The following is a 56,820-nucleotide window of genomic DNA, read 5'->3' as shown; positions in this document are numbered from 1 at the left end:
GGGCAAGGAAGTCGTCCGCCGACAGCAACAGCATGTACGGGGACGTCGCCCAGGCGATGCCCTCGTCGTAGGTCACGAGCGCGCCGCGGTTCCGTTCGTGGACGACGACCTCGATTCGCGGATCGCGGGCCGCGAGCGCGCGAGCCGCCTCGGCGGAATCGTCCGGCGAGGCGTCGTCGATGATCAGCATGCGGACGTCGTGCAGCGACTGCGCCTGGATGCTCTCGATGCAGTCTTTGAGGAAATGGCCGTAGCGATAACAGGGGATTGCGATGTCGACGACGGCCATGGCGTTGACGTGTCCCGCTCTCGTGGCCGCCCGCGCTCTGCGTCCCGGCGAGGAAGGCTAGCCGCGGGCGCGCGGCCGCCGCCACGCGCCCCTTCGGCGAAGGCGGCGCCTCCAAAGCGGTAGGCCGGCGCGGAAGCTCACGCCGTGGTCGCCTTGAAGACGACGTCCACCCAATAGTTCGTCTTGGAGAAGGTCTCGGTCGGGAAGGTCTGGCTCGGTCCGTATTGGTAGACGCCGTTCGCAGCCCCAGGCGCGTCGGCCGGGGCCGTCAGCGAGCCGCTGACGCGCGCCGTCGCGAAGTAGTTGGTGTCGGCGGAGTAGAAGCCGGTGGTGTGGTAGGAGGCGACGTAAGTCGTCCCCGCCGTGATCGCGATCGGCGTCGCGAACAAGGCCGTCTGCCACCCGCTGCTGGTCTCCGACGTGAAGGAGACCATGGTGAGTTGCGCGCCCGCCGCGCTCCACAGCCGGCCCTCGTGCGCGCCGACGTTGCTGGGCCCCTTGTAGAAGCGGATGCCGGTGATCGTGCCGGCGACGCTCGCCCGGAAACGCACGCCGAGCTCCACCGGCGTCGGGTCGCTCTCGGTGACGACCGCGGGCGTCGCCGTGTCCGGAAACAGCGTCTCGCCGTTGATCGGAGGCGCGGGCGGCCCCGCCGCGAAGGTCAGGTCGACCCAATAGTTGGTTCCGTCGAAGGAGCCGTCGGGGAACGTTCCCGCAGGGCCATAGGCGAAGACGCCGTTGAGCGCGGCCGGCGCGCTCGCCGGGGCCGTCAGATGTCCTCGAACCCGGGCGGCGGCGAAGTATCCGGGATCGGCGGAGTAGAACGCGTCCGTGTGATACGAGACGACGTAGGGCGTCCCAGCCGTCACGTCGATGGGCGTGGCGAACAGGACCTGCTGCCAGCCTCGCAGGGTCTCGTTGGCGAAGGTGGCGACGCCCATCTGTGCGCCGGCCGCCGTCCAGAGCCGCGCCGCGTGGACGCCGACGTTGAGATCTCCCTTGTAGAAGCGGACGCCCGTGACCTGCCCCGACACCGCCGGCACGAACCTCAGGCCGAGTTCGACCGGGGTCGTGTCTTCGACGAACGGGTTCGCCGGCGCGTCGGCGTAGCTCCACAGGCTTTCTGTGGTCGGGGCGAGCACCGTGAGCGTGCGGCCGGCCGATGGAGTCTCGGTGTTGCAGCTGTCGTCGGTCGCCCGCGCGCGGATGACGTAGCTCCCCGGCGCCTGGGCGTTCCAGGCGAAGGTCCAGGACGCGCGCCCGCTCGCCTTGTTCCAGGTGACGCCGTTGTCCATCGACACCTCGACCCCCGCCACCACGCCGCCGGCGTCGGTCGCCGTGCCGCGCACGACGATGCGCTGACCTTCCCGCACCCGCGCCCCGACGGCCGGCGACGTGATTATTGAGACCGGGGGCGCAACGTCGCTGGAAGCGGGGGTCGCGACGACGTCGGCTTGCGGCGTGGCGGGCTGGACGTCCATGTCGGCCAGCAGGTTCACCGTCGCCTGCTGCACGTTTCGATCGACCGGGGTCGCTTCGTTGTCGTGGTTGGCGTCGAGACCCCAGGCCCAGTAGACCGTGCCCGCCCCGAACACGAGCCCGCCGCCGTTCGGGGCGCGGTAGAGCGTGAGGCTGTGGCTGGCGGTCGCGGCGCCGATGGTCGAGCCGTAGTCGCGCAGATAGGTCGTGACGTTGCGCGCGGTTTGCGACAGGTCGATCAGGCCGCCCGGCCGGAAGCCGTTGTCGCGGTCCTCGTCCCACTCGTAGCCAAGGTAGTTCTTCACCAGCGAACCGGTCTGCCCGGACGTCAGATTGGCGAAATCGGTGTTGCGCCAGAACCGGAAGCGGGAGTTCTCGTAGGGCACCTTGATCGTGTCGAGCCGATAGCTGTCGACCTGGAAGATCGTGCCGGTCAACGCATTTTCCGGCCGTCCGCCGTCGGAGGGCGGCGAGAACCGGGGGTCTCGCCACGTGCCCGTCCAGGTCGGAGACGGGTCGATCTTGGCGTTGGCGCGGCTCTCCTTGTAGCAGACGAGGGTGCGGTAGGGCGTCGCCGCGCCGGCCACGCTCGATTCCCAGCGGGTCTTCCAGTAGCACTCGTTGCCGCTGAAGAACGCGAGGTTGACGCCGGCGTCCCGCGCCGCCTCGACGTTGGCCCGTTGCGGGCCGGACCAGTACTCGTCGTGGCCGACCGACAGGAAGATCTTGTGGAGCAGGATCTCGGCGCCGCGCCGGTCGCTGTCGACGCCGGTGGAGTAGGAGACGTCGTAGCCGTTGCGTTCGAGCCAGCGGATCATCGGGTATTCGACGCCGAAGATCCAATCCTGCGGCCCGCTCTGGAAATCGTAGCCGCGGGTGTTGTAGGGCCGGTTGTAGCTCACCTTGTACGCGCGGAAGGCCGGCAGGTCGCCGCCGTAAAGGTTGTAGCCGCCCCAGGAGTTGTAAGCGCACCAGGTGGTGTCGGAGGTCTGGAACAGCAGGTCGCTCGCCACGCCGTCGTCGCGCACCACGAAGGGGATGTGGTTGACGCCGGCGGTGGCGTCCTGCCGGACGAGCTTCGCGATGTAGAGCCCCGTCACCTCGGTGGACGGCACGGTCCAGGTCGCGGACACCGCCCAGTTGCCGCAGTCCACCAGGCCGATGCTGGGGTCGCCGCCCGGGGTCGGCTGGGTCTGCGCGGTCGCGAGCTGGCGCTGGATGGTCGTGACCTTCCGGGCGCCATTTCCGCCGTAGTAGCCGAGGCGGTAGATGTCGATCCGGTAGTTGAGCGAGTTCGTCCGGATCTTGAAGCTGACAGTCTGCCCGCGGTTGAGGCTGATGTCGGTCGCAAAGCCGACGATGGTGTCGTCGCCGATCCCATTGATCATCCAGTCGCTCGGCGGGTTGCCGGGCTTGGCGTTTTCGACCGTGATCTTGTTGGTCGCCGCCTGAAGTCCTTCGTCGCCCGCCGCCATGCGCAGCGCGGCCTCGTGGTCGATGAACGGTCTGGACGTGACGTCGCTTTCGGACACAGCCCGCATGGTGGCCCCCGGCTGCCGCCCCCGGCGACATGTTGTTGACAGAAAGGGAGTTCTTAAGCCCCGTTCCGAAGTATTTTGCTAATCGAAGCATCCTTGAAAGATTGGCTTGAGCGGTAGGCGCTGCGCGGTTCATCACCTGAAAGAGGTATTCAGGCCTCGAAAGGCGTAGAGAGCGGACATAAGCCGCCAAACGGCCAGGGGCGGACGTAAGCCCGCGCCTGCGCCGACGGGGCCGCTGCTCCGGAAGGCGTAGAGCCGCCGCCTGCGCTTCCTCCATCGGCCCCGTTGCGGCGGACGCCCACGGACCGCCTAGATCCGCTTCGGTTCAACCGGAGGGACGCGATGAGCGGCGTGACGGCAACGCCTGTCGATGTTGCGATCCTCTGCCGGGGGACGGCGGACGTGAAGGGCTGCGCGGCGAGCGTCCGGGCGCAAGGGCTCGGCGGCATGCGCATGGTGATCATCAGCGACGGCGGCGAAAACGACCACTTCGCGCGTGACCTCGCGGCCTCGCGCCCCGATCTTTTCGCCCTCCCCCACAACGACGCCTCCACCGAACGCCGCTGGGCGACCGGAGCGCAGGCGCCATTCCTGCTCACGCTTTCTGCCGGCCAAAGACTCGTCGCCGGCGCCATCGACGCGGCGCTCGCGCTGATGACGTCGCGCCCCGATGTCGTTGCCGGCTGCAGCCGATGCGCGGAGGCGGAAGAGACCGCGTTGCCCACAATCAACGACTGGCGCATCGACGACGGCCTCTCGGCGATCCGCCGGATGTGCGGCGCGGCGAGCGCGCCTTCAGGCGATGGGCCGGTGATCGTCCGCGCCGCGCTTGGCGCGCCCTTCGGTCGGCCGGGGGGCGAAGGCGCGCGGCTGGGCGCCTGGCTGCGGCTCAGCCTGCGGGGCGCGGTCGCGGAATGTGCGGCGCCGCTCGCGGTCCGAGCGCCTGCGGAGCCAGAAGACGACAGCAGCCCGCTCCGCAGCCTGAACGCCCGGCGCGAGGCCTTCGCTGCGTTTTTCCGAACGGACGGCCGACGATTGGCCGACGCGGCGGCGCTCGCCCGGCTCGCGAACCTCCGGCTGGCGCAACAGGCCTATTGGGCGGTTTGCGCCGAACGCGCCCGCGGCCACGCGACGGCGAGCGGCGACCTTCTGCGCTTCGCCCGCCGGTTGGCCCCGGCGGCCGGTCCCCGGGCCTGGGGCCTGCTTGAAGCGGGAGGACCGCCGCCCGCGCCGAGGTCGGGCCGGTTCACGGCGTTCTGCCGGCGGCTCGCGCTCGAGGTGTTTCCTTGAACGCGAGCGATCCGGGTCGCCGCTCGACGGTCGCCCGCCGCATCGCGCTTGCGGTCTCGGCCATGTGGATGTCGCGGCTGGTGGCCATCGCGCTCGGCCTCGTGCTGATGCCCGCTCTGTTCAAGAGCCTGCCCAAGGCGGAGCTCGGCGTGTGGCTGCTGCTCAGCCAAAGCGGGGTCATGCTGCTCATGCTTGATCTCGGACTGACCTCGACGCTCACGCGCCGCTTCGCGTTCCGGCGGGGCGAGGCTGCAGGCGGGCCCGAGGAGCCGCTCACCGCGGAGCACGCACAGGCCTTCGCCGCGCTGATCGCGACCGGACGCGTGCTCTACCGGGGGATCGCGGCGAGCGTCGGTCTGCTCGCCTGGGGCGGCGGCCTGCTGTTCATCGCGACGCTCGGGCTCGACGAACCGCTGCGCCGCGAGGCTGAACTCGCCTGGACGATCATCTGCGTCAGCCAGGCGATCGCGCTGTCGAACGGCCTCTGGACCGCGGTCATCGCCGGCCTCGGGCACGTCGCGCCGATCGCGTTGCTGTCCGCCGGGATGACGAGCCTCACCCTGCTCGCCCAGACCGCGGTGGTGTGGGCGGGCGGCGGGCTCGTCGCGCTCGCCGCCATCGGGGCGGCGGGCAACGTCGCCTTCCGAGCCGCCGCGATCGTCTACCTCCGGCGCAACGAGTCCGCCGTGAGCGCCGATAGCGGGAAATGGAGCCGGGCCGAGGCGGAAACGCTGCTGTCGCCTTCGCTGAAGTACTTCCTCACTGAAATCGGCGCGATCCTGTTGACGCGCACCGACCAGTACTTCATCGCCGGCTATTTCAATCCCGAGCGCATCCCGGAGTATTTCGCCTCCTACACGCTCGCCTTCAACGCCGCTCTGATCGCCATCGCGATCGGCGACGCCGCGAACATCTACGTCTCGCAGCTCTGGCGCACGACGGCCCGCGACCGCGTCGCGCCCCTGGTGCTGAAGAGCATGCGGATCGGGATGGGGTTGATGGCGCTCGCGACGGCGTTGTTGCTGTTCGCCGGCGACGCCATCATCGCCGCCTGGCTCGGCGCCGGGCACTACGCCGGACTGCCGCTGATGGCGACGTTCTGCGCGATGCTGCTGGTCTACACCCAGCAGAGCCTCCTGTTCGGCTTCTCCCGCGCCACCGAGAACGAGATCTACGCCGCGATCTACCTTGCGGCGGGCGCGCTGAACGTCGCGCTCAGCTTCATGCTGGCGCCGACTCTGGGGCTCGTCGGCGTCGCGCTGGCGACGTTGCTCGCCCAGCTCGCGACCACGGGCTGGCAAATTCCCGCCACTGCGCTTCGCCGGCTCGACATTCCTTGGCGGGTCTACGTCGCGGAGGTCCTCGCGCCCGTCCTCGCGCTGTTCATCGCGGCCTCGGCGTCGATGGCGGTTGCGGCCGCCTTGACCGCGCATGTGGGTCCCCTGCCCCGGGCTCTCGCCTGCGCTGGCGCCGGCGGCCTGGTGGCGCTCCTCGGGTTCTGGACGCTGGTGCTCGACCGCAACCTCCGCGCCATGGCGCTCGGACGCGCGCGGCGCGCATTCGGGCGCCGGCTCGTGACCGACGCTTGAGGTAGCAAGCCTCTCCCCGCCTACCTCCTTCGCCCACCTCCCCCTCTCCGCAGCCTCAAAGGCGGAGGTCCACTCGGCTGAAATCATAGCTCCCGGCGCAGTCCGGCCGACGTCTAGCGTTCGAGCGACCACGGCGATCCGCCGCACGACCACAGGCGCCGCGGCGTGCGCGCCCCGGACCGACGAGACGGGATTCCATGACCTCGTACGCTCCCCAGCTCCTGAACGCCTTTCTTCTGACCGTCGTGCTCGTGGCGGCCCTGCGCGCCGCGGCGGTTCCGCTCGGCCTCGTCGACCGGCCGGACGAGCGCAAGCGGCACATCGGCCAAGTGCCGCTCGTCGGCGGGCTCGCGATGTTTCCGGCCTTCGTCGTGGCCTCGCTCTCCCTGGGGCCGGATCTTCGGGTTCCCTGGAGCGCCTTCGCGGGATTCGCGGCCTTCGTCGCCATCGGCGCTGTCGACGACCGCATCAGCCTGCGGGCGGCGCCACGCCTGCTGATGCAGTTCGCGGCGGCGGCGCTGGCGATCGCGCCCGCGCACATTGTGGTGGAGAGCCTCGGCGGCGCCTCGGACGCCGGGCTCGCCCTCGGCGCGCTAGCCCTCCCCTTTACGCTGGTCTTCGTCGTCGGGCTCGCCAACGCCTTCAACATGGCGGACGGGCTGGACGGCCTCGCGGGCGGGGTCGCCGCGGGCGCGCTGTTCTGGCTCGCGATCACCGCCATGGCGCTCGAGCGCACGGCGGCGGCGATCCCGCTCCTGCCTCTGCTGTTCGCCGTGCTCGGCTTCCTCGTGTTCAACCTGCGCCACCGCTGGCGCGCCCGGGCGTCCGTGTTCATGGGCGACGCCGGCAGCCTGCTGCTCGGGGCCGGCGTCGCCTATTTCGTAGCGACGTTCGCCGGCGGGGAAGGCCGTGTCGCGTCGTTCGTCGCGCTGCTCTGGACCTGCGCCCTGCCGATCGTCGAGACGCTCAGCCTGATCGTCCGCCGCCTCGGCGCGCGGCGCAGCCCGATGGCGGCGGACCGGCGTCATCTGCACCACATCCTGGTCGACGGCGGCGTGCCAGCCGGGCGCGCGACGGCGCTGATCGTCGGCGCGTCGCTGGCCCTCGGCGCGGTCGGCTTCGTCGGGGCCGTCGCGCAGATCGCCGACGGCGCGCTGCTGGCCGGCTTGGCGGCCGTGGCCGTCGCCCACTCCCTGTTCGTCGTCTACGCCCCGCAGCGCCTCCCGGCCTGGCTCGCCCGCCCCGCGCGCGACGACGCGGCCCTGCCCTCCCGCGCCCCCGCAAACCAGCAGGGCGTCTGACCGTTGCGCCAGTCCCGTCTTGAAAGGGCTACCGGAATGATCCCTGTCTCCGTCGTCATCCCGACGCGCAACGAAGCGGCGAACCTCGCCCATTGCCTTGCGGCCCTGCGCGGCTTCGACCAGGTCGTCGTGGCCGACAGCGCGAGCTCCGACGCGACGGCGGCGATCGCAGAGCGCTACGGCGCCGCCGTCGTGCCGTTCGACTGGAACCGGAAATACCCGAAGAAGAAGGAGTGGTCGCTCCAGCATCCGATTGTCCGCAACGACTGGGTCCTGATGCTGGACGCGGACGAGATCGTCTCGCCGGAGCTCGTCGACGAGATCGCGGCGCTGATCGAAAAGGGCCCGCCCTGCGCCGCCTACTTCATCGAAGGACGCTTCGTGTTTCTGGGCGAAGCGCTGCGCTTCGGCCACCGCAACTGCAAGATCATGCTGGTCGACCGCCGCCGGACGCGGTTCCCCCATCCCGACGATCTCGACGTACCCGGCGGCTGGGAGGTTGAGGGCCACTACCAGCCGCTGGTCGACGGCCCGGTCGGCCGCATGCGCTCGTCGCTGCTGCACTGGGACCGCAAGCCCGCCGCCGCCTACTTCGGCCGCCACGATCTCTACGCCGACTGGGAGGCGCGCCTCGCCGAACGCGGCGTTCTCGCCAAGCTCGCCGAGAACGAGAGCTGGACGCGGCGCGTCCTGAAGACCGCGTTCCGGGTCACGCCCTGCCGCTGGCTTGTAGCCTTCCTGCATTCCTACGTGTTGAAGCTCGGCGTGCTCGACGGCGCGGCGGGCTTCCACTTCGCGATGGCCCGAGCGTTCTACTACTGGCAGATCGCGCTGCGCCGTCGCACCCTCGCCGCTGACGCCCGGAACGCGGGCGAGGCGCGCGACACCGGGGACGCGCAGGTCGCGCCCCTTCCCGTTGCCGGCCGGAAAAGCTGACGGAAGATGGGCGCGCTCCCTCCCCAGGGCCTTGCTCCACGCTCTGACGGCTTTCCCGGACGTGCTGGCCGGGCCGTCGCGATGATCTGGGCGGGACGCGCGACCGCTGCCCTGATCGTTGCGGCGGCGTGCGCCGCCTGCGCCCTCACCGCTGCTGGCTATGTTCTGCCCACCGTGGACGCCCCCGGTCCCGCCGACGTCATCGTGGTCCTCGGAGGCTTCGGCCCGCCACGCGCGGAACGCGCCGCGCGCCTGTTTGCCGAGGGGGGCGCACGCCGGATCCTCGTCGCCGGGGCGGGCGACTGCGAAGCGATACGCGACATGTTGGTCGCCCGCGGCGCGCCGGCCGGCGCCATCGATACCGAATGCGCTTCGCGCTCGACGCTGGGCAACGCGCGGCAGGCCGTTCCAATGCTGGCGGGCGCGAGGTCGGCGATCCTCGTCACGCACTGGTATCACCAGCGCCGCGCGCTGGCGTGCTTCCGCGCGACGGCGCCCTCCATCGCCTTCGCGAGCGCCTCCGTCCGTCGCGACCTGCCGCGCTGGCGCCTCGGCTGGACCGGAGAGTCCAAAGCGGTTCTGGCCGAATACGCGAAGATCGCGTGGTATGCGCTGCGCTACGGGATCGTGGCCTGGGGCGCGCCTGCGACGCCCTCGCCGTGACCTGGATGCTGGTGGCGATCCTGGCCGCGCTCTGCCTCGGCCTGCTCGTCGACGGCCTGGTCCGGCGCGGGGGCGTCTACGAGTTTCCGTTTCTCGCAGCCGCCATGTCGACCGCCTTCGTGCTTCCGCAACTGCCCGGACTGGTGGACGGCCCCTTCCTGCCGGACGGCGGGTTCTCGGCCGCCGTGGTCTTCACCGTCGCCTGCCTCGGAGCTACGCCGCTGGGATGGCGCCTGGCCCGTCGGCCGCTCCTGCGCCAGAGCGTCCCGCTCGACGAGACGCGCCTGCTCATCGCCGCCGCGGCGCTGTCGGCGATGGGCGCGGGGTTCTACGTCGCGGTCGGGCGCCTGCCGCCCGAGGAGACGGTGTCGGTCGCGATCAGCGGCTTGCCGGTGGTGCTGTTGTTCTTCTCCAAGATGCTGGTCTACGGCTTCGCGATCGCAGTGCTGTGCGCCGCGCGCCTCCCCTCTCTGCCGGCCCTCGCGATCGCGCTCGCCGACTCGGCGCTCTACCTCGACCGCGTCTACGTGACGGGCAAGCGCGGCGAGGCCTTCGAGTTCGTTCTGCTGATCGCGCTCGCGGTCTGGTTCCAGCGCCGGCGCGCCCTGCCCCGGGCCGCCGTCGCGGTGGCGCTCGTGCTCGGCATGACGGCGCTCGGCAGCACTGAGGATTACCGCAAGATGACCCGGCGCGGCGAGACGCCGGGGATCGCGGAGATCGCTTCGATCGACTTCGTCGGCAACTTCAAGACCCTGCTCGCAGACGGCGGCTACGAGTTCCAGAACGCCGTGATGCGGATCGACTTCACGTCCCGCAACCAGGCCTTCGACTACGGGCTCTTCCACTGGAACGAGCTCGTCATGACCTTCGTCCCGTCCCAGCTCGTAGGCGAGCAGCTGAAGCGTTCGCTGATCGTCAGCGTATCCGGCGCCGCCGACCGCTTTTACGAGGCCAAGTTCGGGACCACCGACACGGGAATGGCGGACGCCTTCGGCTCGTTCTGGTGGTTCGGCGCGCTGAAGTTCTTCGCCGTCGGCTGGATCATGCGCCGCATCTACCTCAGCGCCATCGCGGGGGACGCATCGAGCCAGCTGCTCTACATGCTGAGCGCGCTGCCGGCGATGCACATCTTCTCGCACCACACCAACTGGATCGTAGCGGCGTGGGTGCAGATGGCGCTGTTCGTAGGCCCCGCTCTCGTCTTCGCCGCGCGCCGCAGGCCGCGCGGCGCGACGGCGGCGGTCTGAGATGGCGGACGCCCCCACGACCCCGCCCGGCGCCATCCCCTTCCACGCGCTCAACCGGCCAACGTTCAGCCGTCGCCAACGGCTGGCCCGTCTCGGCTGGCGCGCGCTGTGGCTCGTGGCGGCGCGCTGGACGCCGCCGCCTCTGTTCGCCTGGCGCGCCGCCGTGCTCCGGTGTTGCGGCGCTCACATCGCGCCGACCGCGCGGGTCTACCCAAGCGTCTCGATCTGGTGGCCGCGGAACCTCGCCATGGGCGCCCACGCCTCGCTCGGGCCGGGCGTGATCTGCTACGACGTCGCGCCGATCACGATCGAGCCCTACGCGATCGTCTCGCAGCGGGCGCATCTGTGCGCCGGCGGCCACGACGTCGACGACCCGACCTTCCCGCTGGTCGCCCGTCCCATCGTCATCGGCCGCGGGGCCTGGATCGCGGCGGAGGCCTTCGTCGGCCCCGGCGTCACGCTGGGCGAAGGCGCCGTGCTCGGCGCGCGCGGGGTCGCCACGCGCGACCTTGCGTCCTGGACCGTCTACGCCGGCAACCCCGCGACCGCCCGCCGCGAGCGGCGGCGCGATGGGGCTGCCCATCCGGGCCGGCCGAGCGCGGCGGCGGCTGGGTAAGCGCATCGGCCCCGGTAAACCTTTGGAGGTAGCGCCTCGCACGCGGTCATGACCAAGGCGGTAAGCGTTCAAGCTTCGAAGTGCGGTTGCATCCCTCTTTTCATGATCTATCCCTGGATGAAACCCACTCGTAGCTTGCCCCGACAACTTCACAAGCGCGTTATCGGGGACGTTTCATGTGCCTGAAAAATGTAACGATGGGAGAAGGCGCAGTCGTGTACCATCCCGATCTCGTAAATATTTATGACTGCACCATAGGCTCTAGCACTCGTATTGGTCCTTTCGTCGAAATTCAAAAGAACGTCGAGATAGGATCGTCCTGCAAGATTTCATCGCACTCATTCATCTGCGAGGGCGTGACGATCGAAGATCAGGTGATGATCGCCCACGGGGTGATGTTCACCAACGGGCTGTATCCGGAAGCCACCAACGGCGACGGGTCGATGCAGCAAGACGGCGACTGGGAGCTGTCGACCACGCTCGTGCGCCGCGGCGCCTCGATCGGCTCTAACGCCACCATCGTGGCCGGCGTGACCATCGGCTTCGGCGCGCTTGTGGGCGCCGGAGCGGTGGTGACGCGGGATGTGCCCGACTTTGCCATCGTGACCGGTGTGCCCGCCCAGGTCGTCGGCGACGTCCGCGACCGCGCCGAACGCTCCAGAATCGTGCGCTCCCACCGCCAGGCTGTGGCCGTGAACGGGAGCGCGCAGTCGTGATCGGCATCGGGGTCGTAGGCTACGGCTACTGGGGTCCGAACCTCGCTCGCGTCGTCGGGGAGACCGACGGCTGTCGGCTCGCCGCCATCGCGGACGCCTCCCCCGCCGCCGAGGCGCGCGCCGCGAAGCGGCATCCCTCGACGGCGATCACGAGCGATTGGCGCGCGTTGGTGGCGCGGGCGGACGTGGACGCCGTCGTCGTGGCGACGCCCGTCCACACGCACTTCGACATCGCCCTGGAGGCGCTGCGCGCAGGCAAGCACGTGCTCGTCGAGAAGCCGATAACCCAGACGGCGCGGCAGGCGGAGATCCTCATCGACGAGGCGGCGCGGCGCGGCCTCGCGCTGATGGTCGACCACACCTTCGTCTACACGCCGGAGGTGCAGAAGATCAAAAGCATCGTCGAAAGCGGTGAGGCTGGAGAGATCTTTTACTACGACTCGACGCGCATCAACCTTGGCATGTTCCAGTCCGACGTGAACGTGATCTGGGATCTGGCCGTCCACGACCTTGCCATCCTCGACAGTCTGTTCGGACTGACGCCGCTCGCGGTGTCGGCCAGCGGCGCCGGCCACATCCTCGGATCGCCCGAGAACCTCGCCCACGTCACCATCTTCTTCGAGGGCGCGATGACGGCGCACCTCAACGTCAACTGGCTCGCGCCGGTCAAGGTGCGTCAGACCTTTATCACCGGCAGCCAGAAGATGATCGTCTACGACGACCTGCAGCCGAGCGAGAAGGTGAAGGTCTACGACCGCGGCGTGACCTCGGACGGCGAGCAGGACGACGCCTACCAGCGCCGCGTCTCCTACCGCATCGGCGACATGTGGGCGCCGCACGTGCCGATCCGCGAGGCGCTCCGGACCGAGTTCGACCACTTCCGCGATTGCATCCTCACCGGGTCGACGCCGCTCACCGACGGCCGGAGCGGCCTCGCCGTCGTGCGCATGCTGGAGAGCGCGACGCTGTCCATGCGCCAGCGCGGGCATCCGATCGACCTCGAACTTGGAAAGGTCGCCTGATGATCCCGCTCATGGACATGACGGCGCAGTACGCCCCGCTCGCCGAGGAGATCGAGGCCGCCGCTCTCGGCGTGCTCCGCAGCGGCCGTTACGTCCTCGGGCCCGAGGTCGAGGCCTTCGAGGCCAACTTCGCCGCGTTCTGCGGGGTCGAGCACGCCGTCGCCGTCGACACCGGAACCTCCGCGCTGCATCTCGCGCTGCTGGCGGCGGGGATCGGACCCGGCGACGAGGTGATCACGACCCCGGCGACCTTCGTCGCCACCGTCGCCGCCGTGCTCTACGCCGGCGCCCTTCCGGTGTTCGTGGACATCGATCCCGTCACCTGGACGATCGACCCCGCCGGAATCGAGGCTGCGATCACGCCCAAGACGAAGGCCGTGCTGCCGGTGCATCTGCATGGACGGCTGGCGGACATGGCCGCGATCCGCCCGATCGCGGAGCGCCATGGCCTCGTCGTCGTCGAGGACGCGGCGCAGGCCCACGGCGCGGAGCGGGACGGCGTGCGGGCCGGGGCGTTCGGCGACATCGGATGCTTCAGCTTTTATCCGGGGAAGAACCTTGGCGCCTGCGGCGAGGGCGGCGCGGTCGTCACCCGCCGGCCAGAGCTCGCGGACGCCGTCCGGTGTCTCCGCGACTGGGGCCAGGAGGGGCGCTACAATCATGTCCGGCCTGGCTTCAACCATCGCATGCACGCGGTGCAGGGCGCCGTGCTCGACGTGAAGCTCAGGCGGCTCGAGGCCTGGACGGAGGCCCGCCGCGCGGTGGCCCGCCGCTACGACGCCGGTCTCGCGGGACTGGGGATCGGCCTCCCCGCGCCGAGCGACGGCGCGGACCATGCCTACCACGTCTACGCCATCCGGACCCCGGAGCGGGAGCGGGTGCAGCGCGCGCTTGCGGAGGCCGGCGTCGGCACGGGCATCCACTACCCGCGGCCGGTCCACCTCCAGCCGGCCTACGCCTCGCTTGGGCGGCGGGAAGGCGACTTCCCGCACGCCGAGGCTCTCGCCCGGGAGACGCTGTCGCTGCCGATCTTTCCCGAACTCAGCGCCGCCCAGATCGACCACGTCTGCCGGGCAGTCGCGGAGGCGTGCTGCGACGTCCGGGCGGCCGCCGAATGACCGACGCGCCACGCCTCGAACGCGACCCTCAAGGAGATGCGCGAATGCTCGATCCTCATGGCGTCCTCAACGGCAAACGGGTCGTCGTCACCGGCGGCGCAGGCTTCGTCGGCTCTCACATCGTGCGCCTGTTGGCCGGCCTCGGGGCACGTGAGATCGTCGCCGTCGACAACATGTGCCGCGGGCGACCGGCGAATCTCGCCGGTCTGCTCGACGACCCGCGGGTGAGCCTGGTCCGGGGCGACATCCGCGACCGCGCGCTGATGGCCAAGGTCATGGAGGGCGCGGACACCGTCTTCCATCAGGCGGCGCTCCGGATCACGCAATGCGCGGTCGAACCGCGGGCTGCGCTTCAGGTGATGGTGGACGCCACCTTCGACCTGATCGAACTCGCGCTCTCCGCGGGCGCCCGCAAGATCGTCATGGCGTCCTCGGCGTCGGTCTATGGCCATGCGACCACGTTTCCGACCGCGGAGGACCACCACGGCTACGACAACCGCACGCTCTACGGCGCGGCGAAGATGTTCGCCGAGGGCATGCTGCGGGCGTTCGCCGACACCGGCGGCCTGAACTACGTCGCGCTGCGCTACTTCAACGTCTACGGCCCCGGCATGGACATCCATGGCCGCTACACCGAGGTGCTGATCCGCTGGATGGAGCGGATCGAGGCGGGCGAGCCCCCGATCATCTTCGGCGACGGCCTGCAGACGATGGACATGCTGCATGTCCATGACGCCGCGCGCGCGAACGTCCTCGCCGCCGTCGCCGACGCCTCGGACGTCGCGCTCAACATCGGCAGCGGGACCGAAACCTCTTTGCTGGAGCTTGCGACCCGGCTTGCCGAGGTCATGGGCCGGCCCGGCCTCACGCCGACCCACGGACCGGAGCGCGGCGTTAACCCCGTCCCCCGCCGGCTGGCGGAAGTGTCGCGCGCCAGGGACCTCATCGGCTTCGAGACGCAGACCCCGCTCGCCGACGGCCTTTCGGGGCTCGTCGCCTGGTGGCGATCCGAGAACGGCGCGCTGCGCGCGCAGGGAGCGGCGGAATGATCCCGATCACGCGACCGGTGCTGGGAGGCGCCGAAACCATCGCCGCCACCCGCGTCATCCGCTCCGGCTGGATCACGCAGGGTCCGGAGGTCGCCGCCTTCGAGGCGGAGTTCGCCGCGCGCGTGGGCGCGGCCCACGCCTGCGCGGTGGCGAACTGCACCGTGGCGTTGCAACTGGCGCTGATCGTCGTGGGCGTCGGCCCCGGCGACGAGGTCATCCTGCCCAGCCACACCTACATCGCCTGCGCCAACGCCGTCCGGCACTGCGGCGCGACGCCGGTGTTCGTCGACGTGGAGCCCGGCGGGTTCAACATCGACCCGGAGGCCATAGCCGAGGCGATCACTTCGCGGACGCGCGCGATCATGTGCGTCCACCAGATCGGCATGCCATGCGATCTCGCGCGCATCCTTCCCATCGCGCGGGCGATGGGCGTGCCGGTGATCGAGGACGCCGCCTGCGCGATCGGCTCGCGGATCGAAGTCCAAGGCCGCTGGGAGGAGATCGGCAAGCCGCACGGCGACATCGCCTGTTTCTCGTTCCATCCCCGCAAGATCCTGACCGTCGGCGACGGCGGCATGATCACGACCTCGAACCCGGAATGGGACCACAGGCTCCGCCTGCTCCGACAGCACGGCATGAGCGTGCCGGACACGGTGCGCCATGCGAGCCCGCGGCCGATCGTCGAGAGCTATCCGATCGTCGGCTACAACTACCGCTTGACCGACATCCAGGCCGCGATCGGCCGGGCGCAGTTGAACCGGCTGGACGACATCGTCGCCAGCCGACGCTCGCTCGCGGCCCGCTACCGCGTGCTGTTGCGGGACATCGCCGTCGAGTGCCCGGAGGAGCCGGCCTGGGCGCGGTCCAACTGGCAGAGCTACTGCGTGCGCCTTCCCCGGGACGTGTCCGCCTACGAGGTGATGGCGCAGATGCTGGTCGACGGCGTCGCGACGCGGCGCGGCGTCATGTGCATCCACCAAGAGGCGGCCTATGCGGACGCGCCGACGCCGCATCGGCTGTTCTTCTCGGAGCGCGCCCGCGAGGAGTGCATCCTGCTGCCGCTGTTCCCGCGCATGTCCGAGCGGATGCAGCGGCGGGTGGCCCTGACGCTCGACGCCGCGATCGCAAAGACGCGCCGCTCGATCGCGATGCCCTTCGTCGTCCCTCCGGCGACCCAGCGGGGACTGGCCTTTTGACATCGTCGTCGACCCACGCTTCGGCGGAGGAGCCGGCGATGCCACTCAACGGCCGTTCCGATTTTCCGGAGCTGATCACGCCCCTGAACCTGCCGCCGCGGCCCGGCTTCGCCCCGGGCCGCCTGATCCAGCTTGCGCGCGAACGTATCGCGCGCCTCGACCTCGATCTCGGCGGGCTCACGGTGCTCACCGAGGCGGCGAGCGGCGTCTACGGCGTCACGCCGATCATCGCGGCGATGGCGGGAGCACGGCGCGTCTATGCGGTCGCGCGCGACAATCGGTACGGCGCCCGCGTCGACGCGATCCGATGGTGCGAGCGGCTGGCCGCGCTGGCGGGCGTCTCGCAGCGCGTCGCCGTGCTCGAACGCCTGCCGGAGGTGCTCCTCGGCGAGATCGACATCGTGACGAACAGCGGCAATCTCCGCCCCATCCAGGCGTCGACGATCGACGCCCTGCCCCCGCGGGCGGTCATCGCGCTGATGTTCGAGGCGTGGGAGTTCCGCGAGGCCGACATCGACCTTGCCGCCTGTCGGCGGCGCGGCATCCCGCTCGTCGGGGTCAACGAACGGCACAGCGACGTCGACGTGTTCAGCTACCTCGGCCCACTGGCCGTCCGCCTGATGCACGACGCCGGCGTGCCGGTGTATGGCAGCAAGGTCGCTCTCCTCTGCGACAACGACTTCGCGCTCTACGTGGCCGCGGGGCTGATCGGCCAGGGCGCGCAGGTGACGGAAGCGCGATCAGCCTCAGGCCTGCGGGGCGGAGGCTACGACGCCGTTCTCGTCGCGCTGAAGCCGTCGGAGACGGCCGACCGCATCGACGCACAGGACGCCGCGCGTCTCGCGGCGATCGCGCCGCATGCCATCGTGGTCCACCTGTGGGGGGACATGGACCGCGCGGCGCTCGCACGGCGCGCCCTCACCGTATGGCCCACCGAAGCTCCGGCGCTCGGGCATATGTCGATCCTGCTGTCCGCCATCGGCCCCGACCCGGTTGTGCGCCTGCAGGCCGGCGGCCTGAAGGCGGCGGAGATCGCATTCCGCCGCACGACTGCAGACCGCCCGGGTCTCGCCGAGACCGTGTGACGCTCAGGCGTGACGGACGCCGTTGCCATTTGACAACATACGTTGGAGGATGATTTCCGCCGCGCCGTAGATGTCGGGAGTGTCCGAAGTTGTCCCCGCGATGCGCAGCGCGGAAATCGCGTCCCCTATCAATGCGAATTTTTCAGTTTCCGAAACAATACCGCTCTCACACAGCGCTATAAGCAAAGATTCGCATATAGCGAGCGCCGCGACGCCCGCGGGCGTCTTATCATCTGACACAATAGAATAGCCTTATTTCAAGCCGGCCCACCTCGGAACGACATTCAACGAGAATATCTCATAATATAGACTTTGCACGATAATGCGCTAACATATGAATTGATATCAGGAAATATTTTCGTCGTCAGCGCATCGAACACGCCATGCTTTCGTTTGGACCTCAGGGTCCGCTGATTCACAAGTTTGACGCTCTGGCCAATTGGAGCGTCGACGAACAGGCCGCGATACGGAGTCTTGGGTCCCGCCGGAAGCGTGTGGGGGCTCACCAACAGCTCGTTCGCGAGAACGATACGATCGACGATGTCTTCGTGGTGCAGTCCGGCTGGACCTGCATCTACAAGCTTCTTCCCGACGGCGGCCGTCAGGTGCTTGCGTTTCCGCTGCCGGGCGACATCGTCGGCATCAGTTTTCTCACTCTCGGCCGGGCGCTGATCGCGCTCGAGAGCATCAGCGAGGCGGAGGTGTCGCCGCTCTCGGCGGCGGCTCTCGCCCGCGTTCGAGCCAATCACCCGCGGGTCGCCCGGGCGCTGGATTGGTCGCACGCCCGCGACGTTGCGATCCTCACGGAGCATCTGGTCAATCTGGGACGACGCAGCGCTCTGGTTCGCACCGGGCACTTCATCATCGAGTGCGCGGAGCGGCTGCGGCTGCTCGGCTTCGACACCGACGGCGGGTTCGACCTCCCGCTGAACCAGTATCTTCTGGCCGACGCTCTCGGGCTGACGTCGATCCATCTAAACCGCGTGCTCCGGCAATTGCGCGAAGCGGACCTCGCCACCTTTCGCGCGGGAAAATTCGTCATCCACGACATCAAAGCCTTGCGGGAGCTCGCGGGCTTCGACGGCGCCTATCTCGCCCCTCCACCCCGTATGCCCTGAGGGTCAGCGGTCGTGCAGTTACGGTCCTTACCGGCGGCTTCGGTCGAGGGCCTTGCCCGCGAGCCGGAATGGGCTTGAGATCGTCGCCGCCACCCCGTCGAGCACGAAGGCTCCGACGTCTGCGGCCGCCGATCCCGATCGGCGGCCGAGCTGGGGCTGCAGTCGGGGGAACATGGCCGCGATCGACGTGTAGCGGTCGTGGTCGGAGCCGTTCGCCGATTTCAGCTGCGAGATGTTGATGACGCGCAGGCGTTCGACGGCGACGGCCTGCTGAACGCGCGGATCGTTGACGTCAGCCGCTCCGGCGCGTTCCCGGTCGCCCGCCAGCATCCGGGACAGCGACAGCGCCTTGTCGTCCTTCGCGACCAACAGGGTGATCGGCGACGGAAGGCCCCCGCCCAGGTGCGCAGGCCGGCCGGAGCCGGACCCGCGGACGGGCCGCGGGCCCGGCGTCCAGCCGGCCACGGTGGTCGCCCAGCTCATCCTGGGGGTCCTCGCCCTGATCGGCATCCTGATCCGCAACTCCGTCATCCTGGTGATGCAGATCGAGGAGCTGCGGGGCGAGGGCGTGGACGGCCGGACAGCGGTCGTCGAGGCGACCGAGCATCGCATGCGTCCCATCCTCCTCACCGCCGCCGCCGCCGCCAGCCTCGCTCTCATTCCGATCGCATTCGAGGTGTTTTGGGGACCGATGGCCTTCGCGATGATGGGCGGCATCATCGTCGGCACAGTGCTGACGCTCTTGTTGCTCCCCGCACTCTACGTGGGATGGTTCGGCCTTAGGCCGCCGACACACGACGAAGGCGACCCGGCGGCGTCCAAGGCGGTTGTGCGAGCATAATTCCGCGTCCGCATCGATCGGCCATGAGCGGACGTTGCCGGATCCGCCGTCGCAAGCCATTCATGTCATGCCTACGTACGGCAACGGGCTTGAGACCGCAGGAGGTTCGATGAACGTGCCGACGCGTCCCGCGGCTGAGGCGATCATGCCCCGCGCCGTGACCGAGGGAATTGACGAGCGTCTGATCCGCAGGGTCGTGGACCGCTTCTATGCGCAGGCCCGGAAGGACGAGATCATAGGACCGATCTTCAGGGCGGCCGTGCCGGACGAACGATGGCGGGCGCACCTCGACACGATCGTCGACTTCTGGAGCTCGATGCTGCTCGGGACCCGTCGGTACGACGGTCGCCCGCTGCGCAAGCACCTGATGCTGCCGGACCTTGGTGACGAGCACTTCAGACGGTGGCTCGCGCTGTTCCGGAAGACGGTCGAGGACCTCTGCCAGCCGGACGTCGCGGCGTTCTGGGCCGACAGATCCGAGCGCATCGGCAACTCGTTCCGCATCAACGTCCGGATGCATCACGGGGACGACGTTCTCCATCTCAAGCCGCTCGAGCGCGAACCCTATCCATGACGTGAGGACGTCGGCTCAGGTCGAGCGGGGGGCGGATCGGCGGCCGCGCGCGCCGCGGCTTCGATCGCGCGCGCGAGACGATCCCAGTCCGCCCGGACCTCCGTCTCCCGGAGGTTCGCGACGCCCAGCATCACGGCGAGGCCTCCCATCCCGAGAACAACGTCGCTTCCGACCCACCGGCGCAGGGCCTTCCGGCGCGCGGCGTAGAGAGCTTTCATGCGCCACAGGCGCCGGAGGTAGTGACGCGCGTTGCTCGAGAGACCGAGGTCCCCGACGACGACTGGGAGGCGCCCGTCGCGCCCCCCGCATGCGGGAGCATCGCCGCCTTCGCCGACCCATAGCGGCCTCCCGGAAGAACGCAGCCGTGTTAAAGACACGAGCGCTTCATGATCGAGCGCAAGCGCAGCTCGGGACGCCCCGAGCCTTGCAGGAACGGAACGTTAAGAGTTGCGGAACACATCTAGAACAGGTAGATGTCTGTTCATGATTTGTTTTGATTCTTGGCGGACCCGCCCATGCTGACGCGCAAACAGTACGAACTGCTCCGCTTCATCCATGAGCGGCTGAAGGAGACCGGCGTGCCGCCCTCCTTCGACGAGATGAAGGACGCGCTGGATCTCAAGTCGAAGTCCGGCATCCACCGCCTGATCATGGCGCTCGAGGAGCGCGGGTTCATCCGGCGGCTACCGAACCGGGCGCGGGCGCTGGAGGTCGTGAAGCTGCCGGAGGCGGCCGCGCCGCCCGTCTCGCGGCCCACGGGCCGGTTCGCTCCCAACGTCATCGAGGGCAATCTCGGGAAGGTGCGCCCGCCGCAGTTGGACGACGACGACAACCGCATGGTCGCGATCCCGGTCATGGGACGGATCGCCGCCGGCGTCCCGATCGAGGCGATCCAGGCGAAGAGCCACACCATCGCGGTCTCCCCCGACATGCTGTCCGCCGGCGAGCATTTCGCGCTCGAAGTGCGCGGCGACTCGATGATCGACGCCGGGATCCTCGACGGCGACCTCGTCCTGATCCGCAAGCAGACCGTCGCCGACACCGGCGACATCGTGGTGGCGCTGGTCGACGACGAGGAGGCGACGCTGAAACGCCTGCGCAAGCGCGGCGCGTCGATCGCCCTCGAAGCGGCGAATCCTGCCTACGAGACGCGCATCTTCGGCCCGGACCGGGTGGCGATCCAGGGGCGGCTCGTGGGGCTGATCCGGCGCTACTGATCGTCGTCCGAAGGCGAGTCGTCGTCGGCGAGGTCGGTTGGGTCGACCGGCTTTGCGACGAGGCTCGCCTGCGGCGGACGGCGGGGTTCGAAACGCAGCGCCAGGACGTCGGGCGGCGGGCGGACCGTCGCCACCGCGCCGTCCCATGGCCTCTGTCCCGCGGGATCGCGCGCGGCGGTCGCAACGAAAGCGTCGCCCTCGCGCGTGAAGGACAGCGCGCCGGTCGCGCGCATCGCGGCCCGGTCGACGACCGCCGCGGTCTCCGCGCAGGCTGGCGGAGCCTCGAGCCGGGTGATGACGAGCGCCGCCCGCCGGCAGTCCTCCTCGAAAGCGCGGGCGTCCCAGACCAGGGCGACCTCGCGCCCGTCGCCAAGCCGGCCGACGCAGCCATAGGCGTCGCAGCGCGGCGTCGCCGCCCCCGGGGGCTGGCCGTCGCGAACGGCGATGTCCCCATCGGCCGCGAGCCAGACCTTTGCGGCGAAGTTGGTCGCGCGAACGCCCAGCAACGCTAGCCGGCCGTCGGCGCCTCGGATCGCCGCGGCGCGGCCGTCGCGGTCGATCACCACGTCCGGCCGCGCGGGAGCCGCCGCCAGGGCGAGGCCGGCTGCGATCACAGGCGCCGCGGCGTAGCGCAGGGCGGTGCGCCACACGCAGAGCCAGGCCAGCCCGAGCGAAAGCAGCCCGAGCGCCGGCGCCCCAAAGGCGGGGATCGCGCGCTCGGAGCCCGGCCAGGAGGCGACCGCCCGGGCGATCGCCAGGACGCCGCTGAGGCCCCACCCCATCAGGCTCCACCAGGGCCCGTCGAGGCCGAGCGGCGCGAACAGCAGGCCGCCGACCACGCAGGGCATGACGATCAGGCTGATCAGCGGCGTCGCCAGCGCGTTGCCTGCGAGCGCGTAGGGCGTCACTCGGTGGAAGTGGTAGGCGGCGAAGGGCGCGGTCGCGAGCCCCGCCACCAGCGTGGTGACGAGCGCGAGCGCGGCGGCGGTCCGCAGCCATCGGAACGCGCGCGCCGTCCGGCCATCGGGCGGCGGCCGCTCGTCGCGCGGCCGCGCCTCGAACCATGCGACGAGCGCCGCGACCGCCGCGAACGACATCTGGAAGCTTGGCCCCAAGATGGCCTCCGGCGTCAGCGCCATGACGCCCAGCGCCGCGAGCGCGAGGTTGCGCGGAGTGACGGCCGGGCGGCCGACGACGACGGCCACGAACACGATCGCGACCATCAGGAAGGACCGCTGCGTCGCCACCTCCGCGCCCGATAGCGCGAGGTAGAACGCGGCGCCCGCGAGCGCTGCGATCGCCGCGACGCTCTTCACCGGCCAGACGAGCGCCGCCCGTTGCGACAGCGCGAGCGTGGCGCGCACCAGCCAGAACAGGGTGCCCGCGACAAGCGCCATGTGCAGCCCCGAGATCGAGAGGATGTGGCTGAGGCCGGCGGCGCGCATCTCGTCCTCGACGGTCGCGCTGATCGGCCCCCGTACGCCGGTGACGAGCGCCGCTGCGACGGCCCCTTCGTCGCCGCCGACCGCGGCCGAGATCCGCGCGGTCAGGCGCTCCCGCAGCCGTTCGAGCCGCGCGGACAGCCGCTCGGCCGCGCCTGCGTCCGTCGCCGGTCCGAAATTGCGGACATCCCTCGCCTGCTGCCCCGTCGCGCCAACGCCCTCGAAGAAGGCGGCCCGGGCGAAGTCGTAGCCGCCGGGCCGGACCGGTCCCTGCGGCGGCCGCCAGAACGCCGTCAGCGTCATCCGATCTCCGGCGGCGAGGGCCGGCTCGGCCCCAAGCGTCACGCGCGCCCGCCGCGGCCGCTCGTCCGGGCCGAGCGACCCGAGCCGTTCGAGCTCCAGGGTGATCCGGCGCTGGCCGCGGTCGCGCGGCTCGATCGCGGTCACCCGGCCAGTGGCGTCCGCCCGAAACGCGCGTGTCAGAGCGGGCGCCTCGGCGCGGACGGTCGCGAGCTTGGCGGCGAGGAAGCCCGCCGCACCGAACGCGAAGGCGAGCGCGAGGCCGAGGGACACGAAGCGGCGGCGCGCCGCGACCGCCAGCGCCACGCCGAGGCCCGCGAGCAGGACGGCGGCCCAGAGTTCGGGCTCGTGGGCCGCCGCGAAGTAGACGACCACCCCGGCGCCGAAGGCGATCGGCGCCCACAGCGCGAAGCGCCCCGCGTCGGCCTCTTCGACCAGGCGGTCGAGCGTCCAGTCGCGCGCACTCGCGAGCGCGTTCGCGAACCGGTCGCCGGAGGCCGCGCCGAAGCCCGGCAGCGCGGCCGTCCGCGCGCCTCTCCGTCTGCTCTGGTCCGGCCCCCGCGCCATGCCGCCCGCGATCGTTTCCCTAGCTGCGGTCGTCATGCTACACGGGCCGGCCGCCACGCCTAGCGCCCTTGTGAGCGCCGGATTGGCCCGTCGTCAGCACCGTTCGAGACCGCCCTTGTCCGAGACCGTCGTCACCCGTTTCGCGCCCTCGCCCACGGGCTTCCTGCACATCGGCGGCGCGCGCACCGCGCTGTTCAACTGGCTGTTCGCGAAGAGCCTCGGCGGCACGATGCTGCTCCGGATCGAAGACACCGACCGGGCGCGATCGACCGAGGCCGCGATCGCCGCGATCCTCGACGGGCTGACCTGGCTCGGACTCGATTGGGACGGCGAGCCGGTGTTCCAGTTCGCCCGCGCAGCGCGCCATCGCGAGGCGGTGGAGCAGATGCTGGCGGACGGCCGCGCCTACCGCTGCTACGCCACGGCCCAGGAGCTCGAGGAGATGCGCTCGACCGCTCAGGCCGAAGGGCGCCCGCCGCGCTACGACGGCCGCTGGCGCGACCGCCCGGCCTCCGAGGCGCCGGCCGATCGCCAGCCTGCGATCCGGCTGAAGGCGCCGACCGAGGGCGAGACCGTCGTCGACGATCTGGTCCAGGGCCGAGTCGTGATCCCCAACAAGGACCTCGACGACCTCGTCCTGCTGCGCTCCGACGGCACGCCGACCTACATGCTCGCAGTGGTGGTCGACGACCACGACATGGGCGTGACCCACGTCATCCGCGGCGTCGACCACCTGACGAACGCCGCGCGCCAGACCCAGATCTACGCGGCGCTCGGCTGGCCCGTGCCGAAGATGGCGCACATCCCGCTGATCCACGGCCCGGACGGCGCGAAGCTCTCGAAGCGGCACGGAGCGCTCGGCGCCGAGGCCTACCGCGAGATGGGCTTCCTGCCGGAGGCGCTGCGCAACTATCTCGCCCGGCTCGGCTGGAGCCACGGCGACGACGAGATCTTCTCGACGGCCCAGGCGATCGAGTGGTTCGACATCGGCGACGTCGGCCGTTCCGCCGCGCGGTTCGACATGGCGAAGCTGTCGAACCTCAACGGCCACTACATGCGCGCCACCCCCGACAACGAGCTGATGGCGGCGTTCAAGGCGTCCCTGCCCTATCTGCCGGGCGGCCCGGAGGCGGCGGCCCGGCTCGACGCGACCGGGCGCTGGAGCGCCTTCGAAGGCGCCCTCCCCGGCCTGAAGGAGCGCGCGAAGACGCTGGTGGAACTGCTCGACGGCGCGCGCTTCCTCACCGACGCTCGTCCGCTCGCCGTCGAACCCGCGGCCGAGGCGCTGTTGACGCCCGATGCGCGCGCGCTGCTTGCCTCCCTGCACGGTCGTCTGACGGCGCTGGAGCCGTGGTCTGCGGCCGGCGCAGAGGAGATCGTCCGCACGCTCGCCGAGGAGGTCGGCGTGAAGCTCGGCGCGCTCGCGCAGCCGCTGCGCGCGGCGCTCACCGGCCGCAAGACCTCGCCCGGAATCTTCGACGTGCTGGTCGCGCTCGGCAAGGAGGAAAGCCTCGCGCGCATTGCCGATCAGGCCTCCGGCGCCTAAGTCGTGAGCGTGTCCGGGGCTGGTCAGAAAGGTGTCAGGCGCTAATTTGCGCTGCAACAAAAGTTGATATACGCCAGCGGGAGCTTCCTCGCAGCCGCACCGATCGTCCCGCAGCGGAGGACCGGGCGCGGTCCCGCCCGAGGGCGCCTTAAGGCTTTTCAGCGAAGGGGCATCAGCGCATGACCGACACCACCGGCTCCCTGAACGTTGGCGGGACCGACCTGAAGCTGCCCATCCGCGAGGGGTCGATCGGCCCCGCGGTGATGGACATCCAGACCCTCTACAAGAACACGGGTCTGTTCACCTACGACCCGGGCTTCACCTCCACCGCGAGCTGCGAGTCCAAGATCACCTTCATCGACGGCGACGAAGGCGTCCTGCTCTACCGCGGCTATCCGATCGACGACCTCGCCGAGCACGGCGACTTCCTCGAGACCAGCTACCTGCTGCTCCACGGCGAGCTTCCGACTTCGGCCCAGAAGGCGGAGTTCGACCGGCTCGTGACGCGCCACACCATGGTGCACGAGCAGATGTCGCGCTTCTATTCCGGCTTCCGCCGCGACGCCCATCCGATGGCGGTGCTCTGCGGTGTGGTCGGCGCGCTCTCGGCCTTCTACCACGACTCCACCGACATCACCGATCCGGCCCAGCGCGACATCGCGGCGATCCGCATGATCGCCAAGATTCCGACGCTCGCGGCGATGGCCTACAAGTACTCGATCGGCCAGCCGTTCGTGTACCCGCAGAACTCGCTCGATTTCTCCGCGAACTTCCTCAACATGTGCTTCGCGGTGCCGTGCGAGGAGTACAAGGTAAACCCGGTCCTGGCGCGCGCGATGGACCGCATCTTCATCCTGCACGCGGACCATGAGCAGAACGCGTCGACCTCGACGGTCCGCCTCGCCGGCTCGTCGGGCGCAAATCCTTTTGCGTGCATCGCGGCGGGCATCGCCTGCCTCTGGGGCCCGGCCCACGGCGGCGCGAACGAGGCGGCGTTGAAGATGCTGTCCGAAATCGGCACTCCCGACAACGTCGAGAAGTACGTCAACAAGGCGAAGGACAAGAACGACCCCTTCCGCCTCATGGGCTTCGGCCACCGGGTTTACAAGAATTACGATCCGCGCGCTAAGATCATGCAGAAGACTTGCCATGAGGTGCTCGGCGAACTCGGCATCAAGGATGATCCGCTGCTCGACGTCGCGATCCAGCTCGAGCAGATCGCGCTCAAGGACGACTACTTCGTCGAGAAGAAGCTGTACCCGAACATCGATTTCTACTCGGGCATCACGCTGAAGGCGATGGGCTTCCCGACCGACATGTTCACGGTGCTGTTCGCCGTGGCGCGCACCGTCGGCTGGGTCGCGCAGTGGAAGGAGATGGTGGAGGATCCCGGCCAGAAGATCGGCCGCCCGCGCCAGCTCTACACCGGCTCGCCGAAGCGCGACTACACCGGCATCTCCCAGCGCCGCTGAGAGGCGCCGGCCTTCGAATGCCCCGCCGACGCCCGGTCCCAGGACCGGGCGTCTTGCGTTTCAGCGCCCGCGCCTTCCGGCCGCGCTGGCCTCAGACGATCTTGCCGCGCGCCGCGACCTCGATCTCGCCGACGATCGCGTCGCCCCGCACGGCGACCAACCGGTCGACCATGTTCACGACCACGCAGACGTGGTTCGGAACCACCCGCACGACATCGCCGACCGCAGGCTTCACGGAGCAGGAGGCGAGATCGAGGAAGCCATGCTCCTCCGACAGCGCGCCGATGCGGGCCTGTGGGTGCTCCAGAACAAGCCCGTGACCGTCGAGGCCGCCGGGGTCGCTCGTCAGCGTCTTGGAGCCGGCGTCGAGGATGCCGCGTTCCGCCCCCGCCCGGCTCACCACCGTGGCGTAGACGGTTGCGGCGCAGTCCCGGAGTTCGGCGACGCCGGCCGCCATCTGCATGCGGTCGTTGAAGATGTAGGTGCCCGGCCGATGTTCGGTCGCGCCCTTCAGCACGCCGAGATGAGCGAGGTTCGGCGATCCGCCGGTGGAGACGATTCGCGCGCTCAGCCCCGCAGCGGCGAGGCCCGCCCGCGCCGCGTCGAAGAAGGCTTGCGTCTCCGGCCAGGCGGTCGGCGGGGGATAGAGCAGCAGGCCGGCGAAGCGCAGGCCTTGCGTCGCGACGATCCGCGTCGCGAGCGCGACAGCCTCCGCGGGCGTCTCGACGCCGGCGCGCCTCAGCCCCGTGTCGCACTCCACCACCACGTCGAGCGGGCGGCCGGCGATCGCCGCCGCGGGCGCCAGTCCGTCCACGGTGACGGGGCTGTCGGCGGCGACCGTCACCCGCACGCGGGCGAGCAGCGCGCCGAGGCGCCCTACGTTGCGCTCGCCGAGCAGGTTGTAGCTGATCAGGATGTCGTCCAGCCCGGCGTCGGCCATCACTTCGGCCTCGCCCAGCTTCTGGCAGGTGATCCCTTTTGCGCCGGCAGCTATCTGCAGCTTCGCGAGTTCCGGCGACTTGTGCGTCTTGACGTGGGGGCGGTTCGCGACGCCTGCGGCGTCGCACAGCGCCTGCACGCGGGCGATGTTCGCCTCCACTACGTCGAGGTCGACGACGACCGATGGCGTGCCGAACTGCCGGGCGATCTTGGCCGCGAGAGCCGTCGTCACGGCAGGACCCGGACGATCGCCTCGATCTCGACCGTCATGCCGTTCGGCAGCGACCCCATCCCGACGGCCGAGCGGGCGTGCCGGCCGCGTTCCCCGAGCACAGCGACGAACAGGTCGGAACAGCCGTTGATCACCTGCGGCTGCTCCGCGAAGTCGGGCGTCGCGTTGACCATGCCCAGCAGCTTCACGATCTCGATCTTGTCGAGGTCGCCGACCGCGGCCTTGATCGCGGCGAGCAGGCCAAGCCCGACCAGCTTCGCGTGCTCGTAGGCCTCCGCGACCGTGACCTCGGCGCCCACCTTGCCGACATGATGCGACCCGTCGGAGAGGCGCGGTCCCTGCCCCGACAGGAACAACAGGTCGCCCACGCGCTTCGCCGGCACATAGGTCGCGACCGGCGTGTAGGTCTCCGGCAGGGTCAGTCCGAGGTCTCGAAGTCTGTCGTCCGCGCTCACATCGCCTCCATCGCCCGGTCGAAGCCGAGCCGTTTCGTCGCCGCCGTCCTCGGCGTTCCAGTAGTCTAGAGGTTCGCCAGACGTTCCAGCACGCGCGCCACCGCCTCGGCGCCGGGGTCCGGCACGCCGTGAAGCGCGCTCGAGGGCACATAGGACGATCGGCCGGCCTTGGCCTTCGTCATGGTCTTCGTCGCCTCGGCTCCCTGTCGCGCCGCGGCGGCGGCCTCCGGAAGCGCGGATCCGCGCGACAGCGCGTCGAGCGCAGGCTCCAGCGCGTCGATCATGGTGCGGTCGCCGACCTTGGCGCCGCCATAGCTCTTCATGCGGTCGAGCCCCGCGGCGAGCGCCTTCGGCCATCCGCCGTCGCCGAACGCGGCGCCGGCGGCGGTGAAGAAGGTCGCGAGCAGGACGCCGCTGCTCCCTCCGCCGATGCGGGAGAGCACATGGCCCAGCGCGCCGAGAAGCGCGGCTCCGTCCGCCAAGGGCAGCGCGTCGATCCGCGTCTCCACGGCGGCGGCGCACTTCGCGAAGGTGGAGCCGGCGTCGCCGTCGCCGACCTTGGCGTCGAGCGCGTCGATCTCGGGGCCCATCGCCTGCAGCGTCTGCGTCGCCGCGAGCAGCAGGCGCCGCACCGCCGGGTCGTCCGACGCGGGGGCGGCCGCGCCGTCGTCGAGGTCTGGCGTCGCTACGCGCCGCGGCGACGTGATGGCGCGCGCGGAGACCCACGCCGCGCTCGCGGAGGGCGCGAGCAGCCCCGCGCGGCGCGTCTCGTCGAGGATCAGCGCCGTCAGCGAGAAGCCGCGCATGTCGAGCGAGGTCATCAGTGGCGCGGGGCCGATGACGTAATCGGCGCGCGCGCCGAGGGGCGACTTCATCACCGCGCCCATGACGATCGCCATGTCGAGCGGAGGCGTGCCGCCCAGCGAGTTGACCATCAATGCGATGCGGTCGTCCGGCCCGAGCGTCGCGGCGAGCGGCCCGGCGACCTGTTCAACGAGGACGTCGGCGGCGGCGAACGGAATGGTCCGGCTTCCCGGCTCGCCGTGGATGCCGAGGCCGAGCTCAACCGCGTCCGCCGCGATGCGCTCCTCGCGCTCGGCGCCCGGCATCGCGCCGGTGGTGAGCGCGAGGCCGAGCGACCGCACGTGCGTGGCGGCGTCCCTCGCCCGCGCGGCGACCTCGGCCAGCGGCAGCCCTGCGGCCGCCGCCGCGCCGGCCAGCTTGTGGACCAGCAGCGTGCCGGCGATCCCGCGCGGCTGCGGCGCACCTTCGATCGCTATGTCGTCGCCGACGATCACCACTTCGACCTTCAGGCCGCGCGCCCTCGCCTTCTCCGCCGCCAGACCGAAGTTCAGCCGGTCGCCGGTGTAGTTCTTGACGATGAGCACGCAACCCGGCTCGCCAGTGACCGCGAGGATCGCCGCGAGCACCGCGTCGACGGTCGGCGAGGCGAAGACCTCGCCGCAGACGGCCGCCGTCAGCAGGCCCTCGCCGACGAAGCCCAGGTGGGCGGGCTCGTGCCCGGAACCCCCGCCCGAGACCAGCGCCACCCGGCTGCGGTCCCAGTCCGTGCGAAGCACCACCTTGATGTCGGGGAAGCCATCGAGCCGGCCAAGGTCTCGCGCGCCGGACGAGGCGACGAAGCCGTCGATCGCGTCGGTGACGACCGCATCGCGGGCGTTCAGAAAGCTCTTCATGTCGAGCGCTCCCTCGCTTCTCTTCTGCGCCGCGACCGTATGGCCCGCGCCCGCAGGCGTCCACGCCGCAAGGCCGCTTTATCGCGGCTCGCGCTCTCAGCCGAGGGCCGGCCGTCCGACATGCAACGGAAACGCCTCGAGAAAGGCCTGCGCCGCCGCGAGCAGCGCCCTGTCCTCGCCGAAGCGCCCCACGAGCTGGAGGCCGAGCGGGAGACCCGCCGACGACATGCCCACGGGAAGGCTGAGCGCGGGGAAGCCCAGCGTCGTCCAGGGCACGCAAAACTGCGGGTCGCCGGTGTGTCCGAGCCCGAGCGGCGCTTCACCCGTCGCCGGCACGGTGAGGAGCGCGTCATAGCCTTCGAGACGCTCGCCGACACCCATGCGGAAGCCCTGCTGCGCCCCAACCGCCTCCTGGTGGGCGATTTCGGAGATCTCCTTGCCGGCGTCGACGTAGGCGGCCATGGACGCGCTCATCTTGTCGGGGAAGCGTGCGCGAAGCTCTCCGAACACACCCGCCGCCTCGAACCCCATCAGGGTGTCCGCGACATGCAGCAGACGCGGCAGCGCGTCCGTGAGATCGATCGCCTCCACATGGGCGCCCGCCGCGCGGAGCTGCGCGCAGGCGTCGTCGAACAGCGCGACCTGCTCCGCGCTCGCGACGTCGGACGGCGGCCGGAGCGCCGCGATCCGGAGATCGCGGGGCGCGATCGCAACGGCTGCGGCGGCGTCGAGCTTCAGCAGCGCGAAGGCCGTGGCCACGTCCTCGAGCGCGCGGGCGAACAGGCCGACATGGTCGAGCGAGGGGCTCAGCGGATGGACGCCGTCGCGCGGAAGCTGGCCGAAGCTCGGCTTGAAGCCGACCACCCCGCAGAACGCCGCCGGCCGGATCACGGATCCGAAGGTCTGCGTGCCGAGCGCCAGCGTGACGATGCCCGCCGCGACCGCCGCCGCAGATCCGCTGGAGGAGCCGCCCGGCGTGTGATCGAGCGCCCAGGGGTTCCGCGTCGCGCCGGGATGCCGCCAGGCGAACTCCGTGGTTACGGTCTTCCCCAACGCCGTCGCGCCCAGCGCCCTGAGCTGCGCAACGATCGCGGCGTCGGCCGCCGGTTGATGACCCTCGTAGATCGCGGAGCCGTAGTCCGTCGGCATGTCGGCGGTGTCGATCAGGTCCTTGACCCCGACCGTCACGCCCGCAAGCGGGCCCTCGGTGAGCGCGGCCGGCGCCTGCTCGGGGAGGTGCGCGAAGGCGCGGAGCTTGGGCTCAACCGCGCGCGCGCGCTCCCACAGCGGCGTCACAAGCGCCTGCGCCTCCGCGCCAGCGGCAAGCTTGGCCTGGATCTCAGCGATCGATTGGGCGGTGACGTCGTCGGCCATGGCGCTCTCCTTCAGGTCGGGGTCGGTCGCTTGTCCGCCCACGCGCGCAGCGTCACCTCCGCCGCGCGCTCGGACGGGGATCCATCCGGCAGTTGCATGAGACCGTCAAGCCGGCTAAGCGCCTGCATCTGCGCGTCTCGGGCGGACGTTTCGTCGAGCAGCGGCGCGAGCGCCGCCGCGAGCTTGTCCGGCGTGGCGTCGCGATGGACCAGCTCAGGGATCGCGCGCTCGCCGAGGATCAGGTTCGGCAGCAGGATGAAGGGCGCCTCGATCTTGATGAAGGGCTCCAGCAGCGGCGCAAACCACTCCAGTCTGTAGGCCGCGGCGGTCGGAACACCCGCGAGCGCGAGTTCCAGCGTTACGGTGCCGGAGGCCGCAAGCGCCGCCTGCGCGGCGCGGAAGGCCGCGAGCTTGTCCGTCTCGCCCGTCACGATCCGCGGGGCGACGGGCCACGACGCGGCGAGGCTCGCGATCTCTCCCGCCAGCCGCGGCGTGGTGGGCAGCGTCACCTCGATCGGGCGGTCGCCCAGCCGGGCGAGCGTCGCGCCGAAGAGGGGCATATGCCGATGAACGACGCCGGCCCGACTGCCGGGCAGCGCCAGCAGACGCAGCCGCCCGTCCCCGAGCGACGCGCGTTCGCCGGGAGCCGGCCGGAGCGCGTCGAGGCGTTCGATCAGCGGGTGGCCGACATAGGTGCAGGCAGGGCCGCCAAGCCGCGCGTGCGCCGCAGGTTCGAACGGCAGCAGCGCGAGCACGTGGTCGACATAGGCCCGCATCTTTGCCGCGCGCCCCGGCCGCCAGGCCCAGACGCTTGGCGAGACGTAGTCGACGATGGTCAGATCGGGCAACGCCGCCCTCGCCTTGCGCGCCACGCGGTGGGTGAAGTCCGGGCTGTCGACGATGACGAGGATGTCGGGCGGGCAGTCAATGATCGCCTGCGCCGTTTCGGAGATCCGTCTGAGCAGCGTCGGCAGCCGCGCGACGACGGGCCCGATGCCCATCACCGCAACGTCGTCCATGGGAAACAGCGTGGCGACGCCTTCCGCCTGCATGCGGGGGCCTGCAACGCCGTAGAGTTCCAGATCGGGGATGCGGCTTCTGAGCGCCGCAGCGAGCTTGGCGCCGAGCGCGTCGCCCGAGGCTTCGCCCGCGACGATGGCGATCCGACGCGGCGTCACGCCGCCTCGGCCACAGGCACGCCCGCCAGGAACAGGCCGAGCTGGTCCGCCTTGGCCGCGAGTTCGCCGCGGCCCGCGAGCAGCACCTGTCCGGCCGCGACGGCGACGCCCGCGAGCTGCGCCTCGGCCGCGAGCTCCAGCGTCCGTACGCCGATCGCCGGCAGGTCCACCCGCAGGTCCTGGCTGCGCTTCGGCGTCTTCACCAGAACCCCGCCGCGTCCGTCGCGCCGGAGCTTGCCGCCTTTGCTCAGCCGCGTCACGCGGCCGAGCATGCTGTCGGTGCCCTCCGCGGCCTCTACGGCGACGACGCGCCGGCCGATGGCGACGACCCCCTGGCCGACGTCGAAGGGGCCGAGCGCCCGCAGCGCGCCGACCGCAAGCGCGATGTCCGCGACGTCCGCGGCGCTCGGCTGGCGCCGGCCGACGAGCCCGAGCGGCGCGGTCAGCTCCGGTGCGACCTCGTGGATGCCGCGCACGACGAACCCTCGGTCCTCCACGAACTTGATGACGCCGCGCAGCAGATGGTCGTCCCCCCCGGCGAGGAGGCGGGTGATCTCCGGCAGGCTGCCGAGCCCGCCCATGTCGATCCTGAGGTCCTTCAGCGCCGGGCGCTGGACCGCGCCCACGAGCGACACCTCGCGCACGTTCGCGCCTTCAAGCGACCGGAACAGCTTGCCGATCTCGCCCATGCGGATCCAGACGTGCGGGAAGCGCTCGACCTCCGCCGTCGCCGAGCCCTTCAGCGCCGCGAGGAAGACCGGACGGCCCGCGCGCTGGATGAGCTCCGCGGCCTCGATCGGCAGGGTTCCCGAGCCGCAGATCAGCCCGACGGCGCTCACGCCGCGCGCGCCTCGCCCGATCGCGGCGTGCAGATCGCGCGGTCTCCGCCCGCCGTGATGAAGGCCGTGACCTCCTGCACCAGTTCGTCGTCCGGATGGGCCGCGGCGACCTCCGCCGCGCGCGCCTTCAGCACGCCGGCCTCCGCGAACAGCTCCTTGAAGGCGCGGCGCAGCGCGTGGATGCCGTCGCGTTCGAACCCGCGGCGCTTGAGGCCGACGAGGTTGAGGCCCGCGAGGTGGGCGCGGTTGCCGATCGCCATGCCGAACGGGATCAGGTCGTTCTCGAGGCCCGCAAGACCGCCGAGGAAGGCGTGCGCGCCGATCCGCACGTACTGGTGCGCCGCCGACCCGCCGCCGAGGATCGCGAAATCGCCGATCGTAACGTGGCCGGCCACCATGACGTTGTTCACGAGGATGACGTTGTTCCCGATGCGGCAGTCGTGCGCCACGTGGGCGCCTGCGAGCAGCGCGCAGTCATCGCCGATCTCCGTCACCATGGCGCCGCCTTCGGTGCCCGGGTTGATCGTGACATTCTCGCGGATCAGCGCGTTGCGGCCGATGACCAGCCGGCTGGGCTCGCCGCGGTACTTCAGGTCCTGCGGCTGGTGGCCAATCGAGGCGAAGGGGAAGATCTGCGCTCCCTCCCCGATCGTGGTGCGGCCGTCGACCGCGACGTGGGAGCGGAGCACGGAGCCCGCGCCGATCTCCACATGGGGGCCGATCGCGCAGAACGCTCCGACGACGACGTCGTCCGCCAGGCGCGCGCCCTCGGCGACGAAGGCGGTCGGGTGAATGTCGGGCATCAGGTCTCCTTGCGGGGAGGAACGTTCACTTGTCGACGAGCATGGCCGAGACTTCAGCCTCGCAGACCAGCACGCCGTCGACCTTGGCCTCGCCGCGGAACCACCACATGTTCGCGCGCTTCTTGATCTGGGTCATGTGGTACTTCACCACGTCGCCCGGAACGACCGGCTTGCGGAACTTCGCCTTGTCGATCGTCATGAAATAGACGATGCGCGGCGAGGACGGCGCCGTGCGGGACGAGACGCACATGGCGCCCGCCGTCTGCGCCATGCCTTCGATCAGCAGCACCCCCGGCATCACCGGCGCGCCAGGGAAATGCCCCTGGAAGTGCGGCTCGTTGAACGTCACGTTCTTGACGCCCACGCCCGACCGGTCGCCGTCGATGTCGACGATCTTGTCCACCAGCAGGAACGGATAGCGGTGCGGCAGGTAGGACAGGATCGTCTGGATGTCGGCGGCGCCAAGCGTCGAGGGCGCGGCGGCGGGGGTCTCTGCGTCGGTCATTGCTCGGAACCTTCGGATGCGTCGCTGGCGGGGCGCGTCCGGCCCTCCGACGCAATGCGCTTCAAAGTGGTCATTTCACGGAACCAGTCCCGGACCGGCTTCGCCGGCGTGCCGCCCCACCGGGCGCCGGGGGGCACGTCTTCCCGCACGTTGCTCGAGCCCGCGATCTGGGCGCCCATGCCGATGCGGACGTGGCCCACGACGCCGACATGGCCGCCGAGCACGACGAAATCCTCCAGCGTGACGCTGCCCGAGATTCCGACCTGCGAAACGATCACGCAATGCCGCCCGATCACCACGTTGTGGGCGATCTGGACGAGGTTGTCGATCTTGGTGCCTTCGCCGATCACCGTGTCGCGGTTGGCGCCGCGGTCGATCGTGGTGTTGGCGCCGATCTCGACGTCGTCCTGGATCACCACGCGCCCGATCTGCGGCACCTTGAGGTGGCCGCCGGGGCCCATGGCGAAGCCGAAGCCGTCCTGCCCGATGCGCGCGCCCTGGTGGACGATCACTCGGTCGCCGACGAGCGCATGCACGATCGTCGCGCCCGGCCCGACGGTGCTGTCCCGGCCGATCCGCACCTCGGGTCCGATCACCGCATTGGCGCAGATGACCGCGCCGCGGCCGATCTCGGCGCGGGGGCCGACGACCGCGCCGGGGTCGATCGTGACGTCGGCCTCCAGCCGCGCATCCGGATGCACCACCGCGCCGGGCGCGACGCCCTGTCCGAAGATCGGCTGCGGGCGCGCCGCGTGCGGATAGAGCGCCGCGGCGACGCGGGCGAAGGCGCGGTAGGGCTCGGGCGACACCAGCACGAGGGCGTTCGCCGGCGCGCGATCGCGAAACTTCGGCGCGAGCAGGCAGGCGCCGGCGCGGCTGGCGGCGAGCGAGGCCGCGTAGGCGGGGTTGTCGAGGAAGGTCAGGTCGTGAGGGCCTGCGGCGTCGATAGGCCCGACGCCGGTGATGCCGAGCCCCTCGCCCGCGCCCGACGCGACGGTCGCCCCCGTGATCGCCAGAAGGCGATCGAGGTCGAGCGGTTCGGGCGAGGGAAAGAAGCGCGGTTCGATCATGAGGCCTGCGTCAAGACGCGAAAACGGGCGGCGAATGAGTCCGCCGCCCGTTTACGGGATTTCGAGCGCCTTCGGAAGGCTTAGAAGCGCGTGCCGCCCGAGAACCGGAAGAACTGGGTCTCGTCGTACTTTTCTTTGCTCAGCACGTGGGCGAAGTCGAAGCGGATCGGGCCGAGCGGCGAGGTCCAGAGCAGCGAAGCGCCGACGGACGAGCGGATCTTCGAGCTGTCCTGGTTGTTCACGCGTACGTTTGTGTCCTCAACTTCAAAGTGCTTGATACCCTTGTAGTCGAACACAGTGCCGGCGTCCGCGAAGACCGCACCCTTCAGGCCGATCTCCTTGGGCAGGCCGAAAATCGGAAACTGAACCTCCGCCGAACCACCGAAATAGGTGGTGCCGCCGAGCGGATCGTCGTTCGGGCTACCGTTGGTCAGACCCCTGGTGCCCACGTCGCGCGGACCAAAGCCCTGCGGTTCGAAGCCGCGCACGAGATCGGGACCGCCCGAGAAGTGGTCGAGCACCCGCAGGTCGTCGTCGCCGAAGGCCACGATGTGACCCGCCTGCGCACGCAGCATGCCGACGAAGTTCTCGTTCCAGATCGGGTGATAGTAGCGACCATCAAAGGTGCCGCGAACGAACTTCGCGTCGCCGCCAAGACCTGCCACATCGCCTTTGAGCTCGAGGTAGAGGCCCTGGGTCGGATCACGCGGCACGTCGAGCGTGTTGTAGATCAGCGAGAGACCGGCAAGCGACGTCCAGGTCTTGCCCTCCGCTTCCAGAAGGGCCACGGACGCGCGATCGTCGTTGAGCTTCTTATAACGATCTGGGACCCTCAGATCCTGCTGGTAAAGCTGGTACCGCGTGCCGATCGAGAACTCGTCGGTGATCGCGAAGCCGAAGCGCACGCCGCCGCCGTAGGTGTCGATCTTGTAGGACGAGTAATCGGTCTCGTCCCGCTCCTTGGCGTAGAGGTCGATGCCGGCCGAAATACGCTGGCCGAGGAAGTACGGCTCGGTGAACGAGAAATCGAAGCCCTGCACGTTCTGGCCGAGCTGCGCTGCGATGCGGGCGTACTGGCCGCGGCCGAGGAAGTTGCGCTCGCCGAGCGCGACCTCGCCGATGACGCCGTCCGAGGTCGAGTAGCCGCCGGCCACCGAGAATTCGCCGGTGGGCTGATCCTCGACGTCCACGTTCACGATCACGCGGTCGGGCGCGGAGCCGGGCTCGGTCGACATGCGGACGGTCTTGAAGAAGCCGAGCGCCTTCAGGCGGCGCTCCGCGCGGTCGATGAAGATCTGGTTGTAGGCGTCGCCCTCGCCGATATCGAACTCGCGGCGCACCACGTAGTCGCGGGTCCGGGTGTTGCCGCGCACGTTGATGCGCTCGACGTAGACGCGCGCGCCCTCTTCCACCACGTAGGTGAGGTTGATGGTGCGGGTCTCGAGGTTGCGGTCGGCGCGCGGGCGAACCTGCGCGAAGGCGTAGCCGCGGCTCGCCAGATCGAGCGACACCGCTTCGACCGACTTGTCCACGTCCTGCGAGCTGTAGGTCGAGCCCTCGGACGACACCACCTTTCCGCGCAGGGTCGAGGCGTCGACTTCGGCGACGCTCGACTCCACATTGACCGCGCCGAACCGGTAGGGCTGACCTTCGTCGACGACGATGTTGATGACGAAGGCGTTCTTCGTCTTGTCGAGATCGGCCCGCGCGGAGACCACGCGGAAGTCGGCGTAGCCGTGGTTCAGGTAGAACCGGCGGATGAGCTCGAGGTCGGCGTTGATGCGGTCGGGGTCGTAGACGTCGGAGGTCTTGATCCAGCTCAGCCAGTTCGACTCGGTGGTCGTCATCTGGTCGCGCAGCGTGCCGTCGGAATAGGCCTGGTTGCCCTCGAACTCGATCGAGGAGATCGAGGTCTTGCCGCCTTCGTTGATCTCGAACACGAGATCGACGCGGCCGTTCGGCTGGGCGATGGTCTTCGCCTCGACGGTCGCCTCATAGCGGCCGGAGCGACGGTAGATCTCGGAGATGCGCTGGGTGTCGGCCTGGACCAGCGCCGGGTTGAACGGCCCGCGCGCCTTGGACTGGATCTCGGCCGTCAGCACCGCGTCCTTGACCTTCGAGTTGCCCTCGAAGGCGACGCGGTTGATGACCTGGTTCTCGTTCACGCTGACGACGATGCCGCCGCCCGAACGGGTGACGCGCACGTCCGAGAACAGACCGCTCGCGTAAAGCCCGCGGATGCCCTCGTCGATCTTCGCCTGATCGAGCGGGCCTCCGGTGAAGTAGGAGCGCACCGTCTCGGCGTCGACGCGCTGGTTGCCGCGCACCGTGATGCTGCTGGCGCGCTGCGCCTGCGCTTCGGTGACGCTGGCCATCCAGAAGCCCGTGCCGGCGGCCACGGCGCCGACGGCGACCGAGGATGCGACTGCAAGGCGCCCGACTACTCGAACCATACGCTTCATGGGGTGACGGGCCCTCGTGCCGTTGAACGGACGCTCGCAACCCTGAAAGCCCAAAGGATTCCTGGGTGCGACGCCGATCGCTTCTATCGAACTTTTACGCACGTGCAAACTCGCTACTCGACACAGGTTCGACGTTTCACAGGCGCCGTTGCGGCACAGACACGCCCAGTTGGAATTCAGCCTAACGACGAAAGATGAACGATGTCGTTCCACGTCGCGAAGATCATCAGCATCAGCACGAAGGCGAGGCCGACGCGCATTCCCATCTCCTGCGCGCGCGCGCCGAGCGGCCGCCCGCGCAGCGCCTCGACGGCGTAGAACAGCAGGTGCCCGCCGTCGAGCATCGGAATCGGCAGCAGGTTCAACAGCCCGATCGACACCGAGAGGATCGCGGCGAGGTTGATCAGCGCGACGAAGCCGAGCGTCGCGACGTCGCCCGAGGTCTTGGCGATCCGGATCGGACCGCCGATCTGGTCGGTCGATTCCCGGCCGATCACCATCCGGCCGAGATACCGGCCGGTGTGCTCGACGACGAACCACGTCTCTTTCGCGCCCTCGGTCACCGCTTCGATCGGACCGAAGGTCTCGTAGCGGACGTTGCCGGGGGTGGTGGAGCGGGTGACGCCCAGCACGCCGACGCGCTGCTTGTTGCCGAAATTGTCGGTCAGCTCCCGCTGGCGCGGCGTGGCGGTGAGCGACAGTTCGCTCTCCCCGCGCTCGACCGTCAGCGTGAGCGGCCGCTCGGCGCTGACGCTCACGATGCGCTGCATGTCGCTGAACGAACGAATCTTCTGGCCGTCGATCGCAGTCACGAGGTCGCCCGCGATGAGGCCGGCCTCGGCGGCGGCGCTTCCCGGCTCCACCTGATCGACCAGGGCGTCGGTCGCCGGGCGCCCGACCGTCATGAAGACGCAGGCGAAGATGACGATCGCGAGCAGGAAGTTCGCGATCGGCCCCGCGGCCACGATGGCGGCGCGGGCGGGCAGCGGCGCGAAGAAGAAGCTGCCGCGCCGCTCGTCCGGCGTCATGCGCTCGAGCGCGTCGACGTCCGGGGCGCTCGCCGCGTTCTCGTCGCCGGCGAAGCGCACGTAGCCGCCGAGCGGAATCGCCGCGAGGCGCCAGCGCGTGCCGCGCCGGTCGTTGAAGCCCACGATCTCAGGGCCGAATCCGAGCGAGAAGGCGAGCACCTTCACTCCGGTCCAGCGCGCGACCAGGAAATGGCCGAGCTCGTGAAAAAAGATGACGAGCGTCAGCACGAAGAGGAAGGGAATGATGTAGCCGAGCGTGGCCGAGCCCGCGCCGAGCATCTCGTTCAGAAACGTCATCGGATCCCCTAGACCCCCGACCCGCGCCGTAACCGCGCGCGCCCCTGCCCCTTTAGTGCGCCCGAAGACGGGCTTCTGGCAAGCGCCCCGATGCGAGGCTGCGAATCTCGACGTCGAGGTCGATCGCCTCCGCGATGGTCTCCGGCGCTGCGGTCAGCCCCTGCCGATCCGCAGCCTCGAGCGAGTCTTCCACGAGGCGCGGAATGTCGCCGAAGCCGATCTCGCGGGCGAGAAAAGCCGCCACAGCCACTTCGTTCGCGGCGTTGAGCACGGTCGCGGCGGCGCCCCCGGCCGCCAGCGCCTCGCGCGCCAGACGGAGCGCGGGGAATCGGCCCATGTCAGGCGCTTCGAAGGTGAGGCTTCCGATGCGGGCGAGATCGAGCCGAGCGGCCGGCGTAGCCAGACGCTGCGGGTGGCCGAGAGCATGCGCGATCGGAACCCGCATGTCGGCCGCGGCGAGGCCTGCGGTCACCGCGCCGTCGCGGAAGGTGACGAGGCCGTGGATCACAGACTGCGGATGGACCACCACGTCGAGCCGTTCGGCGTCGATCGCGAACAGATGGTGGGCTTCGATCAGTTCAAGGCCCTTGTTCATCAGGGTCGCGGAATCGATCGTGATCTTCGCGCCCATGGACCAGGTGGGGTGCCGCAGCGCGTCCTCGGGGCGTGCGCGGGCGATGCGCTCCGCCTCCCATGTGCGGAACGGGCCGCCCGAGGCCGTCAGCGTCATGCGTTCGACGTCGTCGACGCTCTGGCCGCCAAGCGCCTGCAGCAGAGCGTTGTGCTCGCTGTCGACCGGCAGCAGCGTCGCGCCGGCGGTCGCGACCTCGCGCATGAAGGCCGCGCCCGCGCAGACGAGGCATTCCTTGGTGGCGAGCGCGACCGCGCCGCCCTGCCGCACGGCGGCGATGGTGGGGGCGAGGCCGGCCGCGCCGGAGATCGCGGCCATGGTCCAGTCGACGGGCAGCGCCGCCGCCTCGACGGCGGCCTCGGCGCCTGCGGACGTCGCGACGCCGGACCCTTCGAGCGCCGCAGCCAGCGCTGGCCCCGCGGAGGCGTCCGACACCACCGCGCGCCGCGCGTTGAGCCTTCGGGCCACAGCCGCGAGCCCGGCCGCGTCGCTGTTCGCGACGACCGCCTCGACCGCGAACAGCGACGCATGACGTTCGAGCAGGTCGACCGTCGCGAGCCCGACGGAGCCGGTGGCGCCGAGCACGGTGACCCTGCGCCGGGGCGCGCCGGTCATTCGCGGCTCACCATCGCAGCAGGCCCTGCGCCGCGCCGTCGAAGCCGCCGCGGGCGAGACCCACGAGGGCTGCGAGCGTCGCCGCGACGAGGAAGCCGTCCATGCGGTCCATCAGCCCGCCATGGCCGGGGATGATCCGCCCCGAATCCTTGGCGCCGAAGCGCCGCTTCATCGCGGATTCGAACAGATCGCCGATCACCGTCGCGACCGTCGCGAGAAAGCCGAGCACGACCAGAGGGCCGAGCGTCTCGACGCCGCCGAGGCGCGCCACCAGGAGGCTCGCTCCGGTTCCTATGACGGCGCCGCCGATCGCGCCGGACCAGGTCTTCTTCGGCGACAGCGCCGGCGCGAGCTTCGGGCCGCCCAGCGTGCGGCCGGTCGCGAAGGCGCCGATGTCCGCGCCCCAGACCGCTGCGAACAGCCAGAGCGTGGCGAGCAGGCCGTCGGAGGGATCCTGCCGGAGCAGGATGACGCCGAGGAAAGTCGCCGCCCCGTAGGGCGCGGCGACGCCTGCGAGATGCGCCGGTCGCGCCACGAACGCCGCGGCGAGCCCGCCGAGAACGATCAGCGGCAGGGTCAGTCCGTAGTCGAACAGCAACAGGCTGCCGACGCTGAACAGCGCGCCGGCGGCGCCGAGCGTGACCGCGACGATCGCCGCGGTGTTGCGGCGCGCTTTCGGACCGGGCGTCGCGAGCCAGGCCCATTCGACGCCGACGGCGACGCCGATCAGGGTCCAGAACAGGCCGAAAAGGGGACCGCCGAGCCAGGCCACGGCCAGCGCAGCCGCCGCCATGACGGCGCCGGAGACGATCCTCAGAGCGAGTTCCGACGAGCGCCTCGGGCCCGGAGCGACGGCGACGTTCACGCGTCCACCCGCGCGGCGCGGCCGCCATAGCGGCGCTCGCGCGAGCGGAAGCTCGCGATCGCGGCGTCGAACGCCGCCCGGTCGAAATCGGGCCAATGCTGCGGCAGGAAGACGTATTCGGAATAGGCCGACTGCCAGAGCAGGAAGTTCGAGATCCGCTGCTCGCCGCTGGTGCGGATGACGAGGTCGGGGTCCGGGATGTCGGCGGTGTGGAGATTCGCGGCGATCGTCTGCAGGTCGATCGACGTCGGATCGAGCGCGCCCGCGCGGGCGGCCTCGGCGATCCGGCGCACGGCGGCGACGATCTCCTGCCGGCCGCCATAGTTGAAGGCCACCACGAGTGTCAGCCCGTCGTTCGTCCGGGTGAGCCCCTCCGCTTCGTCGAGCAGGCCGGCGATGTCCGGGGCGAGGCCCGTCCGCTCGCCGATGACGCGCACGCGGACGTTGGAGCGGTGAAGCTCGGAGAGGTCGCGGCGCACGAACAGGCGCAGCAGGTTCATGAGGTCGGAGACCTCGTCCTCGGGGCGCGACCAGTTTTCGGAGGAGAAGCTATAGAGCGTGAGGTAGCGGACGCCGAGCTCGCCGGCGGAGCGCACGGCCTTGCGGAGCGCCTCGACGCCGCGGCGGTGGCCTTCGGCGCGCGGGAGGCCGCGGGCGGCGGCCCAGCGACCGTTGCCGTCCATGATGATCGCGACGTGCCGTGGGGCGCCGGCGCCCTCATCGGCTTCAGTCCATCTGGGCATATCGGTCGACATGATCGCGCTCGGCGCCCGGATCGTTCGAGGAAAAACGACGACGCGCTCTCGCGGCGCGCGGCGTCAGACCTGCATGATGTCCTTTTCCTTCGCCGCCACCGCCTGGTCCACCTCGACGATGGCCGCGTCGGTCGCCTTCTGCACCTGCTCGGCGAGGCGGACCTGATCGTCCTCGCTGATCTCGCCGTCCTTCTCCGCCTTCTTCAGCGTGTCGAGGCCGTCGCGGCGCACGTGGCGCACGGCGACGCGGGAGGCTTCGGCGTATTTGTGCGCGACCTTCACGAGCTCCTTGCGGCGCTCGGCGTTGAGCTCCGGCAGCGGAATGCGCAGCAGCTGGCCTTCGCCGATCGGGTTGAGGCCGAGGTTGGCCTCCCGGATCGCCTTCTCGACCGCTCCGGTCATGGAGCGGTCCCACACCTGGACGTTCAGCATGCGCGCCTCGGGCACGCTCACGGTCGCGACCTGGTTGAGCGGCATCTCGGCGCCGTAGGCGACGACGACCACCGGGTCGAGCAGGCTGGAGGAGGCGCGGCCGGTACGCAGGCCCGCGAGGTCGCTCTTGAGCGAGGCCACGGCGCCCTGCATGCGGCGCTTGATATCGTCGAGGTCGAAGGATCCGGACATGGGATGAAGGTCCTTGAGGTTCGGGCGGTTCGTCCGCCTCTCAGCTCGCCACGGTGGTGGCGCGTCCTTCGCCGCACACGACGGCCGAGATCGACCCGGGCTCGTGAATGGAGAAGACGATTACCGGAAGCGCGTTCTCGCGCGCAAGCGCGAAGGCCGCGGCGTCCATGACCTTGAGGTCCCGGTGCAGGACGTCGTCGTGGGTCAGGCGGTCGAACCGGGTCGCCGTCGGGTCCTTCTTCGGATCGGCGGTGTAGATGCCGTCGACCTGCGTGGCCTTCAGCAGCGCCTCGCAACCGGTCTCGATCGCGCGCAGCGCCGCCGCGGTGTCGGTCGTGAAGAAGGGGTTGCCGGTCCCGGCGGCGAACACCACCACCCGGCCCCGGTCGAGATGGGCCAGCGCGCGAGGCCGCGTGTAGGTCTCGCACACCGCCGGCATGTCGAGCGCCGAGAGCACCCGGGCCTGGGTGCCCTGGCGGGTGATCGCGGCCGACAGCGCGAGGCCGTTCATCACGGTCGCGAGCATGCCCATGTAGTCGCCGGTCGCGCGGTCGACGCCCTGGGACGACACCTGCACGCCGCGGAAGATGTTGCCCCCGCCGACGACCACCGCGACCTCCACTCCGAGGGAGTGGGTCGCGGCGATGTCGGCGGCGATGCGGTCGACGGTCGGCTGGTGCAGGCCGAAGGCGTCGGGACCCATCAAGGCCTCGCCCGAGACCTTGACGAGCACCCGTTTGTAGATCGGCTCCGGCCGTCCCGTCATCGCGGACGTCAGCGCGTGCCGGCCGCGGCCGCGACCTCGGCCGCGAAGTCGTTCTCTTCCTTCTCGACGCCCTCGCCGAGCGCCAGACGGACGAAGCCCGTCAGCTTGATCGGCGCGCCGGCGTCGGCCTCGGCCGCCTTGACGGCCTGCGCGACGGTCTTGGAGCCGTCGTGCACGAAGGGCTGCTCGAGGAGAGTGGCCTCCTTGTAGAAGGTCTTGATGCCGCTCTCGACGATCTTCTCGATGACGTGCTCGGGCTTGCCGCCTTCGCGGGCCTTGTCGCCCAGCACCGCCTTCTCACGCTCGACGATCGCGGGATCGATCGAGGCCGCGTCGAGGCCCTGCGGGTTGGTCGCCGCCACATGCATCGCGATCTGCCGGCCAAGCGCCGCCAGCACGTCGGTCTTGCCCTCGGACTCGAGCGCGACGAGCACCGCGATCTTGCCGAGGTTCGGCGCGACCTGGCCGTGGACGTAGCCGCCGATCACGCCCTTCGAGACCGACAGCTCGGACGCGCGACGGAGCGTCATGTTCTCGCCGATCCGAGCGATGGTCGACTGGATCTTCTCCGCCACCGTGCCGCCGCCGGGATAACCCGCGGCTTCGATCGTGGGGACGTCCGCGCCGGCGGTCAGGGCGACGGTCGCGACGGTCGAGACCATCTCCTGGAACTCGACGTTGCGGGCGACGAAGTCGGTCTCGGCGTTCACCTCGACCGCGACGCCCTTGGCGCCGTCTACGGCGAGCGCGACGAGACCCTCGGCCGCGACCCGGCCGGCCTTCTTCGCGGCCTTCGCGAGGCCCTTCTTGCGCAGCCAGTCGAACGCGGCCTCGATGTCGCCTTCGACCTCGGAGAGCGCGTTCTTGCAGTCCATCATGCCGGCGCCGGTCTTCTCGCGAAGCTCCTTCACCATGGCTGCGGTGATGTTGGCCATGTCATCCTCTGAAACGTGCGCCGCCCTGCGAAGGGCGGCGAAGATTAGGGTCAGGCGAGGCCCGCGGGATCACGAGGACCCGCGGGCGTTCTGAAGCTCGGGCGTTACGCGGCGAGGCCGGCGAGCAGCTCGCGGGCCTGCGCGACCCAGCCCTCGCGGTCGAAGCGACCGTTGAGCTTCAGGTCGGCGTCGGCCTTGGCCACGTCGGTCGGGTTCATCGCGGCGATCTGCCAGTAGTGATAGACGCCGTACTCGTTCAGCTTCTGCTCGAGCTGCGGGCCGACGCCGGACAGCTTGGCGAGATCGTCGGGCGCGCCGCGCGGGGCGGCGAGCAGCTCGAACGCCTCGACGGGAGCCTCGACCTCTTCGGTCGCGGCGGCCGCAGGGGCCTCCTCGGCCGGCAGCTCCTCGACGAGCGGCTCTTCCTGGGCGCCGAGGTCGACGCCGAGGTCGCCCTGGCCACGGCCGATGCCGTCAAGGGCGGCGCGGGCGATCAGGTCGCCGTAGAGCGCGAGCGCGCGGCCGGCGTCGTCGTTGCCCGGGATCGGATAAGTGATGCCCTCGGGGTCCGAGTTGGTGTCGAGGATGGCCGCGACCGGAATGCCGAGGCGACGAGCCTCCTGCACCGCGATCTGCTCCTTGTTGGTGTCGATCACGAAGATCAGGTTCGGCAGGCCGCCCATGTCCTTGATGCCGCCGAGCGTCTTCTCGAGCTTGTCGCGCTCGCGCGACAGCGTCAGACGCTCCTTCTTGGTGAAGCCCTGGGCCTCGCCGGAGAGCATCTCTTCGAGCTTGCGGAGACGCTGGATCGAGCCGGAGATGGTCTTCCAGTTCGTCAGCATGCCGCCGAGCCAGCGAGCGTTCACGAAATACTGCGCCGAACGACGGGCCGAATCCGCGACGACCTCGGCCGCCTGGCGCTTGGTGCCGACGATGAGCACGCGGCCGCCGCCGGCGACGACGTCGGACACGGCCTGCAGCGCGCGGTGCAGCAGCGGCACGGTCTGCGCGAGATCGATGATGTGGATGTTGTTGCGCGCGCCGAAGATGTAGGGCGCCATCTTCGGGTTCCAGCGGTGAGCCTGGTGGCCGAAGTGCACGCCCGCCTCGAGCAGCTGGCGCATGGTGAAGTCAGGAGCAGCCATCGTCTTAAATCCGTCTTTCCGGTTGCCTCCGCGGGCGATCGCCGGAGCTCGATCGTCGAGCCCGGCGCCGGTGCGGCTTGGTTATCGCCGCTGAAGCCCGCGTGTGGGATGGCGCGGCTTATAGGCGCAAACCCCCGGCGAAGGCAAGACGGCGGCCGGTCGAGCGCGCGTCAAAGCGCGCCGCCCCAGCCATGCGCCGTCCTCACTTCGGTCTCATTCCGCCGCCTCTGTGCGGAGCCGTTGCGACGGGGTATGTACGTCCGGGGTCGACGCTCTCGGCGCCAATCCCGTCGAGTCGCCGGAAAGGATGCGCATGAGGTCGAGTTTCGTCACGCTCGCGGCTGTCGCTTTGACGCTGGCGGCGGCGATCGGAGACGCCCGGGCCCAGCAGGGCTCCGACCAGTGCCTGCGCCTGGAAGCGCAGCTCGCCGCGGTCGACCGCGGCGGCGCGCGCCGGCCGGACCCGCGCGCCATCGAGCGCGACTTCAACCGCCAGCGCTACGAGCTCGACCGCACCAAGGCCTACGCGCGTGGCCTCGGCTGCGGCCGCGGCTTCCTGTTTTCGTCGCCGCCGGCCGAATGCGCCGACATCGAGCGGCGCATGGGCCAGATGGAGACCAACCTCGACAAGCTCGAGGCCCAGCTCGCGCAGGCGCAGCAGGGCGGCGGCGTGGACCCGCGCCGGCGCGACCTGCTGTTCGCCCTCGCCCGGAATCAGTGCGGCCCGCAGTACCGGCTCGTGGAGCGCAAGATCGAGCGCGAGCCCGAACGGCGCGGCTTCTTTTCCATGCTGTTCGGCGGCGGCGGTCCGGACGGACCGCGCGAAGAGACCGTGGTCGAGCCCGAGATGGACCCGCAGTCCACGCCGCGGGTCTCGACCTACCGGACGGTCTGCGTGCGCACCTGCGACGGCTTCTTCTTCCCGATCTCGTTCCAGACCACCCGCAACGCCTTCGAGCGCGACGACGCGATCTGCCGCGCGACCTGCCCCGGGACCGAAGCCAAGCTCTACTCCTATCCGAATCCCGGCGGGGCGATGGAGCAGGCGTCGAGCGTCGAAGGCGAGGCCTACGCCAAGCTCCAGAACGCGTTCCGCTACCGCAAGGAGTTCGTGGCGGGCTGCTCGTGCCGTCCCGAGGGCATGAGCTGGGCGGAGGCGCTCGCGGGCGTCGAGGACAAGACCGTGAAGAAGGGCGACATCGTCGTCGACGAGCAGAAGGCGCTGGAGCTGTCGCGGCCCCAGGGCGCCGGCCAGCCCAAGCCGCCGGCCCCGACCGCCCAGGCGCGGCCGAGCCGCCAGGAGCAGCTGCGGCCGCCGGCCGAGCCCGCGCCGCAGGAGCAGGCCCCGGACCCGCGGCCGAATTCCGACGACGTGATCATCCTCGACGACCCGCTGAACCGCGGCGCTCCGATCGAACGCCGCCCGCTCGGTCAGCCGAACTGAGGCTCGGAGCTTCAGCCTAGGAACCATGCCGTCGCTCCGGGCGGCGTCCCGGAGCCCATCATCCCGCCGGCGGCGAGATGAGCGCGCGCGAACCGAGGACTGCCGTGGATATTATGGGTTCCGGCATTACGCTTCGCTGCGGCCGGAACGACAGCGCGGTTCTACGCACGGCCTTCCCGCGCCTCCGCCTTCATGCTCCGGCTTGACCGCACCATTCACCTCGGACGTGGTCCCCGACGTCGACGGTGGGTCCTTCCGGTCAAGCCGGAGGACGACGGCTGAGCTTCACGATCGGCCGGATCAGCCCGGAGGCCGCCGCAGCGCCCTACGCGAACGTGTTAGACGCCGGGAAACCTCGGGGCGGGAGACGACCGCTTTCCGCGCGGTGGCCGAGCCAGTCGCGCAGCTCCTCGCCCTTCAGCGACCAGGTCTTGCCGCCGTTGGTCACGAAGGAGAAGCCGTCCGCGAGCGTGAACACCTTCACGTCCGACAGGCCGCCGTCCTTGTAGCGCTGCAGCCGGACGCCGCGGCCGCGGGCCATTTCGGCGACCTGCGCGAGCGGGAACAGCAGCAGCTTCCGGTTCTGGCCGACCACCGCGACCGTGTCGCCGTCGGCGGGCGCGAAGCGCACCACGCGCGCGGCCCCGTCGAGATTGGCGACCTGGCGGCCCTTGCGAGTCGAAGACAGCAGCTGGTCGTCCGAGACCAGGAAGCCGCGGGCGTCGCTGGTCGCCACCAGGCGCTTCGCGCCGGCGCGGGCGGCGAACACGTCGATGACGTCGGAGCCTTCGTCGATGTCGACCATCAGGCGGACCGGCTCGCCCGCTCCGCGCCCGCCCGGCAGCTTCGCGGCGTCGAGCGTGAAGGCCTTGCCGTTCGAGGTCACCACCAGAAGCTTCGCGGTGGTTTCGGCGTGGAACGACAGCTTGAGCGCGTCGTCGGCCTTGAAGGTCAGCGTCGAGACGTCGGCCACATGGCCCTTCAGCGCGCGGATCCAGCCCTTCTCCGACACGACCACGGTGATCGGCTCGCGCTCCACGAAGGCGTCGGCGACGTCGGCGGCGGTCGCCGCCGGCGGCGCCTCGAAGGTGGTGCGGCGCTTGCCCAGCGGCGTGTCCGGCCCGAAGCTCTTCGCGAGCCCGTCCAGCTCCTTGCCCACCCGCTTCCACTGCCTGGCCTCGGAGCCCAGCAGCGCGCGCAGGTCGTCGCCCTCCTTGGTCAGCTTGTCGTGCTCGCGGCGGATCTCGATCTCCTCGAGCTTCGCCAGCGACCGCAGCCGCATGTTGAGGATGGCCTCGGCCTGCGTGTCGGTCAGCGTGAACGCCGCGATCAGGTCGGCCTTCGGGTCGTCCGCCTGGCGGACGATGCGGATCACCTCGTCGATGTTGAGGAAGGCGATCAGCAGACCTTCGAGGATCTCGATCCGCCGGACGATGGCGTCGAGCCGGTGCTGCGCCCGGCGCTGGATGACCTCGCGGCGGTGGTCCAGCCACTGCTTGAGCACGTCCTTGAGGCCGAGCACCATCGGCGTCTGGCCGCGCACCAGCACGTTCATGTTGATCGGGATGCGGCTTTCGAGCTCCGTCAGCCGGAACACCGATTCCATCATCACGATCGGGTCGACGGTGCGGACCCGCGGCTCCAGCACCAGGCGGACGTCCTCGGTCGACTCGTCGCGCACGTCGACGACCAGCGGGAGCTTGCGGTCGTTGATCAGCTCCGCGATGCGCTCGACCAGCCGGCTTTTCGGGACGAGCCAGGGAATTTCGGTGATGACCACCACCCACGACTTCCCGCCTTCGGGCGGGTCCCGATGCCAGCGCGCGCGGGTGCGGAAGCCGCCGCGGCCGGTGCGGTAGGCCTCGGCGATGCCGCCCGGCCCGTCGATGATCACGCCGCCGGTGGGGAAGTCCGGCCCCTTCACATGGACAAGCAGGTCGTCGGTGGTGGCGTCGGGGTTGGCGAGCAGCGCCCGCGAGGCCTCGACGAGTTCGGCCACGTTGTGCGGCGGGATCGCGGTCGCCATGCCGACCGCGATGCCCTGGCTGCCGTTCGCGAGCAGGTTGGGGAAGGCGCCGGGAAGGACGATCGGCTCCTTTTCGGTGCCGTCGTAGGTCGCGCGGTAGTCGACCGCGTCCTCGTCGAGCCCGTCCAGCAGCAAACGCGCGACCTCGGTCAGCCGCGCCTCGGTGTAGCGCATGGCCGCGGCGTTATCGCCGTCGATGTTGCCGAAGTTGCCCTGCCCCTCCACCAGGGGCCAGCGCTGGGCGAAGTCCTGCGCGAGGCGCACCAGCGCGTCGTAGACCGACTGGTCGCCGTGCGGATGGTACTTGCCGATGGTGTCGCCGACCACGCGGGCGCATTTCTTGAACGCCGCGCCGGGATCAAGCTTCAGCTCGCGCATCGCCCAGAGCACGCGCCGGTGAACCGGCTTGAGCCCGTCGCGGACGTCGGGCAGCGCGCGCTGGGTGATGGTCGAGAGCGCGTAGGCGAGGTAGCGCTCCTCGAGCGCGGAGCGCAGCTCGACCGGAAGCACGCCGTCGCTGGGCGGGACTTTAAGTTCGCTCATCGTTCTCACGTAACCGCAGGGCCGATTCGGAGCAAGAAGCGCTTGGGGGCAAGCCCCGATCGGGCGCGCCCGCGTCGCGTTTTCGTGTCCGGCGGCCCGTCGCCGGGCCACCGCGCGGCCCCACCTATCCCAGCACATCGAAGGAGGGCGACATGCCGACGACACTCGACCGCCGCACGGTCGCCGCGGGCTTTCTGGCCGGGGGAGCCGCAGCCGCGCTTCCCCGCGTCGCGCGCGCCCAGGCGCCGGCGCCTCTCGCGAAGACGATTCCCTCCACCGAGGAGAAGATCCCCGCGGTCGGCCTCGGCACCTGGATCACCTTCAACGTCGGGGACGACGCCGACCTCCGGAAGGACTGCGTCGCCGTGATGGCCGCCTTCTTCGAGGCCGGCGGGCGGATGATTGATTCCTCGCCGATGTACGGCTCCGCGCAGGCGGTGGTCGGAGCGGGTCTGGAAGCCCTCGGAAGCCCCAAGCCGCTGTTCGCGGCCGAGAAGGTCTGGACCTCCTCCGACGGCCCGGCGCAGATCGAGGCGACCCGCAAGCTCTGGGGCGTGCCGCGGTTCGACCTGCTGCAGGTCCACAACCTGTTGAGCTGGGAGGCTCATCTCGACACGCTGTTCGCGATGAAGGACGCAGGCAAGTTGCGCTACGTCGGGGTCACCACTTCGGAAGGCCGTCGCCACGGCGAGCTCGAGAAGATCATGGCCGCGAAGCCGCTCGACTTCGTGCAGCTCACCTACAATCCTGTCGACCGCGAGGCGGAGCAGCGGCTGCTGCCGCTCGCCCGGGAGCGGGGGATCGCCGTGATCGTCAACCGCCCGTTCCAGCAGGGCGACCTCACGGCGCGGCTCGAGGGCCAACCGCTTCCGGCTCTTGCGGAGCCGCTGGGGGCGACGAGCTGGGCGCAGCTCATCCTCAAGTTCATCGTCTCGCACCCCGCGGTCACCTCGGCGATTCCCGCGACCTCCCGCGTCGACCACGTCCGCGAAAACCTCGCCGCCGCCGCCGGCCCGCTGCCGGACGAACCGACGCGGACGAAGATCGCGGCCGAGATCGTCAAGCTTTGACGATCCGCAGTGCATGCAGCGCCGCGCCGTCAAGCCCGCGCCTTTGCGCGGGTATCCACGACTAAGGGCGTCAAACTCGACGGCCCAGAAAGTCATGGATACCCGGCTCCGCCGGGCATGACGCAGGCGGGTCGACGTGACGTGGCGATTTTTCGAGGAGACGCCCCTGATGTCGGAATGGTGGACCTACCGGCCGTCCGACTTCCTGCTGTTCGTGCCGCGGACCTACTATCGGTTGCTCGAGCACTACGGCGCCGGCGCGTGGCCATGGCAGGTCGCGGCGCTCGCCGCAGGCCTCGCGGTGCTCGTGGCCTTGGTCCGCGGACGGCCGGGCGCGCTCCGCCTCGCCCTCGCGCTCCTCGGCGCCGGCTGGATCGCGGTGGCGTGGCTCTTCCTCTGGGGACGCCTGGCGTCGATCGCCTGGTCGGCGGACTACGCCGCGCCGGCCTTCGTCGCCCAGGGCGCGCTGATGATCGTCCTGGCGGCGTTGCCTCTCCGCGCCGTCGACGTTTCGAAGCCGCGGCGCCTCGGAGCGTCTGCGCTGGTGGCGAGCGCCCTCGCCTATCCCCTGCTCGCCCCCGCCATGGGCCGGCCGTGGGCGGCGGCGGAAGTCCTGCTGCTGTTTCCCGATCCGACGGCGATCGCCACGCTCGGCCTGCTCGCGCTGCTGCCGGCCGGACGGCGCGCGGCGCTGATGATCGCGCCTCTTGGATGGTGCGCGTTTCAGGGCATGACGCTGTGGACCATGGGCGCGCCGGAGGCCGGCGTTCTGCTGGGCGCGGCCACCGTCGCGCTGCTGCTTCCGCTCGGCCGGACAGTCAGGCGGCGGCGCGACCGAGCAGCGCGAGATAGGCCGCCCGCGAGTCCGGGGGCTTGATTCCCCGCGGCTCCCACACCCGCGCGTTGAGGAAGTGGCCCGTGATCGCAAAGCCTGCGGCCAAGTCCTGCGGCGTCGGCGAGGCGTTGGGGCCGGAGCCGAGCAGGAACGGCGGCAGCGCGAACAGCTTGTCGGCGTAAGGGCCGCCGGCCGCGCGGCTCACCGCCCGGCCGGATTTGGGCGAGACGTAGATCAGGTCCTCGGTGTCGCCCGTCGCCGCGCAGGCGGACAGGTCGAGCCCGAAGCCGAGCTCGGCCAGCATCGCGACCTCCAGCTTCACGATCAGCGCCGGCGCCACCGCCGGATCGTCGAGGTTTTCGGCGACGATCTCCGCGATCTCGTAGAGCGCCTCGTGCGAATCCCGCTCGGGCAGCAGCCGCAGCAGCTGGCCGAGGTGCCCGACGCCGTGCAGAGCGTCCGCGCGCGCCATCAGCCGGCCCGCGCGTCCCGCCAGCGGCTCCACCGCGAAGGCGCCGAGGTGGTCGTCAAGCCGCGCTCGCCAGGTGACGGAGACGCTGTTGCCGGGCTGGAGCGTCGCCTGCAGCCGGCGCGAGCGCCCTCCCCGCACCAGCCCGAGATGCCGGCCATGAGCGCGCGTGAAGAGCTCCAGCACCACGCTGGTCTCGCCGTGGCGGCGAAGCCCGAGGATCAGGCCGTCATCGGTCCATTGCATGGCGGCCAAGATGGCGCAGCCGAGGTCAAACGTCACGTTCGCGAGACCGTGGCGTCTTGCGGTTTGCGCCGCAGCGCGCGCTTCGGTCGAATGGCGAGCGTCATGCCCGCGCCTTCGCGCGGGTATCCACGACTTGGACGTAGAGTTCGACTCCCAAGTCGTGGATACCCGGCTTTGCCGGGCATGACGCATTTCCTCTCCTTATTCGAGACCCATCCCATGACGCGCAACACCGACGAGCAGGGCGTGCTGAAGCGGTCGATCGCGGCCACCGTGGCGATCGGCCTGATCGGCGTCGTCTTCGGCGTGCTGTCGGGGTCCGCCTCGATCCTGTTCGACGGCGTGTTCGGCGGGCTCGACGCCTCGATGACGCTGCTCGCGCTACTGGTGTCGCGGCTGATCGCGGGCGAGGCCAGCCGGCGCTTCCAGATGGGGTTCTGGCACGTGGAGCCGCTGGTTCTTGCCATCAACGGCGGGCTGCTCACGCTGCTCTGCGTCTACGCCTTCCTCAACGCCGCCGGGTCGCTGCTGTCCGGGGGCCACGAACTCGCCTTCGACTGGGCGCTCGCCTACGCCGCGCTGACGCTCGCGATCTGCCTCGTGCTGCTGGTCTACGTGCGGCGCGCGAACCGCTCGATCGGCTCCGCGCTGCTCGCCCTCGACGTGAAAAGCTGGCTGATGAGCTGCCTGATCAGCGCCTCGCTCCTTCTGGCCTTTCTGGTCGCGTGGGCGCTCGAAGGCGGCCCGTACCAGAACTGGACGCCCTACGCCGACCCGGCGATTCTGGCCGTGCTGACCGCGTTGCTGATCCCCGTGCCGGCCTCGACCGTAGTGGCCGCCGTGAAGGAGATTCTCCTCGTCGCGCCGGCCGAACTCGACGCCCGCGTGCGCGCCGCAGCCGAGGCCGCGGTGGCGAAGCACGGCTTCGACGGCTGTCGCACCTACGTCGCCAAGGTCGGCCGCTCGCAGGTGATCGAGATCTACCTGATCGTGCCGGCGGACCGCAGCATCGGCCCCATCGCGGCGTTCGACGCGGTGCGCGAGGAGATCGGCGCCGCCATCGGCGGCGAAGGCCGCGACCGCTGGCTCACCATCGCCTTCACCGGCGATCCGAAATGGGCGGACTGAGAGCCCGGCTTCGGATCGAACGCGACGGGCGCTTTGCCACCTTTTCAGACCATGGTCGTCACGCTTTCGCGCGCGAAAGCAGCGCCGCATACTGGGGTCGCAACCTGCCTCAGACCGGTGATCGCCATGAAACGCCTGACGCTCGCATGCGCCGTCTTCGTCTGCGCGCTGACGCTGACCGCGTCGGCTCAGGAGGCGATCCCATCGCTCGAAGGCTGGAAGCCGTGGCGCAATCCCGCAACGGGCACGACCTACTACCGATGCGAGGCGAAGGCCTGCGGCCAAGGCGCGCTGGTGAGCGCCAAGCGGCAGCCGGACGGGCCGCCGGAGTCGTTGGTCGAGTTCCGGAAGAAGACTGAAACGACAGATCAGTCGCTCGTGAAGATGAGCGCCGGCGGCTACGTCTCCGTGAAGATCACCAAGCTCTATGCAAGAGACCTCGGAAAACTTCGCACGCAGATCGCGGTGAAGACGATGGGTCGCGCGGACGGCGGAACCGAGCACACGGCCTCGGCCCTCGCCTCCTTCGGCCCCGTCCGATTTTCGTTGGTGTCGACCGGGGCGAGCGAAGCCGCCGTGCAAGCCAACATCGAGCGCTTCGTTCCTCTACCTTTTCTGGCGATGGCCCTGAACGATCAGAAGCGCTCGCCGCGCTGAGCGCGATCGGTCACGGGAACGGCATGCCGCGTCAGGCAGCGACGACGTCGTTCAGGGCCCGCATCGGACCGAGATCGGCGTTGGCGTCGCCCCAGGCCTTGAGCGCTGAGATAACAGGCTCCAGCGTCCGTCCGCGCTCCGTCAGGCTGTACTCGACCTTGGGCGGCACCTCGGCGAACACCTTGCGGGCGACGAAGCCGTCCGCCTCCAGCTCACGCAGCTGCGTCGTCAGCATCCGCGGGGTGACGCTCGGCAGCCGGCGGCGGATCTCGTTGAAGCGCAGCGTGCCCGCGAGCAGGTGGTAGAGGATCACGCCCTTCCACTTGCCATCTATGAACTGGAGCGTCGCCTCGACGGCGCAGCCGGGCGAACAGTCGAGCCGGTCGTGGCGAACCCGAGCCATGACGGTATCCTTCTCGACACTATGGGCGCATCAAGTGCGTTCTTGCGCCTATCGCACATAAGGCTCATCTCGGCGGCACGCAATCGACGCCAACTGGAGATCGCCCGCCATGCGCGCCATCGCATTCGACGCCCCCCGCCCCATCGACGCCCCGGACGCTCTGGTCGACATCGCGCTGCCCGACCCCGCGCCGTCAGGCCGCGACATCCTCGTCGAGGTGCGCGCGGTCTCGGTGAACCCGGTCGACACCAAGGTGCGGAAGTCGGCGACGCCGCCCGCGGGCGAGCCGCGCGTGCTGGGCTACGACGCCGCCGGCGTCGTCCGCGCCGTCGGGCCGGAGGCCACCCTGTTCAAGGCCGGGGACGAGGTGTTCTACGCCGGCGCGCTGGAGCGTCCGGGCACCAACGCCGAGCTGCATCTGGTGGACGAGCGGATCGTTGGCCGGAAACCCGCCTCGCTCTCCTTCGGCGAGGCGGCGGCGCTGCCGCTGACCACGATCACCGCCTGGGAAGCGCTGTTCGACCGGCTGGACGTGGCCAAGCCCGTTCCCGGCGCGGCGCGGGCGGTCCTCATCATCGGCGGCGCCGGCGGCGTCGGCTCGATCGCGATCCAGCTCGCCCGGCGGCTGACCGACCTCACCGTGATCGCCACCGCCTCGCGTCCGGAGACGCAAGGCTGGGTCCGGGAGCTCGGCGCGCATCACGTGATCGACCACCGCCAGCCCCTGGCGGACCAGGTCGCGGCGCTCGGGCTCGGCCAGCCGGCGTTCGTGTTCTCCACCACCAACACAGCGGACCATCTGGCCGAGATCGTCCAGCTCATCGCGCCGCAGGGCCGCTTCGCGCTGATCGACGATCCCGCCGCGCTCGACGTCAACCCGTTCAAGCGCAAGAGCGTCTCGGTGCACTGGGAGTTCATGTTCACCCGCTCGATGTTCGGCACGGCCGACATCGCAGCGCAGGGCGCGCTGCTGAACGAGGCCTCCCGCCTAGTCGACGCCGGAGAGATCCGCACCACCGCGAGCGAGGCCTTCGGCCCGATCACCGCCGAAAACCTGACGCGCGCCCACGCGCTGATCGAAAGCGGCGCCGCGAAGGGCAAGATCGTGCTGGAGGGGTGGGGCTGAGGCGATAACGCCGTCATCCCCGCGCTCTCGCACGGGCATCCACGACGTCTGGCAGTGCTCGAACCCGCAGGCGTGGATACCCGGATCCGCCGGGCATGACGGCGGGCCCGTCAGCAGCGAACGCGCTCTGAGCGGTGGGGCCGCCGAGAGACTGTCGGTCGCGCGAGCGGTCACGCCCCTTAAAGAGATCGCGCGGAGCGCGCCGAACCGCGCTTCGCTTCGCATCGCCACGTCACCCTCGCGCCAACGAACAAACAAAGAACTTAATTGAAAATCTGCCTAAATTCCTATATTGTGCCTGAGATCCTATCCGTTCAGGGAGGCAGGCATGACATCTACTGCCCGGCTCAGGCCGGACGACCGGTCGGCGCCGGCCCGCTGGCGACAGGCTGGCGCTCGCCTCCACACGAAACTCGCACGTTTTCTTCGACTCGCGTTCAAAGCCGGCTTTGACCCCAACCAGCCTCGTTCGCCCGCGGGGCAGGCCGACGGCGGTCAATGGACCGACGGAGGAGGATCGTTCCAGGTCGCTCAGAACGTCCCGCGCGGCGGCGGGCGTGGGCGATCGAGCGGCGGGGGACGCTGGTCCGATGTGACGCCCGGTCAACAGATGCGGCTCGACGTCTCCAGAGCTCTGGCCGACGCCGCTGTGGCCCGAGTGAGGGCAAAGGACCCATCTTGGCGGCCCCGCCCCGGCGTCTATGAAACAGCCGAAGGGCAGATTGCGAACAATCAGGCGATCCAGCGCGAGGCGAATGCGCGCTACGTCGAGATTCAAACACCCAAAGCCGGCATTGGTCCATATGCCGTGGAGGGCGTTCCAGGACCGGGACCTTTCAGGCGACCAACAGATGCGCAGCGCGACAGAGTGAATGAGATCGGCAACCGATACGGATGTCACCGATGCGGCACCAAAGATCCGGGAACCAGCAATGGGCGGTGGACATATGACCATCAGGGCGCGTCCGCCCTGGGCGGCTCAGAAGCCGGACGGTGGGGCTACCCGCACTGCGTTAGTTGTCGGGCTAGCCAAGGTGGCATCATAAGAAACATATTGAGGTATCAACGAAATGAAAAAGCATATCAGCATCGCCCCGCCCTATTCCCTTCTCTTTATCTCCGACCCGAACCTTGGCGAGGAGCCGGAGCAGAACGGCGCGCATCTGCTTTGGACAGATACCGTAATCTCGATCACATGCCATGACGAGTACGATGGTGAGACCAGCATCACCCTTGGGGATGATGCTGATGTAGCCCCGGAGCGCCCAGCAGTTGCTGATCGATACATCTTGACGCCCAGCGGCGAAGTCGTGGTTACGACTGTAGAGCTAGCGGTCGTGCTTAGGGCGACGGTCCCCTCGACGCGCACGCGGGTGCGCATCTGGGAAAATCATCCGACCGAGCCAGACGACATCGTCATCGGCTTGGGCTGAGCGCCGGACGC

General features: G+C 70.1%; 51 protein-coding genes and 1 pseudogene (1 of these 52 cut by a window edge). 26 read left to right on the top strand and 26 right to left on the bottom strand.

Features of this window, described 5'->3' with window-relative positions; translation table 11 throughout:
* Both JOD31_RS00785 and JOD31_RS00780 read right to left on the bottom strand, forming a co-directional pair.
* Positions 1 to 289 carry the start of a glycosyltransferase family 2 protein gene (locus tag JOD31_RS00785; RefSeq protein WP_204948424.1) on the bottom strand. Its footprint begins 737 nt before the window's first position, so the window shows 289 of its 1,026 coding nt (coding positions 1–289); it begins with the start codon at positions 287 to 289; its stop codon lies beyond the left edge, outside the window.
* Between the two features lie 137 nt (positions 290 to 426).
* Positions 427 to 3,309, bottom strand: coding sequence for a N,N-dimethylformamidase beta subunit family domain-containing protein (locus tag JOD31_RS00780; protein WP_204948423.1), 2,883 nt, complete (start codon positions 3,307 to 3,309; stop codon positions 427 to 429).
* Positions 3,310 to 3,651: 342 nt separating this feature from the next.
* Here JOD31_RS00780 and JOD31_RS00775 point away from each other — a divergent pair, with 342 nt between their 5' ends.
* The 13 genes from JOD31_RS00775 to JOD31_RS00715 all read left to right on the top strand — a co-directional run bounded on the left by JOD31_RS00775 (position 3,652) and on the right by JOD31_RS00715 (position 17,137).
* Positions 3,652 to 4,599, top strand: a complete 948-nt coding sequence (locus JOD31_RS00775; protein WP_204948422.1) for a hypothetical protein — start codon at positions 3,652 to 3,654, stop codon at positions 4,597 to 4,599.
* Positions 4,596 to 6,188 (top strand): lipopolysaccharide biosynthesis protein, encoded by a 1,593-nt coding sequence (locus JOD31_RS00770; RefSeq protein ID WP_204948421.1) that lies wholly within the window; start codon positions 4,596 to 4,598, stop codon positions 6,186 to 6,188. Before JOD31_RS00775 ends, JOD31_RS00770 begins: the two co-directional genes overlap by 4 nt.
* Before the next feature lie 197 nt (positions 6,189 to 6,385).
* Complete coding sequence (locus JOD31_RS00765; RefSeq protein WP_204948420.1) at positions 6,386 to 7,489, top strand: MraY family glycosyltransferase; 1,104 nt, start codon at positions 6,386 to 6,388, stop codon at positions 7,487 to 7,489.
* A 36-nt stretch (positions 7,490 to 7,525) separates the two neighbouring features.
* Complete coding sequence (locus JOD31_RS00760; RefSeq protein ID WP_204948419.1) at positions 7,526 to 8,425, top strand: glycosyltransferase family 2 protein; 900 nt, start codon at positions 7,526 to 7,528, stop codon at positions 8,423 to 8,425.
* Positions 8,426 to 8,506: 81 nt separating this feature from the next.
* Positions 8,507 to 9,088 (top strand): YdcF family protein, encoded by a 582-nt coding sequence (locus JOD31_RS00755; protein WP_204948418.1) that lies wholly within the window; start codon positions 8,507 to 8,509, stop codon positions 9,086 to 9,088.
* Positions 9,085 to 10,335 carry a hypothetical protein gene (locus JOD31_RS00750; protein WP_204948417.1) on the top strand — a complete coding sequence of 417 codons (1,251 nt, stop codon included), beginning with the start codon at positions 9,085 to 9,087 and terminating at the stop codon, positions 10,333 to 10,335. The genes JOD31_RS00755 and JOD31_RS00750 overlap by 4 nt, the downstream gene beginning before the upstream one ends.
* A 1-nt stretch (position 10,336) precedes the next feature.
* Positions 10,337 to 10,951 carry an LbetaH domain-containing protein gene (locus JOD31_RS00745; protein WP_204948416.1) on the top strand — a complete coding sequence of 205 codons (615 nt, stop codon included), beginning with the start codon at positions 10,337 to 10,339 and terminating at the stop codon, positions 10,949 to 10,951.
* 176 nt (positions 10,952 to 11,127) lie between these two features.
* A complete protein-coding gene (locus JOD31_RS00740; protein WP_204948415.1) occupies positions 11,128 to 11,667 on the top strand; it encodes an acyltransferase in 540 nt (179 codons plus the stop codon).
* Positions 11,664 to 12,689: a Gfo/Idh/MocA family protein gene (locus tag JOD31_RS00735; protein ID WP_204948414.1), complete on the top strand. Its 1,026-nt coding sequence runs from the start codon at positions 11,664 to 11,666 to the stop codon at positions 12,687 to 12,689. Before JOD31_RS00740 ends, JOD31_RS00735 begins: the two co-directional genes overlap by 4 nt.
* Complete coding sequence (locus tag JOD31_RS00730; RefSeq protein ID WP_204948413.1) at positions 12,689 to 13,807, top strand: DegT/DnrJ/EryC1/StrS family aminotransferase; 1,119 nt, start codon at positions 12,689 to 12,691, stop codon at positions 13,805 to 13,807. Before JOD31_RS00735 ends, JOD31_RS00730 begins: the two co-directional genes overlap by 1 nt.
* A 44-nt stretch (positions 13,808 to 13,851) precedes the next feature.
* A complete protein-coding gene (locus tag JOD31_RS00725) occupies positions 13,852 to 14,856 on the top strand; it encodes an NAD-dependent epimerase/dehydratase family protein (protein ID WP_204948412.1) in 1,005 nt (334 codons plus the stop codon).
* Positions 14,853 to 16,052, top strand: coding sequence for a DegT/DnrJ/EryC1/StrS family aminotransferase (locus tag JOD31_RS00720; RefSeq protein ID WP_204948411.1), 1,200 nt, complete (start codon positions 14,853 to 14,855; stop codon positions 16,050 to 16,052). Before JOD31_RS00725 ends, JOD31_RS00720 begins: the two co-directional genes overlap by 4 nt.
* A 38-nt stretch (positions 16,053 to 16,090) precedes the next feature.
* The gene (locus tag JOD31_RS00715) at positions 16,091 to 17,137 is read left to right on the top strand and encodes a type 1 periplasmic-binding domain-containing protein (RefSeq protein ID WP_204948410.1); all 1,047 of its coding nucleotides are present in this window, start codon (positions 16,091 to 16,093) and stop codon (positions 17,135 to 17,137) included.
* Positions 17,138 to 17,140: 3 nt separating this feature from the next.
* Here the strand turns inward: JOD31_RS00715 and JOD31_RS00710 are convergent, their stop codons facing one another.
* A complete protein-coding gene (locus tag JOD31_RS00710) occupies positions 17,141 to 17,377 on the bottom strand; it encodes a hypothetical protein (RefSeq protein ID WP_204948409.1) in 237 nt (78 codons plus the stop codon).
* Between the two features lie 254 nt (positions 17,378 to 17,631).
* Between JOD31_RS00710 and JOD31_RS00705 the strand changes: the two genes are divergently transcribed.
* Positions 17,632 to 18,255 carry a Crp/Fnr family transcriptional regulator gene (locus tag JOD31_RS00705; protein WP_204948408.1) on the top strand — a complete coding sequence of 208 codons (624 nt, stop codon included), beginning with the start codon at positions 17,632 to 17,634 and terminating at the stop codon, positions 18,253 to 18,255.
* Between the two features lie 27 nt (positions 18,256 to 18,282).
* Here JOD31_RS00705 and JOD31_RS00700 read toward each other — a convergent pair whose 3' ends face one another.
* Complete coding sequence (locus JOD31_RS00700; protein WP_204948407.1) at positions 18,283 to 18,738, bottom strand: alpha/beta hydrolase; 456 nt, start codon at positions 18,736 to 18,738, stop codon at positions 18,283 to 18,285.
* On the opposite strand from JOD31_RS00700, the pseudogene JOD31_RS00695 reads away from it, so the two are divergent.
* The 3 genes and pseudogenes from JOD31_RS00695 to lexA form a co-directional block, all read left to right on the top strand.
* Positions 18,737 to 19,096, top strand: a pseudogene (locus JOD31_RS00695) (efflux RND transporter permease subunit); the annotation flags it as partial. The gene JOD31_RS00700 and the pseudogene JOD31_RS00695 sit on opposite strands and share 2 nt — an antisense overlap.
* 109 nt (positions 19,097 to 19,205) lie before the next feature.
* The gene (locus JOD31_RS00690) at positions 19,206 to 19,670 is read left to right on the top strand and encodes a group III truncated hemoglobin (protein ID WP_204948406.1); all 465 of its coding nucleotides are present in this window, start codon (positions 19,206 to 19,208) and stop codon (positions 19,668 to 19,670) included.
* A gap of 515 nt (positions 19,671 to 20,185) precedes the next feature.
* A complete protein-coding gene (gene lexA / locus JOD31_RS00685) occupies positions 20,186 to 20,887 on the top strand; it encodes a transcriptional repressor LexA (protein WP_204948405.1) in 702 nt (233 codons plus the stop codon).
* On the opposite strand, the gene JOD31_RS00680 is transcribed toward lexA, so the two are convergent.
* The gene (locus JOD31_RS00680) at positions 20,881 to 23,232 is read right to left on the bottom strand and encodes a ComEC/Rec2 family competence protein (RefSeq protein WP_246482290.1); all 2,352 of its coding nucleotides are present in this window, start codon (positions 23,230 to 23,232) and stop codon (positions 20,881 to 20,883) included. The two genes, lexA and JOD31_RS00680, sit on opposite strands and share 7 nt — an antisense overlap.
* 79 nt (positions 23,233 to 23,311) lie before the next feature.
* Between JOD31_RS00680 and gltX the strand changes: the two genes are divergently transcribed.
* Both gltX and gltA read left to right on the top strand, forming a co-directional pair.
* A complete protein-coding gene (gene gltX, locus JOD31_RS00675) occupies positions 23,312 to 24,742 on the top strand; it encodes a glutamate--tRNA ligase (RefSeq protein WP_204948404.1) in 1,431 nt (476 codons plus the stop codon).
* Between the two features lie 179 nt (positions 24,743 to 24,921).
* Complete coding sequence (gltA, locus tag JOD31_RS00670; protein ID WP_204948403.1) at positions 24,922 to 26,214, top strand: citrate synthase; 1,293 nt, start codon at positions 24,922 to 24,924, stop codon at positions 26,212 to 26,214.
* 91 nt (positions 26,215 to 26,305) lie between these two features.
* On the opposite strand, the gene JOD31_RS00665 is transcribed toward gltA, so the two are convergent.
* From JOD31_RS00665 to JOD31_RS00580, 18 genes are all read right to left on the bottom strand, one after another.
* The gene (locus tag JOD31_RS00665; protein WP_204948402.1) at positions 26,306 to 27,385 is read right to left on the bottom strand and encodes an alanine racemase; all 1,080 of its coding nucleotides are present in this window, start codon (positions 27,383 to 27,385) and stop codon (positions 26,306 to 26,308) included.
* Positions 27,382 to 27,840, bottom strand: coding sequence for a RidA family protein (locus JOD31_RS00660; protein ID WP_204948401.1), 459 nt, complete (start codon positions 27,838 to 27,840; stop codon positions 27,382 to 27,384). Before JOD31_RS00660 ends, JOD31_RS00665 begins: the two co-directional genes overlap by 4 nt.
* Positions 27,841 to 27,905: 65 nt before the next feature.
* Entirely contained in the window at positions 27,906 to 29,537 is a 1,632-nt protein-coding gene (locus JOD31_RS00655; RefSeq protein WP_204948400.1) for a dihydroxyacetone kinase subunit DhaK, read from the bottom strand.
* Between the two features lie 96 nt (positions 29,538 to 29,633).
* A complete protein-coding gene (locus JOD31_RS00650; protein ID WP_204948399.1) occupies positions 29,634 to 30,911 on the bottom strand; it encodes an amidase in 1,278 nt (425 codons plus the stop codon).
* An 11-nt stretch (positions 30,912 to 30,922) separates the two neighbouring features.
* Positions 30,923 to 32,089 (bottom strand): lipid-A-disaccharide synthase, encoded by a 1,167-nt coding sequence (gene lpxB / locus JOD31_RS00645; protein WP_204948398.1) that lies wholly within the window; start codon positions 32,087 to 32,089, stop codon positions 30,923 to 30,925.
* Complete coding sequence (locus JOD31_RS00640; protein WP_204948397.1) at positions 32,086 to 32,928, bottom strand: LpxI family protein; 843 nt, start codon at positions 32,926 to 32,928, stop codon at positions 32,086 to 32,088. The genes lpxB and JOD31_RS00640 overlap by 4 nt, the downstream gene beginning before the upstream one ends.
* A complete protein-coding gene (gene lpxA, locus JOD31_RS00635; protein ID WP_204948396.1) occupies positions 32,925 to 33,731 on the bottom strand; it encodes an acyl-ACP--UDP-N-acetylglucosamine O-acyltransferase in 807 nt (268 codons plus the stop codon). Before lpxA ends, JOD31_RS00640 begins: the two co-directional genes overlap by 4 nt.
* A gap of 25 nt (positions 33,732 to 33,756) precedes the next feature.
* Positions 33,757 to 34,236, bottom strand: coding sequence for a 3-hydroxyacyl-ACP dehydratase FabZ (fabZ, locus tag JOD31_RS00630; RefSeq protein WP_204948395.1), 480 nt, complete (start codon positions 34,234 to 34,236; stop codon positions 33,757 to 33,759).
* A complete protein-coding gene (gene lpxD / locus JOD31_RS00625) occupies positions 34,233 to 35,306 on the bottom strand; it encodes a UDP-3-O-(3-hydroxymyristoyl)glucosamine N-acyltransferase (RefSeq protein WP_204948394.1) in 1,074 nt (357 codons plus the stop codon). Before lpxD ends, fabZ begins: the two co-directional genes overlap by 4 nt.
* 80 nt (positions 35,307 to 35,386) lie before the next feature.
* Positions 35,387 to 37,759 (bottom strand): outer membrane protein assembly factor BamA, encoded by a 2,373-nt coding sequence (bamA, locus tag JOD31_RS00620; RefSeq protein ID WP_204949296.1) that lies wholly within the window; start codon positions 37,757 to 37,759, stop codon positions 35,387 to 35,389.
* Between the two features lie 185 nt (positions 37,760 to 37,944).
* A complete protein-coding gene (rseP, locus tag JOD31_RS00615; RefSeq protein WP_204948393.1) occupies positions 37,945 to 39,093 on the bottom strand; it encodes an RIP metalloprotease RseP in 1,149 nt (382 codons plus the stop codon).
* Between the two features lie 52 nt (positions 39,094 to 39,145).
* Positions 39,146 to 40,339, bottom strand: coding sequence for a 1-deoxy-D-xylulose-5-phosphate reductoisomerase (gene dxr, locus JOD31_RS00610; protein WP_204948392.1), 1,194 nt, complete (start codon positions 40,337 to 40,339; stop codon positions 39,146 to 39,148).
* A gap of 7 nt (positions 40,340 to 40,346) precedes the next feature.
* Positions 40,347 to 41,204: a phosphatidate cytidylyltransferase gene (locus tag JOD31_RS00605; protein ID WP_204948391.1), complete on the bottom strand. Its 858-nt coding sequence runs from the start codon at positions 41,202 to 41,204 to the stop codon at positions 40,347 to 40,349.
* Complete coding sequence (locus JOD31_RS00600; protein ID WP_204948390.1) at positions 41,201 to 41,959, bottom strand: isoprenyl transferase; 759 nt, start codon at positions 41,957 to 41,959, stop codon at positions 41,201 to 41,203. Before JOD31_RS00600 ends, JOD31_RS00605 begins: the two co-directional genes overlap by 4 nt.
* A 63-nt stretch (positions 41,960 to 42,022) precedes the next feature.
* On the bottom strand, positions 42,023 to 42,583 hold the full coding sequence (frr, locus tag JOD31_RS00595) for a ribosome recycling factor (RefSeq protein ID WP_204948389.1): 561 nt from the start codon (positions 42,581 to 42,583) through the stop codon (positions 42,023 to 42,025).
* Between the two features lie 40 nt (positions 42,584 to 42,623).
* Complete coding sequence (gene pyrH, locus JOD31_RS00590; RefSeq protein ID WP_204948388.1) at positions 42,624 to 43,349, bottom strand: UMP kinase; 726 nt, start codon at positions 43,347 to 43,349, stop codon at positions 42,624 to 42,626.
* An 8-nt stretch (positions 43,350 to 43,357) separates the two neighbouring features.
* Entirely contained in the window at positions 43,358 to 44,284 is a 927-nt protein-coding gene (tsf, locus tag JOD31_RS00585) for a translation elongation factor Ts (RefSeq protein ID WP_204948387.1), read from the bottom strand.
* Between the two features lie 104 nt (positions 44,285 to 44,388).
* Positions 44,389 to 45,429: a 30S ribosomal protein S2 gene (locus JOD31_RS00580; RefSeq protein WP_204948386.1), complete on the bottom strand. Its 1,041-nt coding sequence runs from the start codon at positions 45,427 to 45,429 to the stop codon at positions 44,389 to 44,391.
* Positions 45,430 to 45,742: 313 nt separating this feature from the next.
* On the opposite strand from JOD31_RS00580, the gene JOD31_RS00575 reads away from it, so the two are divergent.
* Positions 45,743 to 46,873, top strand: coding sequence for a DUF2865 domain-containing protein (locus JOD31_RS00575; protein ID WP_204948385.1), 1,131 nt, complete (start codon positions 45,743 to 45,745; stop codon positions 46,871 to 46,873).
* A 325-nt stretch (positions 46,874 to 47,198) separates the two neighbouring features.
* Here JOD31_RS00575 and parC read toward each other — a convergent pair whose 3' ends face one another.
* Positions 47,199 to 49,442, bottom strand: coding sequence for a DNA topoisomerase IV subunit A (gene parC, locus JOD31_RS00570; protein ID WP_204948384.1), 2,244 nt, complete (start codon positions 49,440 to 49,442; stop codon positions 47,199 to 47,201).
* Positions 49,443 to 49,594: 152 nt separating this feature from the next.
* Between parC and JOD31_RS00565 the strand changes: the two genes are divergently transcribed.
* Positions 49,595 to 50,512: an aldo/keto reductase gene (locus JOD31_RS00565; protein WP_204948383.1), complete on the top strand. Its 918-nt coding sequence runs from the start codon at positions 49,595 to 49,597 to the stop codon at positions 50,510 to 50,512.
* Positions 50,513 to 50,648: 136 nt separating this feature from the next.
* Entirely contained in the window at positions 50,649 to 51,389 is a 741-nt protein-coding gene (locus JOD31_RS00560; RefSeq protein WP_204948382.1) for a DUF6064 family protein, read from the top strand.
* On the opposite strand, the gene recO is transcribed toward JOD31_RS00560, so the two are convergent.
* Complete coding sequence (gene recO / locus JOD31_RS00555; RefSeq protein ID WP_204949295.1) at positions 51,331 to 52,062, bottom strand: DNA repair protein RecO; 732 nt, start codon at positions 52,060 to 52,062, stop codon at positions 51,331 to 51,333. The two genes, JOD31_RS00560 and recO, sit on opposite strands and share 59 nt — an antisense overlap.
* Positions 52,063 to 52,281: 219 nt before the next feature.
* Here recO and JOD31_RS00550 point away from each other — a divergent pair, with 219 nt between their 5' ends.
* Complete coding sequence (locus JOD31_RS00550) at positions 52,282 to 53,190, top strand: cation diffusion facilitator family transporter (protein WP_246482289.1); 909 nt, start codon at positions 52,282 to 52,284, stop codon at positions 53,188 to 53,190.
* Between the two features lie 126 nt (positions 53,191 to 53,316).
* Positions 53,317 to 53,847 (top strand): hypothetical protein, encoded by a 531-nt coding sequence (locus tag JOD31_RS00545; RefSeq protein WP_204948380.1) that lies wholly within the window; start codon positions 53,317 to 53,319, stop codon positions 53,845 to 53,847.
* Positions 53,848 to 53,878: 31 nt separating this feature from the next.
* On the opposite strand, the gene JOD31_RS00540 is transcribed toward JOD31_RS00545, so the two are convergent.
* On the bottom strand, positions 53,879 to 54,250 hold the full coding sequence (locus tag JOD31_RS00540; RefSeq protein WP_204948379.1) for a winged helix-turn-helix transcriptional regulator: 372 nt from the start codon (positions 54,248 to 54,250) through the stop codon (positions 53,879 to 53,881).
* 109 nt (positions 54,251 to 54,359) lie between these two features.
* Between JOD31_RS00540 and JOD31_RS00535 the strand changes: the two genes are divergently transcribed.
* Both JOD31_RS00535 and JOD31_RS00530 read left to right on the top strand, forming a co-directional pair.
* A complete protein-coding gene (locus JOD31_RS00535) occupies positions 54,360 to 55,376 on the top strand; it encodes a zinc-binding alcohol dehydrogenase family protein (protein WP_204948378.1) in 1,017 nt (338 codons plus the stop codon).
* 1,070 nt (positions 55,377 to 56,446) lie between these two features.
* The gene (locus JOD31_RS00530) at positions 56,447 to 56,809 is read left to right on the top strand and encodes a hypothetical protein (RefSeq protein ID WP_204948377.1); all 363 of its coding nucleotides are present in this window, start codon (positions 56,447 to 56,449) and stop codon (positions 56,807 to 56,809) included.
* The last annotated feature ends 11 nt before the right edge of the window (positions 56,810 to 56,820 follow it).

The organism is Methylopila capsulata (genome assembly GCF_016907975.1).
Lineage (GTDB): Bacteria > Pseudomonadota > Alphaproteobacteria > Rhizobiales > Methylopilaceae > Methylopila > Methylopila capsulata.
This window is presented reverse-complemented; position numbering and strand designations above follow the sequence as displayed.

Bases quoted from the DNA above. Each gene is read 5' to 3' on its own strand.
- JOD31_RS00780 (WP_204948423.1), bottom strand. From the start codon at position 3,309: ATGCGGGCTGTGTCCGAAAGCGACGTCACGTCCAGACCGTTCATCGAC.
- JOD31_RS00775 (WP_204948422.1), top strand. From the start codon at position 3,652: ATGAGCGGCGTGACGGCAACGCCTGTCGATGTTGCGATCCTCTGCCGG.
- JOD31_RS00765 (WP_204948420.1), top strand. From the start codon at position 6,386: ATGACCTCGTACGCTCCCCAGCTCCTGAACGCCTTTCTTCTGACCGTC.
- JOD31_RS00760 (WP_204948419.1), top strand. From the start codon at position 7,526: ATGATCCCTGTCTCCGTCGTCATCCCGACGCGCAACGAAGCGGCGAAC.
- JOD31_RS00755 (WP_204948418.1), top strand. From the start codon at position 8,507: ATGATCTGGGCGGGACGCGCGACCGCTGCCCTGATCGTTGCGGCGGCG.
- JOD31_RS00745 (WP_204948416.1), top strand. From the start codon at position 10,337: ATGGCGGACGCCCCCACGACCCCGCCCGGCGCCATCCCCTTCCACGCG.
- JOD31_RS00740 (WP_204948415.1), top strand. From the start codon at position 11,128: ATGTGCCTGAAAAATGTAACGATGGGAGAAGGCGCAGTCGTGTACCAT.
- JOD31_RS00730 (WP_204948413.1), top strand. From the start codon at position 12,689: ATGATCCCGCTCATGGACATGACGGCGCAGTACGCCCCGCTCGCCGAG.
- JOD31_RS00725 (WP_204948412.1), top strand. From the start codon at position 13,852: ATGCTCGATCCTCATGGCGTCCTCAACGGCAAACGGGTCGTCGTCACC.
- JOD31_RS00720 (WP_204948411.1), top strand. From the start codon at position 14,853: ATGATCCCGATCACGCGACCGGTGCTGGGAGGCGCCGAAACCATCGCC.
- JOD31_RS00715 (WP_204948410.1), top strand. From the start codon at position 16,091: ATGCCACTCAACGGCCGTTCCGATTTTCCGGAGCTGATCACGCCCCTG.
- JOD31_RS00700 (WP_204948407.1), bottom strand. From the start codon at position 18,738: ATGAGCTGGGCGACCACCGTGGCCGGCTGGACGCCGGGCCCGCGGCCC.
- JOD31_RS00690 (WP_204948406.1), top strand. From the start codon at position 19,206: ATGAACGTGCCGACGCGTCCCGCGGCTGAGGCGATCATGCCCCGCGCC.
- lexA (WP_204948405.1), top strand. From the start codon at position 20,186: ATGCTGACGCGCAAACAGTACGAACTGCTCCGCTTCATCCATGAGCGG.
- JOD31_RS00680 (WP_246482290.1), bottom strand. From the start codon at position 23,232: ATGACGACCGCAGCTAGGGAAACGATCGCGGGCGGCATGGCGCGGGGG.
- gltA (WP_204948403.1), top strand. From the start codon at position 24,922: ATGACCGACACCACCGGCTCCCTGAACGTTGGCGGGACCGACCTGAAG.
- JOD31_RS00655 (WP_204948400.1), bottom strand. From the start codon at position 29,537: ATGAAGAGCTTTCTGAACGCCCGCGATGCGGTCGTCACCGACGCGATC.
- JOD31_RS00650 (WP_204948399.1), bottom strand. From the start codon at position 30,911: ATGGCCGACGACGTCACCGCCCAATCGATCGCTGAGATCCAGGCCAAG.
- lpxA (WP_204948396.1), bottom strand. From the start codon at position 33,731: ATGCCCGACATTCACCCGACCGCCTTCGTCGCCGAGGGCGCGCGCCTG.
- fabZ (WP_204948395.1), bottom strand. From the start codon at position 34,236: ATGACCGACGCAGAGACCCCCGCCGCCGCGCCCTCGACGCTTGGCGCC.
- lpxD (WP_204948394.1), bottom strand. From the start codon at position 35,306: ATGATCGAACCGCGCTTCTTTCCCTCGCCCGAACCGCTCGACCTCGAT.
- bamA (WP_204949296.1), bottom strand. From the start codon at position 37,759: ATGGTTCGAGTAGTCGGGCGCCTTGCAGTCGCATCCTCGGTCGCCGTC.
- rseP (WP_204948393.1), bottom strand. From the start codon at position 39,093: ATGACGTTTCTGAACGAGATGCTCGGCGCGGGCTCGGCCACGCTCGGC.
- dxr (WP_204948392.1), bottom strand. From the start codon at position 40,339: ATGACCGGCGCGCCCCGGCGCAGGGTCACCGTGCTCGGCGCCACCGGC.
- JOD31_RS00600 (WP_204948390.1), bottom strand. From the start codon at position 41,959: ATGTCGACCGATATGCCCAGATGGACTGAAGCCGATGAGGGCGCCGGC.
- frr (WP_204948389.1), bottom strand. From the start codon at position 42,583: ATGTCCGGATCCTTCGACCTCGACGATATCAAGCGCCGCATGCAGGGC.
- pyrH (WP_204948388.1), bottom strand. From the start codon at position 43,349: ATGACGGGACGGCCGGAGCCGATCTACAAACGGGTGCTCGTCAAGGTC.
- tsf (WP_204948387.1), bottom strand. From the start codon at position 44,284: ATGGCCAACATCACCGCAGCCATGGTGAAGGAGCTTCGCGAGAAGACC.
- JOD31_RS00580 (WP_204948386.1), bottom strand. From the start codon at position 45,429: ATGGCTGCTCCTGACTTCACCATGCGCCAGCTGCTCGAGGCGGGCGTG.
- JOD31_RS00575 (WP_204948385.1), top strand. From the start codon at position 45,743: ATGAGGTCGAGTTTCGTCACGCTCGCGGCTGTCGCTTTGACGCTGGCG.
- parC (WP_204948384.1), bottom strand. From the start codon at position 49,442: ATGAGCGAACTTAAAGTCCCGCCCAGCGACGGCGTGCTTCCGGTCGAG.
- JOD31_RS00565 (WP_204948383.1), top strand. From the start codon at position 49,595: ATGCCGACGACACTCGACCGCCGCACGGTCGCCGCGGGCTTTCTGGCC.
- recO (WP_204949295.1), bottom strand. From the start codon at position 52,062: ATGCAATGGACCGATGACGGCCTGATCCTCGGGCTTCGCCGCCACGGC.
- JOD31_RS00550 (WP_246482289.1), top strand. From the start codon at position 52,282: ATGACGCGCAACACCGACGAGCAGGGCGTGCTGAAGCGGTCGATCGCG.
- JOD31_RS00545 (WP_204948380.1), top strand. From the start codon at position 53,317: ATGAAACGCCTGACGCTCGCATGCGCCGTCTTCGTCTGCGCGCTGACG.
- JOD31_RS00540 (WP_204948379.1), bottom strand. From the start codon at position 54,250: ATGGCTCGGGTTCGCCACGACCGGCTCGACTGTTCGCCCGGCTGCGCC.
- JOD31_RS00535 (WP_204948378.1), top strand. From the start codon at position 54,360: ATGCGCGCCATCGCATTCGACGCCCCCCGCCCCATCGACGCCCCGGAC.
- JOD31_RS00530 (WP_204948377.1), top strand. From the start codon at position 56,447: ATGAAAAAGCATATCAGCATCGCCCCGCCCTATTCCCTTCTCTTTATC.